This window comes from Streptomyces sp. NBC_01716 (assembly GCF_036248275.1).
Lineage (GTDB): Bacteria > Actinomycetota > Actinomycetes > Streptomycetales > Streptomycetaceae > Streptomyces.
Window position 1 is genome coordinate 6,361,991 of record NZ_CP109181.1, and the last position, 56,282, is coordinate 6,418,272.

At 71.6% G+C, this 56,282-nt stretch carries 52 protein-coding genes and 1 other RNA gene (2 of these 53 running past the window's edge); 26 read left to right on the top strand and 27 right to left on the bottom strand.

What is annotated here, in order from left to right; all coding sequences use genetic code 11:
• On the bottom strand, positions 1–324 hold the start of the coding sequence (locus OIE74_RS28030) for a sigma-54-dependent Fis family transcriptional regulator (RefSeq protein WP_329388423.1). Its footprint begins 1,482 nt before the window's first position; only the first 324 of its 1,806 coding nucleotides appear in the window; its start codon is at positions 322–324; its stop codon lies beyond the left edge, outside the window.
• A gap of 218 nt (positions 325–542) precedes the next feature.
• Here OIE74_RS28030 and OIE74_RS28035 point away from each other — a divergent pair, with 218 nt between their 5' ends.
• The 10 genes from OIE74_RS28035 to OIE74_RS28080 all read left to right on the top strand — a co-directional run bounded on the left by OIE74_RS28035 (position 543) and on the right by OIE74_RS28080 (position 10,385).
• Positions 543–1,337, top strand: a complete 795-nt coding sequence (locus OIE74_RS28035) for an acetoin reductase (protein ID WP_329388425.1) — start codon at positions 543–545, stop codon at positions 1,335–1,337.
• 55 nt (positions 1,338–1,392) lie between these two features.
• Positions 1,393–2,391, top strand: coding sequence for an amidohydrolase family protein (locus tag OIE74_RS28040; protein ID WP_329388427.1), 999 nt, complete (start codon positions 1,393–1,395; stop codon positions 2,389–2,391).
• Position 2,392: 1 nt separating this feature from the next.
• Complete coding sequence (locus OIE74_RS28045) at positions 2,393–3,148, top strand: iron-sulfur cluster assembly protein (RefSeq protein ID WP_329388429.1); 756 nt, start codon at positions 2,393–2,395, stop codon at positions 3,146–3,148.
• Positions 3,145–4,170 carry an NAD(P)-dependent alcohol dehydrogenase gene (locus OIE74_RS28050; RefSeq protein WP_329388431.1) on the top strand — a complete coding sequence of 342 codons (1,026 nt, stop codon included), beginning with the start codon at positions 3,145–3,147 and terminating at the stop codon, positions 4,168–4,170. The genes OIE74_RS28045 and OIE74_RS28050 overlap by 4 nt, the downstream gene beginning before the upstream one ends.
• 356 nt (positions 4,171–4,526) lie before the next feature.
• The gene (locus OIE74_RS28055) at positions 4,527–5,669 is read left to right on the top strand and encodes a glycerol dehydrogenase (RefSeq protein WP_329388433.1); all 1,143 of its coding nucleotides are present in this window, start codon (positions 4,527–4,529) and stop codon (positions 5,667–5,669) included.
• Between the two features lie 90 nt (positions 5,670–5,759).
• The gene (locus OIE74_RS28060; RefSeq protein WP_329388434.1) at positions 5,760–6,482 is read left to right on the top strand and encodes an MIP/aquaporin family protein; all 723 of its coding nucleotides are present in this window, start codon (positions 5,760–5,762) and stop codon (positions 6,480–6,482) included.
• A gap of 190 nt (positions 6,483–6,672) precedes the next feature.
• Positions 6,673–7,509 (top strand): Nif3-like dinuclear metal center hexameric protein, encoded by an 837-nt coding sequence (locus tag OIE74_RS28065; protein ID WP_329388436.1) that lies wholly within the window; start codon positions 6,673–6,675, stop codon positions 7,507–7,509.
• Positions 7,506–8,249: a zinc ribbon domain-containing protein gene (locus OIE74_RS28070; protein WP_329392467.1), complete on the top strand. Its 744-nt coding sequence runs from the start codon at positions 7,506–7,508 to the stop codon at positions 8,247–8,249. The genes OIE74_RS28065 and OIE74_RS28070 overlap by 4 nt, the downstream gene beginning before the upstream one ends.
• Entirely contained in the window at positions 8,250–9,500 is a 1,251-nt protein-coding gene (locus OIE74_RS28075) for a bifunctional RNase H/acid phosphatase (protein WP_329388438.1), read from the top strand.
• A 27-nt stretch (positions 9,501–9,527) separates the two neighbouring features.
• A complete protein-coding gene (locus tag OIE74_RS28080; RefSeq protein WP_329388440.1) occupies positions 9,528–10,385 on the top strand; it encodes a GNAT family N-acetyltransferase in 858 nt (285 codons plus the stop codon).
• 15 nt (positions 10,386–10,400) lie between these two features.
• On the opposite strand, the gene eda is transcribed toward OIE74_RS28080, so the two are convergent.
• The 4 genes from eda to OIE74_RS28100 form a co-directional block, all read right to left on the bottom strand.
• On the bottom strand, positions 10,401–11,015 hold the full coding sequence (gene eda / locus OIE74_RS28085; RefSeq protein ID WP_329388442.1) for a bifunctional 4-hydroxy-2-oxoglutarate aldolase/2-dehydro-3-deoxy-phosphogluconate aldolase: 615 nt from the start codon (positions 11,013–11,015) through the stop codon (positions 10,401–10,403).
• A gap of 74 nt (positions 11,016–11,089) precedes the next feature.
• A complete protein-coding gene (gene yaaA, locus OIE74_RS28090) occupies positions 11,090–11,890 on the bottom strand; it encodes a peroxide stress protein YaaA (protein WP_329388444.1) in 801 nt (266 codons plus the stop codon).
• A 298-nt stretch (positions 11,891–12,188) separates the two neighbouring features.
• Positions 12,189–13,049, bottom strand: coding sequence for a hypothetical protein (locus tag OIE74_RS28095; RefSeq protein ID WP_329388446.1), 861 nt, complete (start codon positions 13,047–13,049; stop codon positions 12,189–12,191).
• Positions 13,046–13,831 carry a MerR family transcriptional regulator gene (locus OIE74_RS28100; RefSeq protein WP_329388448.1) on the bottom strand — a complete coding sequence of 262 codons (786 nt, stop codon included), beginning with the start codon at positions 13,829–13,831 and terminating at the stop codon, positions 13,046–13,048. Before OIE74_RS28100 ends, OIE74_RS28095 begins: the two co-directional genes overlap by 4 nt.
• A 94-nt stretch (positions 13,832–13,925) precedes the next feature.
• On the opposite strand from OIE74_RS28100, the gene rnpB reads away from it, so the two are divergent.
• An RNA gene (gene rnpB, locus OIE74_RS28105) (RNase P RNA component class A) lies at positions 13,926–14,327 on the top strand.
• Between the two features lie 67 nt (positions 14,328–14,394).
• On the opposite strand, the gene OIE74_RS28110 is transcribed toward rnpB, so the two are convergent.
• The 3 genes from OIE74_RS28110 to OIE74_RS28120 form a co-directional block, all read right to left on the bottom strand.
• Positions 14,395–14,745: a hypothetical protein gene (locus tag OIE74_RS28110; protein ID WP_329388450.1), complete on the bottom strand. Its 351-nt coding sequence runs from the start codon at positions 14,743–14,745 to the stop codon at positions 14,395–14,397.
• A 311-nt stretch (positions 14,746–15,056) separates the two neighbouring features.
• A complete protein-coding gene (locus OIE74_RS28115) occupies positions 15,057–15,950 on the bottom strand; it encodes a PhzF family phenazine biosynthesis protein (protein ID WP_329388452.1) in 894 nt (297 codons plus the stop codon).
• A 77-nt stretch (positions 15,951–16,027) separates the two neighbouring features.
• A complete protein-coding gene (locus OIE74_RS28120) occupies positions 16,028–16,798 on the bottom strand; it encodes an SDR family oxidoreductase (RefSeq protein WP_329388453.1) in 771 nt (256 codons plus the stop codon).
• 202 nt (positions 16,799–17,000) lie between these two features.
• Here OIE74_RS28120 and OIE74_RS28125 point away from each other — a divergent pair, with 202 nt between their 5' ends.
• Positions 17,001–18,662: an alkaline phosphatase D family protein gene (locus tag OIE74_RS28125; RefSeq protein WP_329388455.1), complete on the top strand. Its 1,662-nt coding sequence runs from the start codon at positions 17,001–17,003 to the stop codon at positions 18,660–18,662.
• 54 nt (positions 18,663–18,716) lie between these two features.
• Here OIE74_RS28125 and OIE74_RS28130 read toward each other — a convergent pair whose 3' ends face one another.
• Positions 18,717–20,864, bottom strand: a complete 2,148-nt coding sequence (locus OIE74_RS28130) for a SpoIIE family protein phosphatase (RefSeq protein WP_329388457.1) — start codon at positions 20,862–20,864, stop codon at positions 18,717–18,719.
• A 221-nt stretch (positions 20,865–21,085) separates the two neighbouring features.
• Positions 21,086–22,117 (bottom strand): Gfo/Idh/MocA family protein, encoded by a 1,032-nt coding sequence (locus OIE74_RS28135; RefSeq protein WP_329388460.1) that lies wholly within the window; start codon positions 22,115–22,117, stop codon positions 21,086–21,088.
• 83 nt (positions 22,118–22,200) lie between these two features.
• Here OIE74_RS28135 and OIE74_RS28140 point away from each other — a divergent pair, with 83 nt between their 5' ends.
• A complete protein-coding gene (locus OIE74_RS28140; RefSeq protein WP_329388462.1) occupies positions 22,201–23,499 on the top strand; it encodes a multidrug effflux MFS transporter in 1,299 nt (432 codons plus the stop codon).
• On the opposite strand, the gene OIE74_RS28145 is transcribed toward OIE74_RS28140, so the two are convergent.
• Positions 23,475–24,791, bottom strand: coding sequence for a hypothetical protein (locus tag OIE74_RS28145; protein WP_329388464.1), 1,317 nt, complete (start codon positions 24,789–24,791; stop codon positions 23,475–23,477). The two genes, OIE74_RS28140 and OIE74_RS28145, sit on opposite strands and share 25 nt — an antisense overlap.
• A 214-nt stretch (positions 24,792–25,005) precedes the next feature.
• On the opposite strand from OIE74_RS28145, the gene OIE74_RS28150 reads away from it, so the two are divergent.
• Positions 25,006–26,070 carry a small ribosomal subunit Rsm22 family protein gene (locus tag OIE74_RS28150; protein WP_329388466.1) on the top strand — a complete coding sequence of 355 codons (1,065 nt, stop codon included), beginning with the start codon at positions 25,006–25,008 and terminating at the stop codon, positions 26,068–26,070.
• Here OIE74_RS28150 and ddaH read toward each other — a convergent pair.
• A complete protein-coding gene (ddaH, locus tag OIE74_RS28155; protein WP_329388468.1) occupies positions 26,062–26,919 on the bottom strand; it encodes a dimethylargininase in 858 nt (285 codons plus the stop codon). The genes OIE74_RS28150 and ddaH overlap by 9 nt on opposite strands.
• A gap of 143 nt (positions 26,920–27,062) precedes the next feature.
• On the opposite strand from ddaH, the gene OIE74_RS28160 reads away from it, so the two are divergent.
• Together OIE74_RS28160 and OIE74_RS28165 are read left to right on the top strand one after the other, a co-directional pair.
• A complete protein-coding gene (locus OIE74_RS28160; protein WP_329388471.1) occupies positions 27,063–27,695 on the top strand; it encodes a TetR/AcrR family transcriptional regulator in 633 nt (210 codons plus the stop codon).
• 326 nt (positions 27,696–28,021) lie between these two features.
• Positions 28,022–28,768 (top strand): bifunctional DNA primase/polymerase, encoded by a 747-nt coding sequence (locus OIE74_RS28165; RefSeq protein WP_329388473.1) that lies wholly within the window; start codon positions 28,022–28,024, stop codon positions 28,766–28,768.
• A 100-nt stretch (positions 28,769–28,868) separates the two neighbouring features.
• Here the strand turns inward: OIE74_RS28165 and OIE74_RS28170 are convergent, their stop codons facing one another.
• The 4 genes from OIE74_RS28170 to OIE74_RS28185 are packed head-to-tail and all read right to left on the bottom strand — an operon-like array spanning position 28,869 to position 32,905.
• Positions 28,869–29,849: a hypothetical protein gene (locus OIE74_RS28170; RefSeq protein WP_329388475.1), complete on the bottom strand. Its 981-nt coding sequence runs from the start codon at positions 29,847–29,849 to the stop codon at positions 28,869–28,871.
• A complete protein-coding gene (locus tag OIE74_RS28175) occupies positions 29,846–30,784 on the bottom strand; it encodes a heme ABC transporter ATP-binding protein (protein WP_329388477.1) in 939 nt (312 codons plus the stop codon). The genes OIE74_RS28170 and OIE74_RS28175 overlap by 4 nt, the downstream gene beginning before the upstream one ends.
• The gene (locus tag OIE74_RS28180; RefSeq protein ID WP_329388479.1) at positions 30,781–31,887 is read right to left on the bottom strand and encodes a FecCD family ABC transporter permease; all 1,107 of its coding nucleotides are present in this window, start codon (positions 31,885–31,887) and stop codon (positions 30,781–30,783) included. The genes OIE74_RS28175 and OIE74_RS28180 overlap by 4 nt, the downstream gene beginning before the upstream one ends.
• Position 31,888: 1 nt before the next feature.
• Positions 31,889–32,905 (bottom strand): heme/hemin ABC transporter substrate-binding protein, encoded by a 1,017-nt coding sequence (locus tag OIE74_RS28185; RefSeq protein ID WP_329388482.1) that lies wholly within the window; start codon positions 32,903–32,905, stop codon positions 31,889–31,891.
• A 180-nt stretch (positions 32,906–33,085) separates the two neighbouring features.
• Between OIE74_RS28185 and OIE74_RS28190 the strand changes: the two genes are divergently transcribed.
• From OIE74_RS28190 to OIE74_RS28200, 3 genes are all read left to right on the top strand, one after another.
• A complete protein-coding gene (locus OIE74_RS28190; RefSeq protein ID WP_329388484.1) occupies positions 33,086–34,591 on the top strand; it encodes an HtaA domain-containing protein in 1,506 nt (501 codons plus the stop codon).
• A gap of 65 nt (positions 34,592–34,656) precedes the next feature.
• Positions 34,657–36,234, top strand: coding sequence for an HtaA domain-containing protein (locus tag OIE74_RS28195; protein ID WP_329388487.1), 1,578 nt, complete (start codon positions 34,657–34,659; stop codon positions 36,232–36,234).
• Between the two features lie 146 nt (positions 36,235–36,380).
• Complete coding sequence (locus OIE74_RS28200; RefSeq protein ID WP_329388489.1) at positions 36,381–37,049, top strand: PhzF family phenazine biosynthesis protein; 669 nt, start codon at positions 36,381–36,383, stop codon at positions 37,047–37,049.
• Between the two features lie 190 nt (positions 37,050–37,239).
• On the opposite strand, the gene OIE74_RS28205 is transcribed toward OIE74_RS28200, so the two are convergent.
• Together OIE74_RS28205 and map are read right to left on the bottom strand one after the other, a co-directional pair.
• Positions 37,240–37,908, bottom strand: coding sequence for a biliverdin-producing heme oxygenase (locus OIE74_RS28205; protein WP_329388491.1), 669 nt, complete (start codon positions 37,906–37,908; stop codon positions 37,240–37,242).
• 214 nt (positions 37,909–38,122) lie between these two features.
• Entirely contained in the window at positions 38,123–38,980 is an 858-nt protein-coding gene (gene map / locus OIE74_RS28210) for a type I methionyl aminopeptidase (RefSeq protein ID WP_329388493.1), read from the bottom strand.
• 88 nt (positions 38,981–39,068) lie between these two features.
• Here map and OIE74_RS28215 point away from each other — a divergent pair, with 88 nt between their 5' ends.
• A complete protein-coding gene (locus OIE74_RS28215) occupies positions 39,069–39,296 on the top strand; it encodes a hypothetical protein (RefSeq protein WP_329388495.1) in 228 nt (75 codons plus the stop codon).
• A gap of 28 nt (positions 39,297–39,324) precedes the next feature.
• Here the strand turns inward: OIE74_RS28215 and OIE74_RS28220 are convergent, their stop codons facing one another.
• Positions 39,325–40,650: an MFS transporter gene (locus tag OIE74_RS28220; protein WP_329388497.1), complete on the bottom strand. Its 1,326-nt coding sequence runs from the start codon at positions 40,648–40,650 to the stop codon at positions 39,325–39,327.
• A 102-nt stretch (positions 40,651–40,752) separates the two neighbouring features.
• Positions 40,753–41,382, bottom strand: a complete 630-nt coding sequence (locus OIE74_RS28225) for a hypothetical protein (RefSeq protein ID WP_329388499.1) — start codon at positions 41,380–41,382, stop codon at positions 40,753–40,755.
• Positions 41,383–41,530: 148 nt separating this feature from the next.
• Between OIE74_RS28225 and npdG the strand changes: the two genes are divergently transcribed.
• From npdG to OIE74_RS28240, 3 genes are all read left to right on the top strand, one after another.
• A complete protein-coding gene (gene npdG, locus OIE74_RS28230) occupies positions 41,531–42,241 on the top strand; it encodes an NADPH-dependent F420 reductase (protein ID WP_329388501.1) in 711 nt (236 codons plus the stop codon).
• Positions 42,242–42,314: 73 nt separating this feature from the next.
• Positions 42,315–42,491 (top strand): hypothetical protein, encoded by a 177-nt coding sequence (locus tag OIE74_RS28235; protein WP_329388503.1) that lies wholly within the window; start codon positions 42,315–42,317, stop codon positions 42,489–42,491.
• Positions 42,492–42,622: 131 nt separating this feature from the next.
• Entirely contained in the window at positions 42,623–45,991 is a 3,369-nt protein-coding gene (locus OIE74_RS28240) for an AfsR/SARP family transcriptional regulator (RefSeq protein WP_329392468.1), read from the top strand.
• Positions 45,992–46,024: 33 nt separating this feature from the next.
• Here the strand turns inward: OIE74_RS28240 and OIE74_RS28245 are convergent, their stop codons facing one another.
• From OIE74_RS28245 to panB, 3 genes are all read right to left on the bottom strand, one after another.
• Positions 46,025–46,885, bottom strand: coding sequence for an ABC transporter permease (locus OIE74_RS28245; protein WP_329388504.1), 861 nt, complete (start codon positions 46,883–46,885; stop codon positions 46,025–46,027).
• The gene (locus tag OIE74_RS28250) at positions 46,882–47,904 is read right to left on the bottom strand and encodes an ATP-binding cassette domain-containing protein (RefSeq protein WP_329388506.1); all 1,023 of its coding nucleotides are present in this window, start codon (positions 47,902–47,904) and stop codon (positions 46,882–46,884) included. The genes OIE74_RS28245 and OIE74_RS28250 overlap by 4 nt, the downstream gene beginning before the upstream one ends.
• A gap of 190 nt (positions 47,905–48,094) precedes the next feature.
• Positions 48,095–48,955 (bottom strand): 3-methyl-2-oxobutanoate hydroxymethyltransferase, encoded by an 861-nt coding sequence (panB, locus tag OIE74_RS28255; RefSeq protein WP_329388508.1) that lies wholly within the window; start codon positions 48,953–48,955, stop codon positions 48,095–48,097.
• A 176-nt stretch (positions 48,956–49,131) separates the two neighbouring features.
• Here panB and OIE74_RS28260 point away from each other — a divergent pair, with 176 nt between their 5' ends.
• The 3 genes from OIE74_RS28260 to OIE74_RS28270 all read left to right on the top strand — a co-directional run bounded on the left by OIE74_RS28260 (position 49,132) and on the right by OIE74_RS28270 (position 52,795).
• Positions 49,132–50,808, top strand: a complete 1,677-nt coding sequence (locus OIE74_RS28260; RefSeq protein ID WP_329388510.1) for a DHA2 family efflux MFS transporter permease subunit — start codon at positions 49,132–49,134, stop codon at positions 50,806–50,808.
• A gap of 117 nt (positions 50,809–50,925) precedes the next feature.
• Positions 50,926–51,573: a TetR/AcrR family transcriptional regulator gene (locus OIE74_RS28265; protein WP_329388512.1), complete on the top strand. Its 648-nt coding sequence runs from the start codon at positions 50,926–50,928 to the stop codon at positions 51,571–51,573.
• A 196-nt stretch (positions 51,574–51,769) separates the two neighbouring features.
• Positions 51,770–52,795 (top strand): endonuclease/exonuclease/phosphatase family protein, encoded by a 1,026-nt coding sequence (locus OIE74_RS28270; protein ID WP_329388514.1) that lies wholly within the window; start codon positions 51,770–51,772, stop codon positions 52,793–52,795.
• 48 nt (positions 52,796–52,843) lie between these two features.
• On the opposite strand, the gene OIE74_RS28275 is transcribed toward OIE74_RS28270, so the two are convergent.
• From OIE74_RS28275 to OIE74_RS28290, 4 genes are all read right to left on the bottom strand, one after another.
• A complete protein-coding gene (locus OIE74_RS28275) occupies positions 52,844–54,604 on the bottom strand; it encodes an NAD+ synthase (protein ID WP_329388516.1) in 1,761 nt (586 codons plus the stop codon).
• A gap of 136 nt (positions 54,605–54,740) precedes the next feature.
• Complete coding sequence (locus OIE74_RS28280; protein WP_329388518.1) at positions 54,741–55,160, bottom strand: CBS domain-containing protein; 420 nt, start codon at positions 55,158–55,160, stop codon at positions 54,741–54,743.
• A 213-nt stretch (positions 55,161–55,373) separates the two neighbouring features.
• The gene (locus OIE74_RS28285; protein ID WP_329388520.1) at positions 55,374–56,057 is read right to left on the bottom strand and encodes a DUF305 domain-containing protein; all 684 of its coding nucleotides are present in this window, start codon (positions 56,055–56,057) and stop codon (positions 55,374–55,376) included.
• Positions 56,054–56,282, bottom strand: partial view of a DUF3105 domain-containing protein gene (locus OIE74_RS28290; RefSeq protein ID WP_329388522.1) — the 3' end only. The gene runs 425 nt beyond the window's last position; only the last 229 of its 654 coding nucleotides appear in the window; its start codon lies beyond the right edge, outside the window; its stop codon occupies positions 56,054–56,056. The genes OIE74_RS28285 and OIE74_RS28290 overlap by 4 nt, the downstream gene beginning before the upstream one ends.

Here is a 56,282-nt window from a genome sequence, read left to right on the forward strand (position 1 = left end):
CGCCGACAGCCGCTTCTCCCCGACGCGGCGATCGCGTACCCACCCTTTTCGGTCCGTCACGATCACACAGGCGTCCGAACCCGCCAGCGCCTGTTCCAGACGGTCAAGGACCGGCGTGGCGGCGCGGACCAAGCGGCTCTCCCGGTCGTAGTCCGGCTGGTAGGGGACGACCACCTCGTCCGTGCCGACCCCCAGGTATTTGGAACGCTGCCAGGAGTTTCGGATGCCCTCGGGCACGATCGCCGCAGGCGGTTCCGCGTTCGTGAGGAAGTGCAGGCGTGCTCGCGCGATGGTCCGGTCCCGCTCCGTGCTGTCACTGAGCATGGCGTCTCCGATGAGCGTGTTTCCGCCATATTACGAACATGTTTGCGCCTGTCAATGGTTAGTTCGCCATGACTGTCCCGTGCGTTTCCCGTGCCCTGATTCGGAGCCGGGCCCGGTGTGTTCCACATTGAAAAACTCGACGGCACCCCCAGCCCCCACGGTGATGGGCAGCGCCGCACGAAGGGTGTGGCCGCTTACCGTCGAGCACAGGAGCACCCATGACTTCCGCCGATAACGCAACCCGTACCGCGATCGTCACCGGCGCAGCCCGTGGCATCGGCCGCGGCATCGCGGAGCGGCTGGCCGAGGACGGACTCGATGTGGCCGTCGCCGACCTCCCCGGTATGAGCGAGGAGCTGAGCGAGGTGGCGGCCGGAATCGAGAAGACGGGCCGCCGGGCCCTCGCCGTACACGCCGATGTGACCAGCAAGGAACAGACCGACGCGCTCGTCGAAGAGGTGGCGGGCCGCTTCGGCAGGGTCGACGTCTATGTGGCCAACGCCGGTATCGCCAGGGTCACCCCGCTGCTGGACACCGGGCTCGACGAGTTCGAGCAGATCATGGCCGTCAACCTGCGCGGTGTCTTCCTCTCCTACCAGGCCGCGGCGCGCCAGATGATCGCCCAGGGCGGCGGCGGAAAGATCATCGGCGCCGCTTCGATCGTCGCGTACCGCCCGTTCGCGCTGCTCGGTGCCTACTCGGCGTCGAAATGGGGCGTACGTGGTCTGACCCAGGCCGCGGCGATGGAGTGGGCGCGGCACGGCATCACCGTCAACGCGTACTGCCCGGGAATCGTCGGCACCGACATGTGGGACCTGATCGACGAGCGGCTGGCGGAGGCCGAGGGCCTTGAGAAGGGCCGGGCCATCAAGAAGTACGCGGAGGCGATCGCGCTCGGCCGGGTGGAGGAGCCCGCGGATGTCGCGTCCTTCGTCTCGTATCTGGCCTCGCGGGACTCGGACTACATGACCGGCCAGTCCGTCATGATCGACGGCGGAATCCAGTTCTCCTGACACGGGGAGTCGAGCGCCCACTCGGTCAGCCGGCCATCGCGAACTGAGGAGAGAGATGTATTCCAAGGACGGCGAGAACTACTTCATCGTGGACGCGCACGTCGCGCTCTGGGACGCGCGCCCCGAGAACCAGCTCAACATTCACGGCAAGCAGTTCATCGACTGCTTCTACGACTACCACCGCAACCTGAGCCCGGAATCGGAACTGTGGCCGTACGAGGAGTACCTCTACTACGGCGGCGAGCGCCTGATGAAGGACCTGTTCACCGACGGTCATGTCGATCACGCCATCTTTCAGCCGGCCCGGCTCGGGGCGTTCTACCGCAACGGCTTCGGGCAGACGGAGGAGGCGTTCGCGCTCGCGTCGAAGCATCCGGACAAGCTGACGTACAACCACTGCTGGGACCCTCGGTTCGAGCAGGCCGGGCTGGACCAGCTGCGGCGTGACGCCGAGCGCTTCCAGCTCAAGGGCGTCAAGCTCTACACCGCCGAGTGGAAAGGCGACAGCCGCGGCTACAAGCTGGACGACCCCTGGTCGTACCGCTACCTGGAGGCCGCGCAGGAACTGGGCATCAAGAACATCCACATCCACAAGGGGCCGACGATCCGGCCGCTGGACCGGGACGCGTTCGATGTCGCGGACGTGGACAAGGTGGCGACCGACTTCACGGAGCTGAACTTCGTGGTCGAGCACTGTGGCCTGCCCCGCCTTGAGGACTTCTGCTGGATCGCCACTCAGGAGCCCAATGTGCACGCCGGTCTCGCCGTGGGGATGCCCTTCATCCACAGTCGGCCGCGGTACTTCGCGCAGATCATCGGCGAACTGCTGTACTGGCTGGACGAGGACCGCATCCAGTTCTCCAGCGACTACGCGCTGTGGACGCCGCGGTGGCTGATCGAGCGGTTCGTCGACTTCCAGATTCCCGAGGACATGACCGAGTACGCGCCAATCACCCTGGCGCAGAAGAAGAAGATCCTCGGGCTGAACGCGGCGGCCATGTACGGGATCGAGGTGCCTGCCGGGCTGGGCGTCGCCGAACCGGTGGTGGCCTGAGATGTCCGCCGGCTCACGGGAACGGTCCGCTCGCGCGGCGCTTGACACGGTCTTCGACCCGGAGTTGGACGAGCCGATCACCGACCTCGGCTTCGTCCGCTCCGTGACGGTCTCGGGCAGTCGGGTGACAGTCCACCTGCGCTTGCCCACGTCCTTCTGTTCCCCGAACTTCGCCTACCTCATGGCCTCGGACGCCAAGGATGCCCTGACGGCTCTCCCGGGCGCGGAGGAGGTCGTCGTGCTGCTCGACGACCACCACGACTCCGAGCTGATCAACCACGGCCTCGCGGCCGACGCCGGCTACCGGGGCACCTTCGGCACCGAGGCCGAGGACGGCCTGGAGGAGCTGCGGGAGACCTTCCGCCGCAAGGCACACACCGCGGCGATGGAGCGGGCGCTGACCTCTGTGCTGCGCCGGCGCCCCGATGTCGAAGAGGAGCGGTTGCACGACGTCGTACTCGGCGACCTGCCCGACGAGCCGGGGACCCGCGCCCTGCTGCGCCGCCGGGCCGCCCTCGGCCTGGGCACGGCGCCCGCCGACCCCGTCCTCGTGGACGAGCACGGACGCCGCTTCCCGCCGGGGGAGATCCCGTTGCGCCTGCGGTTCGCCCGCGCCGTGCGGATCTCGATCGAAGGGAACGCGCACTTCTGCCGAGGTCTGCTGCGCACCCGCTACCCCGAATCCGTGACCGACCAGACCCCCCGCGCGTGGGACTCCGCACCCGCCGCGTCCCCCGCGAAGGAGCACATCTCATGAAGGCAGTCCAGGTGGTGGGCTACCACCGGAGCCTCGACATGACCGACATCCCTGCCCCCGAGGTCACCGGCCCGCACGACGTGATCGTCAGGATCGGCGGAGCGGGGGTGTGCCGTACCGACCTCCACATCCTGGAGGGCCAGTGGGCGCAGAAGTCGGGAGTGGCGCTGCCGTACACCATCGGGCACGAGAACGCCGGATGGGTCCACGCGGTCGGCAGTGCCGTCACCAATGTCGCCGAGGGCGACAAGGTCATCGTCCACCCGCTGATCACCTGCGGCCTGTGCCCGGCCTGCCGCCGGGGCGACGACGTCCACTGCGCGCAGAGCCTCTTCCCCGGCATCGACACCGCCGGCGGCTACGCCGAGTACCTGAAGACCTCCGCCCGCAGCGTCGTCCCCCTCGACGACTCCCTCGAACCGTCCGACGTCGCCGCCCTCGCCGACGCCGGCCTGACCGCCTACCACGCCGCGGCCAAGGCGGCCCGGAGGCTACGACCGGGCGACACCTGCGTCGTCATCGGCGCGGGCGGACTGGGCCACATCGGCGTCCAGGTGCTCAAGGCCCTCACGGCCGCCGAGATCGTCGTCGTCGACCGCAACCCCGAAGCGGTGAAACTGGCCGAGTCCATCGGTGCCGACCGCGGTGTCGTCGCCGACGGTGGCCACGTCGACCAGGTGCTGGAACTCACCGGCGGTCATGGTGCCGAGACAGTGGTCGACTTCGTCGGCGAGGGAGGCGCGACCGGGGACGGTGTACGCATGCTCCGCCGAGCGGGCGACTACCACGTCGTCGGGTACGGCGAGAACATCGACATACCGACCATCGACATCATCTCCGCCGAGATCAACTTCATCGGCAACCTCGTCGGCTCCTACACCGACCTGTGCGAACTGATGGTGCTCGCCGCGCAGGGCCGCGTGCGCCTGCACACCACCAAGTATCCCCTCGACCGCTTCCAGGACGCCCTGGACGATCTCGGGAGCGGCCGGATCCGGGGCCGGGCGATCCTCACCCCGTGACCCTTCCGAAGGGGGAGTGCCGGCGCGGCATGTGCCGGGCCGGCACGTACCGCCGTAGCAAGTGCTACGGCATCGGGGGAGTAGGAGAATAGGTGTAGCCATCTCGGATGGCCGATGCGCACGCGCCCCGCACGGAATGCGGCGGAACGAACGCGGCGGAACCCGGCCACGGAAGGACGGTGGCCGCGCGAGAAGCCCCGGATTCCCACGGTTCAACCGAAACGGTTTCGCGGGACGGTCCGGCACGGCAGGCGCGCGCGTCATGAGGAGAACACGGCGGCGGACAGCCGCCGACGGTTTCCGTCCCGTCTTGCGGACCGCATCGCTTCACAGTCGTACCCATATTGGGAGGAATCATGACGCGCGCACTCCGTACTGTCATCAGCCCCGGCCGGTATGTCCAGGGCAAGGGGGCGATACAACGGCTCGGCGAGTATCTGAAGCCCATCGGCTCGACCCCGCTGATCGTCACCGACGACCTGGTGTGGGGCCTGGTGGGCCACGACATCACCACTTCGCTGAGGGACGCGGGGCTTCCCCTCGTACGCGAGAAGTTCAACGGGGTCCCCAGTGCGCACGAGGTCGACAGACTGGCCGACGTCATCAAGGCGACCGGTTCCGATGTGGCGGTCGCGGTGGGCGGCGGCAGCGCCATCGACGCGGTGAAGGCGGCCGGCCATGTCGCCGGGATCCGCTGGGCCAACTGCCCGACCGTCGCCTCCACCGACGCGCCGTGCAGCGCGCTGTCCGTGATCTACACGGAGAACGGTGAGTTCGAGGAGTACCGCTTCTTCCCGCGCAACCCCGACCTCGTACTGGTCGACTCCCAGGTGGTCGCCAACGCGCCGGTCTCGCTGCTGGTGGCAGGGGTGGGCGACGCCCTCGCCACCTGGCTGGAGGCGCGGGCCACAGCGCGGTCCAACTCGCAGACGATGGCCGGCGGCCTGCCCACCCTCACCGGCACCGCGCTCGCCCAGCTCAGCTGGGACGTGCTGTGGGGAAACGCGCTGCCCGCGATCGAGGCGGTCAAGGACCGGCAGGTCACGCCCGCCGTGGAGAAGGTCATCGAGGCCAACACCCTGCTGTCCGGCCTGGGCTTCGAGTCCGGTGGCCTGGCCGCCGCACACGCCATCCACAACGGCCTCACCGCGGTCCCGCAGACCCACGGCCTGGCACACGGGCAGAAGGTCAACCTCGGGTCGCTCACCCAGCTCGTCCTGGAAGGGGCGCCGACCAGCGACATCCGCGAGTTCGTGGAGTTCACCACCCGGGTGGGTCTGCCCACCACCCTCACCGAGGTCGGGCTGAGCGTGGACGACGACACGGAGCTGCGGACGGTCGCCGAGGCGGCGACCGCGGAGGGCGAGACGATCCACTCCATGCCCTTCGAGGTCCACAGCGAGGACGTGGTCAGCGCGCTCAAGTCCATCGAACGCTTCGCCTCCCGGGTCCGCGAGGACGCGAGCCTGCCGGCACCGGTGCGCCATGAAGCGCACTGACCCGGCACCGGACGCCGGGAGAACACCGCGCCTGTCCGGCACCGCCCGCCACACTCCCACCACCCTGCCCGCCGCCGAGGAGGCTGCCGTATGACCGGTACGGGGGAAATCTTCCTCAGCGAACTCATGGGCACGGCCATGCTGTTGCTCCTGGGCTGCGGTGTCGTCGCCAACGTTGTCCTTGCCAAGGCCAAGGGCTTCGACGGCGGCTTCCTGATGATCAACTTCGGCTGGGGCCTCGCGGTGTTCGCCGGCGTGTACGTGGCGTACAAGTCCGGAGCGCATCTCAACCCCGCGGTCACCGTCGGGCTGCTGGCCTCCGGTCAGAGCCTGGGCGGGGTGCTTCACGTACTCGCCTATCTGGCGGGGCAGTTCCTCGGCGCGTTCCTTGGCGCGGTGCTCGCCTGGGCCGCGTACCGCGACCACTTCGACGACCCGGAGTCCGACCCCGGCGCCAAGCTCGCGGTCTTCTCGACCGGGCCGGCCATTCCGCGCCGGCTGTCGAACTTCGTGACCGAGTTCATCGCGACCGTCGTGCTGGTCTTCGTCGTCGTGGCCTTCGGCAAGACACCCTCGGGGCTCGGGCCGCTCGCGGTGGCCCTGCTGGTCGTCGGAATCGGCGCGTCCCTGGGCGGCCCCACCGGGTACGCCATCAACCCGGCCCGCGACCTGTCCCCGCGCATCGCACACGCCCTGCTGCCCATCAAGAACAAGGGCGGGAGCAACTGGAGTTACGCGTGGATACCGGTGGTCGCCCCGCTGGCGGGCGGCGCGGTGGCCGGCCTGCTCGCCCTTGTGGTGGGCTTCGTGTAGGCATTCTCCACCACGCGCCCTGGCGAAGTGACGCGGGCGGGTTCACGGGGCCCGCCCGGCAGGCCGGTTCGTCCTCGAACGCCGGACGGGCCGAACGGCGCCCCCGGCCGGTGATGTCCTCGATCGCCGGACGGACCGGAGACCGCCGGCCATGGTCGCGGCACCATGCCTGGCAGGTAGCCTGTGCCCCGTGCCCCGCCTGTCCGAAGTCCTCGCCCAGCTCGACGCCCTCTGGCCGCCCGAGCGGGCCGAACAGTGGGACGCCGTCGGCACCGTCTGCGGCGATCCCGACGCCCCCGTGACCCGGGTCCTGATCGCCGTCGACCCCGTCAAGTCCGTCGTGGACGAGGCCCTGGAACTCGGCGCCGACCTGATCCTCACCCACCACCCGCTCTATCTGCGCGGGACGACGACCGTCGCCGCGGGCACCTTCAAGGGCCGCGTCGTGCACACGCTCATCAAGCACGACATCGCGCTGCACGTCGCGCACACCAACGCCGACAGCGCCGATCCGGGAGTCTCCGACGCCCTCGCCGGCGCGCTCGGCCTGCGCGTCGTGGGCCCCCTCGTACCCGACCCGACCGACCCCGCGGGCCGCCGCGGGCTCGGCCGGATCTGCGAACTCGACCGCCCCGCCACCCTCCGCGACTTCGCCACGCGTGCCGCGCACCGGCTGCCCGCCACCGCGCAGGGCATCCGCGTGGCCGGCGATCCCGACGCCCTCGTCAGCACCGCCGCCGTCAGCGGCGGATCGGGCGACAGCCTCTTCGACCACGTACGGGCTGCGGGAGTGGACGTCTTCCTCACCGCCGACCTGCGCCACCACCCGGTCTCCGAGGCCACGCAGCGCTCACCGCTGGGGCTGGTCGACGCCGCGCACTGGGCCACCGAGTGGCCCTGGTGCGAGCTGGCGGCCACCCAGCTCGACGAGATCTCCGACCGTCACGACTGGGACCTGCGGGTCCATGTCTCGAAGACGGTCACCGACCCCTGGTCCTCCCACCATTCCTCAGGAGCCCCCAACTGAACGCCGAACCCGCCGACCAGATCCGACTCCTCGACGTCCAGGCACTCGATCTGCGACTCCAGCAAATCGCCCACCGGCGCGACTCGCTGCCCGAGCACGCCGAGATCGAGTCGCTGAACAAGGACCTCACCCAGCTGCGCGACCTGCTGGTCGCCTCGCAGACCGAGGAGAGCGACACCGCGCGCGAGCAGACGAAGGCGGAGCAGGACGTCGACCAGGTCCGCCAGCGCGCCGTACGCGACCAGCAGCGGCTTGACTCGGGCGCGGTCACCTCGCCCAAGGACCTCGAAAGCCTCCAGCGCGAGATCGTCTCGCTCGCCAAGCGCCAGGGTGACCTGGAGGACGTCGTCCTTGAGGTCATGGAACGCCGCGAGGCCGCGCAGGAGCGGGCCGCCGAGCTGACAGGGCGTGTCTCATCCGTCCAGGCCAAGACGGACGACGCCGTCACGCGCCGGGACGCCGCCGCCGAGAAGCTCGACGCCGAGGGGGCGACGGCGGCCAAGGAGCGCGAGACGGTGTCGGCGACGATCCCCGCCGACCTGCTCAAGCTGTACGAGAAGCTGCGGGTGCAGCAGGGCGGCGTCGGCGCGGCCCGCCTCTACCAGCGCCGCTGCGAGGGCTGCCGGCTGGAGCTCAACATCACCGAGGTCAACGAGGTCAAGGCGGCGAGCCCCAGCACCGTCCTGCGGTGCGAGAACTGCCGCCGCATCCTTGTCCGTACGTCCGAATCGGGTCTGTAGATGCCGACATTCGTCGTCGAGGCGGACGGCGGGTCACGGGGCAACCCCGGCCCTGCGGGCTACGGGGCCGTCGTGCTCGACGCGGTGACCGGTGAGACGCTCGCCGAGGCCGCCGAGTACATCGGCGTCGCCACGAACAACGTCGCCGAGTACAAGGGCCTGATCGCCGGGCTGAAGGCCGCGAAGGCACTCGACCCGGCCGCCGACGTGCGGGTCCGGATGGACTCCAAGCTCGTCGTGGAGCAGATGTCGGGCCGCTGGAAGATCAAGCACCCCGACATGAAGCCGCTGGCCGCCGAGGCGTCGCGGATCTATCCCACGGGGCAGGTCCGCTTCGAGTGGATCCCGCGCGAGAAGAACAAGCACGCCGACCGGCTCGCCAACGAGGCGATGGACGCGGGCAAGAAGGGCAAGCAGTGGGAGCCGTCGGCGTCGAACGCCGAGCTGGGCGCGGGAGCACGGCATAAGTCCACGCGCTCGGCCGTCGCGCCCGCCCCCGACGGACCGCCGGGGGACGCGGCGGCCGGCGCGGCGAAGGCGCGCGCGGCGCTGGCCGCCTCGTACGAACTCACCGTCGGCGTCCCCGAGCAGGCCGCCCCGCCCGTCGGCTGGGGCCCGGCCGACCTGGGCACCCCCGCCACCTTCGTGCTGCTGAGGCACGGCGAGACGCTGCTCACCCCCGAGAAGCGCTTCTCGGGCAGCGGGGGAGGCGACCCGGAGCTGTCGGCGGTCGGCCGCAGGCAGGCCGACGCCGTAGCGGCGGCGCTCGCCGCGCGCGGCACGATCCAGGCCGTCGTCTCCTCGCCGCTGCTGCGCTGCCGCGAGACGGCCGGCGCCGTCGCCACCAGGCTCGGTCTGGAGGTACGGGTCGAGGAAGGGCTGCGCGAGACGGACTTCGGCGCCTGGGAGGGCCTGACGTTCGCCGAGGTCAGGGAGCGGTACGCGGACGATCTCGGCGCCTGGCTGGCATCGCCCGACGTGGCGCCGACCGGCGGCGGCGAGAGCTTCAACGCGGTCGCGGCGCGGGTCGCCGCCACGCGCGACGCGCTGATCGCGCGGTACGCGGGACGTACGGTGCTGGTCGTCACGCACGTGACCCCGGTGAAGACCCTGGTCAGACTGGCGCTGGGAGCGCCGCCCGAGTCCCTGTTCCGGATGGAGCTCTCGGCGGCGTCGCTGTCGGCGGTCGCCTACTACGCGGACGGCAACGCGTCGCTGCGTCTGCTGAACGACACGTCGCACCTGCGCTGAGCGGTCGCGGGCGGGGAGGGGCTCGGTATGGCCTGGCAACTGACCGACGACGCCGGGGAGTTCCGTACGGCGGCGGCCCCCTGCCTCGCACTGGACCCCGCCCGCTCGACGCTGCTGCTGACGATCAGCGAGTCGCTGCGCACGAACGGGGCCGGGGCGCCCGCGCGGTTCGGTTACTGGCGGGCGAGCGAGGACGCGCCGGTCTCCGCCGCCTTCCTCCAGACACCGCCGCTGCGCCCGCTGCTCGGCCCGATGCCGGACCGGGCGGCGCGCGAACTCGTACCCGTACTGCGCGCCGTGGACCCGTCGTTGAGCTCCGTACAGGGTGAGGAGGCGTGTGTACGGGCGTTCGCCGCCGCGTGGACCGGGCAGCCCGGCGGCTGGCGGGTCTCGCACCGGGTACGGCTGTTCCGCCTGGGCGAGCTGACCCCGCCGGACCCCGCACCCGCCGGCCGCGCACGGCTCGCGACCGCCGCCGACCTGCCGCTCCTCGCCGAGTGGATGAGCGCTTTCGCGACAGACACCGGCCAGCCGGTCAGGGCGGACGGGGACTACAGACAGGCCACGGCGGAGCGCGTCGTGGACGGCCGGCTGTGGCTGTGGGACATCGCGGGCGCACCGGTGGCGATGGCCTCGGTCAGCCCGATCCTCGCGGGACAGGCACGGGTGGCGCCCGTCTACACACCGCTCGGGCTCCGGGGCCGGGGTTACGGGGGCGCGGTCACGGCGGCGGTCAGCCGTGCCGCGCTGGACGCGGGGGCCGGACAGGTGCTGCTCTACGCGGACTTGGCGAATCCGACGAGCAACGCGCTCTATCGGCGGCTGGGTTACCGGCCGCTGGTGGACAGTCAGGTTCTGACGTTCGATCAGCGGACGTCCGCCTGAGCAGGGCGCCCCGCGTCAGCGCAGCGCCGCCGCCTCGCGGGCCAGTTTCTCCACCCGGGGCCAGTCCTTCTCCCTGAGCGTGTCGGGCGGAAGCATCCAAGTGCCGCCCACACAGGCCACGTTGGGCAGCGCCAGATACGACTCCGCCGACGCCAGGGAGATCCCGCCCGTCGGGCAGAACCGGGCCTGGGGCAGCGGGCCCCACAGGGACTTGAGGTACGCCGTGCCGCCCGCCGCCTCCGCCGGGAAGAACTTCATCTCCGTCACGCCGCGCTCCAGCAGCGCCACGACCTCCGAGGCCGTCGAGACACCCGGCAGGAACGGCACCCCGGACGTCAGCATCGCGTCGAGCAGGCTCCCGGTCCATCCCGGGCTGACCAGGAAGCGCGCCCCGGCTGTCACCGACTCCGTCACCGACTCCGGCGTGATGACCGTCCCCGCGCCCACCACCGCCTCCGGCACCAGTGCCGCGATCGCCCGGATCGCTTCCAGCGCGACCGGGGTGCGCAGGGTCACCTCGATCACGGGCAGGCCGCCGGCCACAAGGGCGCGGGCCAGGGGCACGGCATCGGCGGGATCGTCCACGACGACGACAGGGACAACGGGGGCGAGGTCGAGCACGGAGGTCATACCGCCATCCTGCCGCGCCGCCCACGCTCCCCGCAACGAGCGTTGCGCCCTGCGCAACAGGGGAGCGACGGCTCTCAGTGGATCTCCGTCACCACCACGTCCAGCGCCCACGCCCGCCCCGCCCCACCGGGCTCGGTGACCTCCACCACATACCCCAACTCGCGCAGCGTCTCCACCAGTTGGGCGGGCCTCCGCGGCCCGGCACCCGCCATGAGCAGGTCCCGGACGAGCCGCCCCTTCGTCGCCTTGTTGAAATGGCTGACCACCGACCGCTTCTCCACACCGTCCACGACCTGCGCGTGCAGGACGCGCACCGTGGCCGTACGGGCGGCGACCTCGCCCACCGGCTTCCAGGCCGGCGCGTACGACGACGAGCGCAGGTCCAGTACGAGCCCGCCGCCCGCCACCTCGGGCAGCACCGGCGCCATCGCCTTGCGCCAGTGCGTGCTCAGCGCCCCGACGCCCGGCAGCCGCACGCCCATCGAGCACCGGTACGACGGGATCCGGTCGCCGATCCGTACCGCTCCCCACAGCCCGGAGAAGACCAGCAGCGACTTCCCGGCCCGCCGCCGCGCGGCGGTGTCCAGCGTGGCGAGGCCGAGCGCGTCGTACAGCACCCCGGTGTAGATGTCCCCGGCCGGCCGCGCCCCCGCGGTCCGCAGCTCCACGTTCTTCGCGATCTCGCCGCGCAGCCCCTCGCTCAGGCCCAGGACCTCGGCGGCCTTCTCCTCGTCGGCGGCGCACAGCTCCACCAGCTCGTCCAGTACGGCTGCGCGTGCCTCGGCCAGGGCGGGCAGTGACAGTGACTCCGGCTTCAGCGGAGCCCCGCGGCCGGATGCGGCCTTGCCTTCCGACGGCGGCAACAGCACGAGCACGGTGGTTCTCCTCAAGGACGTACGGAACGGGGGTGCGGCCCCGTTCCGCCAGGTTAAGCGGTACGGCACGCACGTACGCCGCCCAGTGGTGCTTCCAACCCGGCCGACAGCTCCACCCACGACCACGCGTTCTCCCTCGTCGGCCTGGCGGTCGGCCTGTTCCCGACCCGCAAACCGTTCACGACGTGGGCGCACGAGATGGACAGCGGTGTGACCCGCGACAGGTACGACGTCCCGCCCGCGCACATCGTGTTCCGCGTCGTGTGCGTGGTGGTCATGGCGCTCGCCGCGTTCGTACTCACGCGCTGACGTCGCCCACGGCCTCGTCCGGTGCCCCGGCGAGCGCCTTCCTGACCGCCGTGAGCCGGGCCACGAGCGCCGCCGGGTCGTCGGCGTGGAAGCGGACCACCGTCGCCGTGCCGCGCTTGCCCATGGGCCGTACGAACCCGACCGGCCCGGTCAGCTCCACCCGTACCGTCGTCTGCCCGCCCACGATCAGGTCGAGCGTGCCGCCGGGCTCGTCGATCCTGATCAACGAGCCGTCCGGGTAACGGCGTTCGACCCGTACCGAGCTGATCCGGTCGCTCGCGATCGGCATGTCGAACAGCGCGCCCCAGCGCACCCGGAGCGATCCGTCGGCGCCCACCACATGCGGCCGGGTCACACAGCTCGCGTGCAGCGCCAGCACCATCAGCAGGCCGTACACATCCACGACCAGCAGAATCCGGTGCACGAGCGGCCAGGGAACCAGGATCGCCAGCGCCACCGTCTCGACGACGGACACGAAGAGGAAGCCGTACATCATCGCCGTCTGCGGGCCGGTGTACGCGGCGGCGAGATCACCCTCGCGTACGCCGTGCACCCGCCGCCCCACCCACCGTACGAGGCTGGTCATGCCCCGCAGCTCGTTGACGAGCAGCCGGCGCGCGGTGGCCGGTACGGCGGCCTCCACCGCCGCGACGAGGGCGGCCCGCCGCTCGGCCCCGGCCCGCCGCGCCGCCTTGTAGCGCCGCCGTACGAGCACGGCCTCGGCCACCACCAGCGTGAGCACGACCGCCTCGGCGGCCAGCAGCACCGGCGCCGGGACGTCCACGCCCGCCACCAGACACACGACCAGCGTGAGTTCGGCCGGCACCAGCACCCACAGGGCTCTGCTCATCCCGTTCCCTCCCCGTCCGTCTTCCTGTCCTGTCGCTCCCTCGCCCGCCGCGCCCGCATCGGCCCGAGCGCTTCCATCACCAGCCGGGCCACCTCGGCCTGGGCAGGGGAGAAGTCGGCGAAGATCGCCGCCCCGACCCCCTCCAGCACGGGCGGCCCGTCGTCCTCCGGGATCGCGTCCAGCACCGCGTCCGGGACGATGGCCGCCAGTGCGTCGGCGAGCGGGACGATGCGGGGATCGTCCGCCGGGGCGTCGGCGAGGTCGTCGAGGCGGCCGTAGAGGGCGAGGACGTCCGGGTCCTCCAGCAGGGGGTGCAGGGCCTCGTAGAACTCCTCGCCGCCGCCCGCGGTGTCGAGCAGCACGAGCAGTTCGCGGTCCTTGGCCGCCATCGCCGAGTCCAGGTCCGGCGCGGCCCGCAGCAACCGCGCCAGCTTGGGCGACACCGGCCCCTCGGGCGGCAGCGGCTCCGTCATCAGCTCGGCGAGCCTGCGCCGCCTGTTACGGATCTCCTCCTCCTGCCGCGCCAGATCGGCGTCCAGCTCCCCGAGCACCTCCGCCAGCTCACGCCCCGCGTCGTCGGCGAGGACGTCCCGTACCTCGTCGAGGCTGAGCCCCAGCTCGGAGAGCCGCCGGATCCTGGCGAGGAGTACGGCGTCCCGTACGGAGTAGACGCGGTACCCATTGGCCCGCCTCCCGGGCTCGGGCAGCAGCCCCATGTGGTGGTAGTGCCGCACCGCCCGCGAGGTGACCCCCACGAGTGCGGCGATCTCTCCGATTCGCATGCGTCCAGTAGAAACCCTGACGTCGCGGCAAGGTCAAGGACCCGGCCGGCCGCCACCGGCCCGCCCGGCCGGGTACCATGACGATCACGGCAGACGAGCCGGGCGGACGGCCGCGTGAAGATCTCCGGATCTTCCCGAGGAACGTCCGGACTCCACAGGGCAAGGTGGTGGGTAACGCCCACCCGGGGTGACCCGCGGGACAGTGCCACAGAAAACAGACCGCCCGGCGCTCAGGCGCCGGGTAAGGGTGAAACGGTGGTGTAAGAGACCACCAGCGCCCGAGGTGACTCGGGCGGCTAGGTAAACCCCACTTGGAGCAAGGTCAAGAGGGGCCGTCGCGAGACGACCCTGCGCGGACGTCCGAGGGCTGCCCGCCCGAGTCCGCGGGTAGACCGCACGAGGCCGGCGGCAACGCCGGTCCTAGATGGATGGCCGTCTCCCCGGCCGCCGCGAGGCGACCGGGCGACAGAATCCGGCGTAGAGCCCGACTCGTCTGCCGCTTGCCGTCCCCCGCCCGCCGTCGGCGTCGTCGTCATCACGGGTCGGGGACGCGCAGTTGGCGGTCACAGCTCCTCGGCGCGCAGCGCCAGGTCCTGGAGGATGTCCGCCGACGAGACCTCGGGGCCGCCCGCGTCGTGCACCCGGGCCAGCGTCACGAAGGCGAGGGTGAACGCTCCCACGAGTTGTTCCACCGCGCCGCCGACCTCCCGGCCGAGCAGGGCGCTGAGTTCCTCGGGGGTCGCGTCGGCCGGGACCTCGACGCGGGGCATCGTCTCGTTGAGCAGTTCGGTCACGACGCCCATCTCGGCGTCCATGTCCTGCTCCTGACCGGTGTCCTCCTCAAGTCGACGCTGCCAGTCACCGGCCTGCGTCAGGATGGCGATCACGCGCTTCAGGACCTCGCTCTGCTCCATGCCGTGAGCATAGGCGGGCGGGATGGGGCGCGTGGGTAGCAGCGCGAGCCGGTGGAGTGAGACGTACGCGCGTCGCACGCCCGGCGCCGTCGCCGATCCGGGCCCGGGAGCCGTCGAGCGCGCTCGGGACCGGAGCCGCACGGCAGCCCTCGTACGTCGTCCCGACGCCGTGCGCCGGCGGTCCGATCCCTGGCTTTCGCTTCTTCGCACAGGACGCGCGGGACTTCGGCCCGCCGAGCGTGGCCCAACCGGGGGAGAACGCCCAGCTGTTGGCACCCGCCGGTCCGCCCCCGACCGGCCCCGGGGCCGTACTACACCGACTCCGCCGGGATCGGCGTCCCCGTCCCCGACACCCGTACGCGCGCGTCGCCCGCTCGCAGTTCCACCGTCAGGACACCCGGCCGGCCCATGTCCACGCCCTGGTGGAGGGTGAGCACCGACGCCTCGGGGACGAGGCCGAGTTCGCGCGCGTACGCCCCGAACGCCGCCGCCGCCGCGCCCGTCGCCGGGTCCTCCACCACGCCGCCCACCGGGAACGGGTCGCGTACATGGAAGACGTCCGCCGACTCGCGCCACACCAGCTGCACCGTGGTCAGGTCCAGCCGGCGCATCAGCGCTTCGAGACGGGTGAAGTCGTAGGCCAGGTCGGCGAGTCGGGCCCGGGTCGCCGCGCCGACGACGAGGTGGCGGGCACCGCCGTACGCGATGCGCGGCGGCAGCTCCGGGTCGAGGTCGCCGGCCGGCCAGTCGAGGGCGGCCAGCGCCTCGGCGAGGTCGGCGTCCGTGACCTCCTCGACGTGCGGCTCGACGCTGGTGAGCGTCGCCCGCAGCGGACCGCCGTCCCCCGTGGCGGCGACCGTCACCGGCACGGTCCCGGCGCGCGTCTCGAAGACCAGGTCACCCGGGCCGATCCGCTCGGCCAGCGCGATCGCGGTGGCGACGGTGGCGTGCCCGCAGAACGGGACCTCGGCCTTCGGGCTGAAGTACCTGATGGTGAACGCCCGCCCGGGAGACCCGGCACCGTCCGGCGCGGGCGCCGTCAGGAACGCCGACTCGCTGTAACCGACGTCGGCGGCGACGGCGAGCATCGCGTCGTCCGTGAGTCCGGACGCGTCGAGTACGACGCCGGCGGGATTGCCGCCCGCGGGGTCGGCCGAGAAGGCGGTGTAGCGCAGGACTTCGCCGGTCGGTGTCGGTTCACTCATGCGCGTGCCAACCATGGGCGGCGGGGCGTCATTCCCGCCGGGCGGGAACCCGTGCGCCGCCCGCCGTGAACAGCCCCTCAGCCGCGCCCGATGAACGGCATCGCCGTCGCCAGCACCGTCGCGAACTGGATGTTCGCCTCCAGCGGCAGTTCCGCCATGTGCAGCACCGTCGTCGCCACGTCCGCCGCGTCCATCACCGGCTCCACGGCCAGTTCGCCGTTCGCCTGCGGCACGCCGAGGGTCATCCGCTGCGTCATGTCCGTCGCCGCGTTGCCGATGTCGATCTGGCCGCACGCGATGCGGTACGGACGGCCGTCCAGGGAGAGCGACTTGGTGAGACCCGTGAGGGCGTGCTTCGTCGCCGTGTACGCCACCGAGTGCGGACGCGGCGTGTGCGCTGAGATCGAGCCGTTGTTGATGATCCGCCCGCCCTGCGGGTCCTGGTCCTTCATCAGCCGGAACGCCGCCTGCGCGCACAGGAACGAGCCCGTCAGGTTGGTGTCGACCACCTTGCGCCACGCCGAGTAGGGCAGCTCCTCCAGCGGTACGCCGCCGGGTCCGAACGTGCCCGCGTTGTTGAAGAGGAAGTCGATCCGGCCGTACCGCCGCCGCACCGTTTCGAAGAGCGCGTCCACGTCCTCCGGCCGCGCCACGTCCGTCGGCACGCACACCGTGTCGGCCGTCCCGGTCGCCGATTCCGCCGCCAACGCGGCCGTCTCCTCCAGGCGTTCGGCCTTCCGTCCCGCGAGCACGACCGACCAGCCCGCGCCCGTCAGGGCGACCGAGACGCCCCGTCCGATGCCCGAACCCGCTCCCGTCACCACAGCGATCTTCCGCACAGCATCCATGGGGCCGCAGCGTACGGGAGGAGACGCGACGGGAGTACGGGACCTGGCGAGCCGCGACCGGGGCGCGCGGGGCGGTGGCATATAACGGGCGCACGGGGAACTCATCAGGCGGACACCCGGATGTTGTGTACCCGACAACGATCCGACGTCGCGCCCGGCTGCACTTCCTCTGACAGCAGCCGTCAGGGGAGGGGCACATCAGATGACACCCGCACGCACCGGTACCTCCGGCAACGCCAACGCCGCCGCGCACTCGCCCGAGATGAGGGCCGCCGCGGCCCATCTCGGCCGCCGGCGTTTCCTCAGCGTCACCGGCGCCGCCGCCGCACTCGCCTTCGCCGTCAACCTGCCGACGGCGGGCACCGCGAGCGCCGCCGAGCTGGACGCCTCGAAGATCAAGAGCGACCCCTTCACCCTCGGCGTCGGCTCGGGCGACCCGCAGCCCGCCTCCGTACTGCTCTGGACCCGCCTCGCGCCCAGCCCGTACGAGCCCGACAGCGGCCTGCCCCGGACCAGGGTCTCGGTACGCTGGGAGGTCTCGCACGACGAGCGGTTCACCCGCGTCGTCAGACGCGGAACCACCACCGCCCACCCCGAGTTCGACCACAGCGTCCATGTCGAGGTCCCCGGTCTGGACGCCGACCGCTTCTACTTCTACCGCTTCCGCGCGGGCACGTGGATCAGCCCGGTCGGCCGCACCCGTACCGCCCCCGCGCGCTCCGCGAACATCGGGGAGCTCAAGCTCGGCGCCGTCTCCTGCCAGGCGTACCACGACGGTTACTTCACCGCGTACAAGCACCTGGCCGCCGAGGACCTCGACGTCGTCATCCACCTCGGCGACTACCTCTACGAGTACGCCGTCTCGGCGGTGGGCGGCGCCCGCAACTACACCGACCGGCGGCTGCCCGCGCACTACAACCGCGAGACCATCACGCTGGAGGACTACCGGCTGCGGTACGGCCTCTACAAGTCCGACCCGGACCTGATGGCCGCGCACGCCGCGCACCCGTTCATCGTCACGTGGGACGACCACGAGACGGAGAACAACTACGCGGACGAGACGCCCGAGAACGACGTGCCGCCGGAGGAGTTCCTGCTCCGCAGGGCCGCCGCCTACCGCGCGTACTGGGAGAACCAGCCGCTGCGCGCCCCGCAGCAGCCCGAAGGACCGGACATGCGGCTCTACCGCCGGCTGCACTTCGGGCGCCTCGCCCAGTTCGACATCCTCGACACCCGCCAGTACCGCTCCAACCAGGCGTACGGGGACGGCTGGCAGGTCCCGGGCCCGGAGTCCGAGGACCCGACGCGCACGATGACCGGCGAGACGCAGGAGCGGTGGCTGCTGAACGGCTGGAAGAGCTCGAACGCGACCTGGAACCTGCTGCCGCAGCAGGTCACCTTCGCGCAGCGCCGCGATGTGCCCGGGGACAACTTCAAGCTGTCGATGGACGGTTGGGACGGCTACCCGGCCTCCCGCAAGCGCGTCCTGGACGGCGCCGACGCGGCCGGCCTCGACAACCTGATGGTGCTCACCGGCGATGTGCACGTCGGTTACGGCTTCGATCTCAAGGCCGACTTCAACGACCCCGCGTCCCGCACCGTCGGCACCGAGGTCGTCGCCACCTCCATCGCCAGCGGGAAGGACGGCGCGGACAAGCCCGCCAACTGGGACAACCTCACCGCCGCCAACCCGCACATGAAGTTCTACAACGGGCGGCGCGGCTATGTGACCGTCACGCTCGGCACGCGGCAGGCGCGGGTCGACTTCAAGACGGTGTCCGCCGTCACCACGCCCGGCGCGCCCCTCTCGACGGCCGCGTCCTTCGTGACCGAGGCGGGCGACCCGGGCCTCAAGCCCGTCTGACGCCCCGCCTCACCGGCACCCGCACCGGCCCTGCCCGCCGTCCGACGGGCAGGGTCAGGTGCCGGCTTCCCGGCGAAGCAGCAGAAGAGCGATGTCGTCCAGCCGGGGGGCGGAGTGTTCGGCATGGCGGATGAGGGCGTCGGCGAGCTGGTCGAGGTCCGGGCTCCGGTCCTGCCCGACGCGCAGGGCGAGAGCGTCGGTGTTGTCGTCGATGTCCGTGCCCGGAATCTCCACGAGCCCGTCGGTGTAGAGGGCGAGCACCGCGCCCGGCGGGAAAGGGATTTCGGCGGTGGGGTATTCGCCGCCGGGGTCGATGCCGAGCAGCAGTCCGGGCGGCACGCGGAGGACTTCGGTGGCTCCGCCGGGGTGGCGGAGCAGCGCCGGCGGGTGTCCGGCGGACGCGAGGTGCAGACGGTGGTGGGTGAGGTCGACGCGGACGATCAGACAACTGGTGAACAGGCCGGCGTCGAGGTCGGTGAGGAGCACATTGGTGCGGGCGAGCAGCTCCCCCGGAGGCGTGTCCGTGTTGGCATGGGCGTGCACGGCGGTGCGGACCTGCCCCATGAGGGCGGCGGCGGAGGGGTTGTGGCCCTGGACGTCGCCGATCGCGGCCGTGAGCGTGGTCCTGCCGCGGACCAGGTCGTAGAAGTCGCCGCCGATGTCCGCGCCGTGACCGGCCGGAAGATAGCGGGCGGCGACGTCCAGGCCGGGGAAGCGGGGCAGTACGCGGGGCAGCAGGGAGTTCTGCAGGGCGTGGGCGAGGGCGTGCTTGGCGTCGTAGAGATTGGCGCGGTCCAGGGCTTGGGCCATGAGCCCGGCCAGTGAGGTGAGAATGGCGCGTTCGGCCGGAGGAAAGGCACGGGGCCGGTCGTAGGAGAGCGTGAGCGAGCCGATGGCGCGGCCGGAGGCGGTGAGCGGCAGAAAGGCCCAGGCGCTTCTGTTCTGGTAGCGGGGCGCGTCGGGGTAGTCGCGCAGGAAGTCCTCGAAGGTGGGAAAGAAGGCGGGGGCGTCGGTCGCGAGGGCGCGCGTGGCCGGGCTGCGGAAGGTCAGGGGCGCGCCGTCGATGCGGTCGATGAACTCGGTGCTGTAGCCGCGCTGACCGATGGCGCGCAGCCGGCCTTCCTCCACGATCAGGATAACCAGGCCCTGCGCGCCGAAGCCGGGCACGATCTGGTCGGCGGCGAGATCGACCACGTCCTGGACACCCACGGCCTCGGCGAGTACGGCCGACATGTGCGTCAGGTGGTAGAGCCCCATCGCACCGACCGCTTCGCCCTCCGCCGGGGCCTCGCGGGAGGTGACGTGCTCCTGCCTGGCCGCCGACCCGACTTCCTGCTCGTCGACGGCCGTGATGTGCACGCTGATACCGCTGCCGCCGGGATACAGCTCGAAGAGAAGCGGGGTGTCCGGCGGGCGGACGGCGGTGAACGACGTCGACTGGCGGGTGATCACCGCGAACCGGTAGCGGTCCTCGAACACCGGACCGTTCAGCCAGTGCAGCACTTCCCAGGGGTAGTTGCCCACCAGAGCGAGGGGACCGACGCCCACGAGGTCGGCCCCGGCGGGATTGATGAAGGTGACCTTGCCGTCGAGGTCGAGTTCGCAGCAGCCGACGGGAAGGCGCTCGGTGAAGCGGAGCGCGGCCGTGGCACGGACGGGATCGGGATGGCCCAGTGCCGTGGGCAGCAGCAGCGGCTCTCGCGGGGGCAGCAGCGGCCGGCCCTGGTCGTGGGACCGCTCCAGCAGCCCTGCGGCCTTCCGGCAGAAGGCGGAGATCGCCTCGTTGTCGCGAGGACGGAGCCTCGGCGGGTGCCCGATGGGCCACAGCAGTGCGATCCCGCCCCACACCCGGCTTCTGCTCGCCACCGGCAGCGCGGCGAGCATGAAGTCGTACGGCACGACGACGCCCAACTGCGGGTAGCGGCTGGACATCTCGCCCTGACTGCCCAGCCACACCGGACTCCGTCGCTGAACGGCGTCCACGACGGGACTGGAGATGTCCAGCGGGGCACGGGCATACGGCGCGGCGACCCGCGGTGACACGCCGGACACCAGCGTCAGCCACAACACCCCGTCCCCGGGCGGGAACAGATAGAGCAGGCCGATCGACGCGCCGGTGTCGCGCATCACCGCTGTCATCAGTCCGTCCAGGCCGCCGAGGCCGGTGCCGGGGCCGCTGCTGGGGTCGGCGGGCTGCCGCATGGCGCTTCCTCCTGCCGGTGGCGGCGGGCACGCCACGCTGCGTGCCGGTGCGACGGCCGACGGAACCGGCGGCCAGGCGCCGGAGAGAGCGAGGCTCCCCACCAGTCGCGGCGAATAAGATAACCCATAACCGGACAATAGGCCCGGATTTCTCCGGCATTATCCGCTCTGTGTCATATGCCGGAGCGCCGGCCGCCCGCGCCCCACCCGCCCACGCCCCCTCAGGCCACCTCGTCCACCGGGTAGCGGACCCCGACCCGCTCCCGTGCCGCGTCCAGCGTCCGCATCACCGCCAGGCTGCCCTCCAGCGGCACCAGCGGCGACTCCGTCTCCCCGGCCCGCAGGCACCGCGTCACCTCGGCCGCCTCGTGCTGCATCCCCGTCAACCCGCTCTCCACAGAGTGCTGTTCGGGCTCCCGCCCGTCCCGGTGCAGTACGAATGTCTCCGGCGCGAAGAACCCGCTCGGCAGCTCGATCCGGCCCGCCGTGCCGGTGACCGTCGCGGTCGTCCCCGTCGCGGCGGTCACCGAGCAGCTGAGCAGAGCGGTCGCCCCCGACTCCCAGCCCAGAAGCATCCCCGTGTTCAGATCCACCCCCTCGGGCGAGAGAAGCGCGTCGGCCTGTACGCGGTCGGGCTCGCCCAGAATCAGCTGCGCGAACGACACCGGGTAGACCCCGAGGTCCAGCAGCGCACCGCCACCGAGCGCGGGATCGCGCAGCCGGTGCTCGGGACCGAAGGGACCCTGGAGCCCGAAGTCGGCCTGCACCGTGCGGACTTCACCGATCGCCCCGTCCGCGATCAGCTCCGTCATCCGCCGGATCACCGGGCTGCAGTACATCCACATGGCCTCCATCAGGAAGAGACCCCGCTCACCCGCGAGCGCCACCAGCTCCCGTGCCTCGCGCGAGTTGAGCGTGAACGCCTTCTCGCACAGCACCGGCTTCCCCGCTTCGAGGGCGAGCCCCGCCGCGGCACGGTGCGCGGAGTGTGGCGTCGCGACGTACACCACGTCCACGTCCGGATCGGCGACGAGCCCGGCCCAGTCGCCGTACGCCCGGGGGATGTCGAAGCGGTCGGCGAACGCCTTCGCCGACGCCTCGCTCCGGGAGGCCACCGCGACGACCTCGGCGCCCGCCATGCTCCGTACGTCCGCGGTGAACCTCCCGGCTATGCCGCCCGTGGCGAGAACGCCCCACCGGATCGCGCCGTCACCGGCGGCGACCACGCCATTTCTGTCTTGTTCCGCCGTCATATATGCCCCTTACACAAAAAAGGTCCCGACCACTCGGCCAGAGCTGAGAGCATAGGGAGGGTTTCAACTACATGGAGATATGAATGCCGGACGGCGGCCAGAGCACACGCGCACATGAAGGACACATACCCAGCTCTCCGGCCGCGACGGGGAGCGACACCGGCGTCGACATCCCCGCCGCGCGACGCGCCGGCCTCATCGTCACTCTCGTTCTTGGCGGACTCACCGCACTCCCGCCGCTGTCGATGGACATGTACCTCCCGGCGCTGCCCGCCGTCACCCGCGTCCTCGACTCGTCGGCGGCCACCGCGCAGCTCACCCTCACCGCCTGTCTGACGGGTATGGCCCTCGGCCAGCTCGTCGTGGGGCCGATGAGTGACAAGTGGGGACGGCGGAAGCCCCTGCTGCTCGGCATGGTCGTGTACGTCTTCGCCACCGCGATCTGCGCCCTGGCCCCCACCGTCGAACTGCTCATCGGCTTCCGGCTTCTCCAGGGGCTGGCGGGCGCGGCGGGCATCGTGATCGCCCGCGCCGTCGTGCGTGACCTCTACGACGGCGTCGAGATGGCCCGTTTCTTCTCCACCCTGATGCTGATCTCCGGCGTCGCGCCGGTCATCGCCCCGGTGATCGGCGGCCAGGTGCTCCAGGTCACCGACTGGCGCGGCATCTTCGTCGTCCTCACCGTCGTCGGCATCGCGCTGACCCTCGTCGTCGTGAAATGGCTGCACGAGACGCTGCCGCCCGGGAAGCGCCACAGCGGCGGCGTCGGCGAAGCGCTCGGCACGATGCGGGGGCTGCTCGCCGACCGCGTCTTCACCGGCTACATGCTGGCGGGCGGGCTCGCCTTCGCGGCTCTGTTCGCGTACATCGCGGCCTCGCCGTTCGTGGTGCAGGAGATCTACGGTGCCTCGCCGCAGACGTACAGCCTGCTCTTCGGCGTCAACTCCATCGGTCTGATCACCGTCGGGCAGATCAACGGCCGGCTGCTGGTCGGCCGGGTCAGCATGGAGAAGGTGCTGGGCCTCGGCCTCGTCGTCATCACGCTCGCCGGGGCCGCGCTGCTGGTGATGACGAGCGGGGTGTTCGGCGAGCCCGGCCTCGTCCCCGTCGCGGCCGGGCTGTTCGTGCTGATGTCGGCCATGGGACTGGCGATGCCCAACACGAACGCCCTCGCGCTGATGCGGACCCCGCACGCCGCCGGGTCGGCGTCGGCCCTCATCGGTACGGCGTCGTTCCTGATCGGCGCCATCGCCTCACCGCTCGTCGGGATCGCGGGCGAGGAGACGGCGGTGCCGATGGCCGTCGTACAGGTGGTGTGCGGCGCCGGGGCGCTGGTCTGCTTCCTGACGCTGTGCTCTCAGTCCTCGTCGCGCCGCAAGTAGGCGATCAGATGCGGACGGTCGCCGGGGTCCGTCCAGCGGAACAGCCCCACCCCGTTCGCGTCCCCGCTCGGCAGCCGCACATTGAGCGGCAGCGGCTCGGGCTCACCGGTGGTGAGACTCACCTGTACGGGATTGCCGCCGCCGGACAGGGCGTCCGTCACGGTACGGGCGCTCGTCGCCCCGTACGCCACGCCCGTGTCCGTCACCGACGTCAGCGTCAGCGGCCTCGTGCCGTCCGACTCCTCGAAGCAGAACGCCTTCTTCTCGTCCAGGTCGAAAGCGAGCCTGCCCGCGATGAGATAGCGGCCGTCGGGGGAGGAGACGAGCTGCGGATCGGCGCCCGGATTGATAGCGGGCTTACGGCACCGCACCTGCGCCACCATCTTGCCGGTGTCCAGGGCGTGCACCACCCACATCTCGTGCGTGGCCGCGTCCTTCGCGCCCTTCTTCTTCTGCCACTTGGCCAGCACATGTCCGGCCGACATGGACGCGGGCACTCCGGACTTCGGCTCGGTGCCCTTCGGCGCGACCTTCCGGCTGAACCAGCCGCCCCGTACCCAGAACTCCTTCGCGCCGCTCACCAGCAGGCCGTTCGCGGTCACGCCGCGTACCTCGGTGAGCTTCTTGCAGTCCGGGCAGTCCTTCGGGAAGCCGAGCGAGCCCGGCGCCGTCCTGGACACCTCGCCGGTCGACGGGTCGACGACCGCGCTGACAGCCTTGCCGTCGCTGATCAGAATGCCGGGGCCGGTGCCCGTGACGGTCGGCGCGTCCGTCCAGGGCACCTCGACGCGCCGCTGTTCACCGGTGGCCGCGTCGTACACGTCGAGGGAGACGAGCGAGTCGGCCGAGGCCAGCGCGTACTCGCCGAGGCGCCCGTACGACCAGGTCACGAAGTACTGCTTGTCGCCCTTGGTCACCGCGAGCAGCCTGGGATAGCGGTCCACCGGCGCCAGGGGCCGCCACGCCTGGCCCGACCAGCCGGCCTTCCCCGTCTCGGTGTACTGGGTGCGCAGCTGGTACCGGCCGTCGTCGGCCCGCGCCAGATACGCGACGAGACCGTTGGCGGAGGCGACCGCGTACTGCGGTGACACGTCCTCGATCTCCCAGCCGCGCCGGGTGTTGTAGGCGTCGGGCACGTTCAGCTGTGTCTCGGGACCCGAACTCGGCACCGGCTTGCGGGGCTTGGCGTCGTCGTCCTTGGTGCCTCCGCAGCTGGCGAGGACGAGCAGCATCACCAGGATCAGCACCCCGGCGATGAGAGTGACGCGCACGATCTTCTGCCGCTTGGTCATCAAGGACATCGGCGTCAGACCGTGCGCACGGTAAAACGGCAATTGGTCCCCCCGCGAGCACGGTGTGGCGATGGAGCGGCAACGGCGGTCAGCGTAGCAACTGGGTCGGTACCCGCCGCAGTTCGGTGCCGCCACGATTCCGTGCCCGTTACGTGGCGGCCGACTGTCGGACAGGCGGATTCAGGCCACACCCGGGGCGCCTACAATTTCGGCGGTGAACGCCTCCCTCCGCACCGCCGACGTCCTCCGCGCCGCCCTCGCGGGACTGCTCGACGGACTGCCGCCCAGCAAGGCCGCCCAGGCCGTCGAGCGGCTGATCGCCAACTACCGGGGAGCCACCCCGACCGGCACACCGCTCCTGCGTGACCGCTCCGACGTCGCCGCCTACGCCGCCTACCGGATGCCGGCCACCTTCGAGGCCGTACGGTCCGCGCTCGACGCGCTCGCCGACGCCGCGCCCGGGTGGGCGCCGGGCAGCCACGTGGACGTCGGCGGGGGCACGGGGGCGGCGGTGTGGGCGACCGAGGCGACCTGGCCGGACGGTGAGGGGGACGACGGCGGCGGGCGTACGACGAGCGTGCTGGACTGGGCCGAACCCGCGCTCGCCCTCGGCCGCGAGCTGGCAGCCGGGTCGCCGGTGCCCGCGCTGCGCGACGCCGAGTGGCGCCGGACCAGGATCGGCACGGGCCTGAAACTCCCCGAGTGCGACCTCGTCACCGTCTCGTACGTCCTGGGGGAACTGACCGGCACCGACCGCGGCGCCCTCGTCGCCGAGGCCGCGCGCGCCGGACAGGCCGTGGTGATCGTGGAGCCGGGGACGCCCGACGGGTACGCACGCGTCATCGAGGCCCGCGACCTGCTCATCGCGGCGGGCCTGCGCGTCGCGGCGCCCTGCCCGCACAGCGGCGCCTGCCCCATCGAACCCGGCACGGACTGGTGCCACTTCGCCGCCCGCGTCAGCCGGTCTTCGCTGCACCGGCAGGTGAAGGGGGGCTCGCTGGCGTACGAGGACGAGAAGTTCAGCTACGTGGCGGCGGTGCGCTTCGACGCGGAGCCGGTACGGGCGCGGGTGACCCGCAAGCCGCAGACCCGCAAGGGGCAGATGCTGCTCGACCTCTGTACGGAGAGCGACGGACTGCGGCGCGAGACGGTGAGCAAGCGGCACGGGCCGCTGTACCGGGCCGCGCGCGACGCGTCGTGGGGCGACGCCTGGCCGCCCCACGACGCGCCGGAGAGCGCGCCGGACAACGCTCCGGGTCACGCGCCCGAATCAGGCTGAGAGCAGCAACTCCCGCCGTACGTCCAGCTCTTGTTCCGGACGCAGCTCCTGCGTGCAGCACTTCACGCTGCCGCCGCCCTTGAGCAGCTCGCCCAGGTCCATGGCGATCGGCTCGTAACCCCGGCGTCTGAGCGGTGCGAAGAGACCGGCCGCCGCCTGCGGCAGCAGCACATGGCGGCCGTCGCTCACGGCGTTGAGCCCGAGGGCCGCCGCGTCCGTCTCCTCCGCGATGAGCGCGTCCGGGAAGAGCCGGGCGAGGACGGCCCGGCTGCCCGGCGAGAACGCGCCGGGGTAGTACATGACGTCGTCGGCCGCGTCGTCCAGGACACAGAGCGCGGTGTCCAGGTGGTAGTAGCGCGGATCGACCAGATCGAGACCGATCACCGGCCGGCCGAAGAACTCCTGTGCCTCGTCGTGCGAGAGCGGACTGGACCGGAAGCCGCGCCCGGCCAGGATGTACGAGCCGGTGACGGCGAAGTCGCCCTCGCCCTCGTTGATGTGCGCCGGCTCATGGATCTCGGTGAAGCCGCGCGCGCGGAACCAGGTCAGATGCGCCTCCGCCTCCCGCGTGCGCTCGGGATGCGCGAACCGCGCGCCGAGCACACGGCCGTCGATGACGGTCGCGCCGTTGGCCGCGTACACCATGTCGGGCAGGTCGGGCCGGGGTTCGAGCAGGGAGACGGTGTGACCGAGAGCGCGGTAGCGGTCGCGGAGCACCTCCCACTGCGCGAGGGCCAGCGGAATGTCCACCGGTTTCGACGGATCCATCCACGGGTTGATCGAGTACGTCACTCTGAAATGCGCCGGTGGGCACATCAGATAGCGCCGGGGCGAGGCGTCACGAGGCAACGAGGGCTCCTCACGAACGATGGGATCGCACGGGGTGTGTGCGTCGCCCCATGGTCCGCCCGGAAAGGGCGTTCGCACAGTGATCCGTTCGGGTGGTTCATCGGGCGAGACGGTGCGTCTCGCCTTCCTGGTAGGCTGACGGAATGGCTGAGAGCAAGGCACCGGACTCCACCCGCCGCAGCGAGAGGTCGCGCCGCGCGATCTACGCCGCCGCCCTGTCCCTGGTGGGCGAGGCCGGCTACGCGAAGACGACGATCGAGGGCATCGCGGCCCGCGCGGGCGTCGGCAAACAGACGATCTACCGCTGGTGGCCGTCGAAGGCAGCCGTACTCCTCGAAGCCTTCCTCGACCTGGGCGAACAGGCCGCCGAGGCGGCCGGCGGCGGCGCCGGCGCGTACGAGATCCCGGACACCGGCGATCTCGCGGCGGACCTCAAGCCGGTGCTGCGCGCCACGGTCGACGAGCTGAACGATCCGAGGTTCGAGGCGCCGATCCGCGCGCTCGCCGCCGAGGGCATCGTGGACGCGGCGATCGGCGCCCAGTACGCGGAGAAGCTCCTGGAGCCGCAAGCCGCCCTCTACGTACGGAGGCTGCGGGCCGCGCAGGAGGCGGGGACCGTACGCGACGACATCGACCCGCGCACCGCGATGGAGCTGCTCACCGGCCCGATCCTGCACCGCTGGCTGCTGCGGACGCTGCCGCTCACCCACGAGTACGCGGACTCGCTGGTCGACTACGCGCTCGGCGGACTGGCGCCGAGGTCATCGGATCAGTAGCCCGACCGGTCCATCGGCCCCGTCGGTTCTCTCGGCCTCATCGGCTCCGTCGGCCCTGGTCGGGCGTCTCGCGGCACTCAGTGCCGTATCGGGCCGTACCGGATTTTCGACCCGTACGGGGTGAGTTCCCTGCCAGGCCGAATGTGTCGAACACCACCGGCACCCATCGCCCGCATCGGTGGCTGATTTCCCGAAATAGCCTGGGATGGCGCCCGGTGATGGGCATCCGCCCGCCCACCCCGGTTGAGGAGTGCGGCCCCCCGAGGCGCAGGATGGTGCGAACATGGAAGAGTCCGAGAGGGCCGATGCATGAGGTGAGGGGATAGATGGGCGACGATTTCGGCCGCTACCGCGGCACTGAGGGCAGGGTTTCCCAGTGGCTGCGCCGACTCGCCAGAAAGACCGATGACGGTCCGGCGTCCGCCCAGGACCCCGACGCCCGCCTGGCACTGCTCCTCGCGGTGGCCGCCGCCGGTATGCCCGTCTCGCCCGCCGCGCACCCCATCGGCTACCGATGTTCGTGCGAACGCATCGGCTGTCCCACCCCCGCCAGACATCCCATCTCCTTCGCCTGGCAGACACAGTCCACGACCGACGAGGCCCAGATCGAACGCTGGGCCAGGAACCAGCCCGAGGCCAACTTCATCACGGCGACCGGTCTGGTCCACGACGTCCTCGACGTCCCGCTGGAGGCGGGCCGCATGGCACTGGAGCGGCTGCTCGGCGCGGGGATCGACGTCGGTCCTGTGGCCGATTCGGGCGGCGACCGGATGCTCTTCTTCACCGCCACCCGGGGCACGCCCGAGGACGAGGACGAGTGGTGGCCCTGTGAACTGGACTGCCACCCCGAGACGATGGACGAGCATCCCGGCTTCCGCTGGCACTGCCGGGGCAGTTACGTCCTCGTACCGCCGGCGAGGCTGCCCGGCGAGCTGTCGATGACCTGGCTGCGCGGCCCCGAGCATCCGCTGCCGGACCCGCTGACGCTGCTGGAGTCGCTGACCGACGCGTGCGCGCGGTACGCGGGCGAGAACCAGGAGCTGGACCCGGTGGCCTGGCCGCTCGGCCGCTGACCACCCGAGCCGGACCGGACCGCCGTCGGACGACGGTCCGCGCTCGCCCGCCTGTGTTCTGCGGGGCGTCCCCCTGCGGGGCGTCCCCCTGCGGGGGGTGTCAGGAGCCTTCGGCCCCTATCACCCCTTGCAGCCTGCTCACCACGTCTATCCGGTCCGCCTCGGCCCCGCCCGGCTTCACCAGCGCCGCCTGGCTCGACACCCACTCCTTGGTGAGAGTGTCCTTCACCTCACCGGTCATCAGCGCCTTCACGTCGGCGCTCACGGTCGGGGTGAAGCCCTCGGCGGCCGTCTGCCGGTCGAAGTACTTGATCGCGAAGAAGACGAGCGCGCCGCCGTCCTTCGTGGCGAGGGCGAGAGGCGCGAAGTCCCCGGTGTCCAGGCGCTGATCGCTGTACTGGATGGTGAGACCGGGCAGCTTGGCGTTCTTCGCGCGGATGTCCCGCCACTCGTCGGTGTGCGGTCCCGGCGCGAAGTGCTCGGGCTCGCCGTCCTTCAAGTACGAGATGTACTCGGCGCCCACGTCTCCGGGGGCGACCGCCGGTGACTCGCTGTCGGCGGGGGCCGGTTCGACGAAGCCGTCCTTGTCGGTCTTGAACTCCGGGAACTCGTCCGGCGTGAGGATCGCGAGATAGGCGACCTCCCACAGCTGGTCGGCGCCGTTGCGTACGAAGACCAGGACCCAGCGGTTGTCGCCGGGGCCGTCGTCCTTGTCGCGGTTGCTGTCGGTGTCGGCGACGAACCAGCGCGGCCAGCCCGCCTTCTTGGGGATGAGGAACTTGGCGTCGGTCAGCTCCAGCGGCTGGTGCCGGTCGTTGCCGTCGGGGTCGGTGATGCTTCTGGCCTTGAGCCCGGCCTGGTTGATCGCGCCCAGCGCACCGGTGACCCGGCCGGCGTCCAGGCCGGGGTCGTACGCCTTGTCGGCCTTGTTGTACGCCTCGGTGAAATCCGCGAGGGCCTGGGCCGCCTCGGACTTCTTCGCACCTGGCAGCACGGCCAGTTCACCGTGGACCGTCATACACCCACTCGCGAGCAGCGACATCACCATCGCGAGTCCCGCTGCCCGAATCGGCCTTCTCATCGGTCGCCTTCTGCTCCGTGACCCCCACTGACCGTCCGAACCCTACCGGTCCGCACCGGCACCACGAGCGGGGTCCCGGTGCGCGGGTGCGGGAAGACCTCGACGGGCTGTCGGTAGACCCGGCTGAGGAGTTGACCGCCGAACACGTCCGCCGGCGGGCCCTCCGCCGCGATCCGTCCCTCGTGCAGGACGGCGGCCCGGTCGGCGTGCGCGGCGGCCAGCCCGAGGTCGTGCAGCACGACGACGACGGCGTCACCGGCCGCCGCGCGGGCCCGGCAGACGCGCAGCACCAACTCCTGGTGGCGCAGGTCGAGTGCGGCGGTCGGCTCGTCGAGCAGGAGCAGCGGGGCGCGCTGGGCGAGCACCCGGGCGAGCGCGACACGGGCGCGTTCGCCGCCGGAGAGGGCGGAGAAGGGGCGCCGGGCGAACTCGCCCACCTCCGTGGCCGCCATCGCCTCGGCCACGGCCGCGTCGTCGTCCTCCTCCGACGCCGTGCCCGCCCAGGGGGCGCGGCCCATCCGGACGACGTCCTCCACGGGGAAGGGGAAGGAGAGCGTGGCCGCCTGCGGCAACACGGCCCGCCGCAGGGCGAGTTCGGGCGCGGACCAGTCATGGGCGGCGCGGCCGGCGATCCGTACGCCACCGCCGGTGGCGGGGTCGGGAGGCAGATCGGCCGCGAGGGCGGCGAGGAGCGTCGACTTGCCGGCCCCGTTCGGCCCGACGAGAGCGAGCACCTCACCGGCGCGTACGACGAGGTCGACCCCGCCGTCGGTACCGCCGAGCACGTCGCGGCCCCCGAGCCGTATCCGCAGGTCCCGTGCCTCGGCCACGACGTCCCCGGGCGCGAAGGGCGCGGGCGATTCCCGGCCCCGTACGGGGAACAGATTCCGCACCACGCGGTGCGCCGCGGCCTTCACGACGGTGCCGGTTCTCATGCCCAACCCCCTTGCCTGCGGCGGGTCCTGCGCAGCAGCAGGAAGAAGAACGGACTGCCGAAGAGAGCTGTCAGGACACCCAGGGGCAGTTCGGCCGGGGCCGCCACCGTGCGGGCCGCCAGGTCGCCCGCCACCAGGACCAGCGCGCCTCCGAGCGCGCTGCCCGGCACCAGGAAGCGGTGGCCGGGGCCGTTCACCATCCGCAGGAGATGCGGGACCAGCAGGCCGACGAAGGTGATGATCCCCGCGACCGCCACGGCGGCGGCCGTCAGGAGTGCCACGACCAGGACCAGGACGATCCGCAGCCGTTCGACATCCACGCCCAGATGCCTGGCCGGCCGTTCGCCCAGCGCGAGGAGGTCCAACTTCCGTGCGTAGAAAGGCGCGACGGCCAGACCGAGGAGCGCGCACGGCAGTACGGCGAGCACCTTGGGCCAGGTCGCCTGGGCCAGCGAGCCGAGCTGCCAGAAGGTGATCTGGCTGATCTGCGCGTTGTCGGCGAAGAAGATGGACAGTCCGATGAGCGCGCCCGAGAAGGCGTTCACCGCGATGCCGGTGAGGATGAGCGTGACCACCTCCGTACGGCCGCCGGAGCGGGACATCGCGTACACGAGGAGCACCGTCACCAGCCCGGAGACGAACGCGCAGACGGTGACCGTCCAGTTGCCGAAGAAGCTCAGGCCGAGCGCGATCGACGCGACGGCGCCGACCGCCGCGCCGGCGGAGATGCCGATGACCCCGGGCTCGGCGAGCGGATTGCCGAACACGCCCTGCATCAGGGCGCCCGCACAGCCCAGCGAGGCGCCGACGAGCAGCGCGAGGACGACGCGCGGCAGCCGGACGTTCCACAGGACGCTCTCGGGGACCCGTTCGAGCGCGGTGCCACCGAGACCGGTCCGGTGCAGGACGGAGGAGAGGACGTCGCCGAGGGGGATGTCGTACGCGCCGAGCCCGGCGGAGAGCAGACAGAGCACGAGCAGCACACCGAGCAGCCCGGCCGTCAACAGCCAGGTTCTCCCGCGCCGCCCGGGCCGCTCCTTCGAAGTGGCCCCGGACGGGGCGGTGTCCGGCGGCCCGGCGGTCACCGTGGGCGTGGCCGTCATGTCACTCGCCGTCCGGGTAGAGCTGCTCGACCAGGGACGCGAGCACCTGGTCCGTACGGGGCCCGTAGTTGAGCAGTACGCCGTCGTCGACGGAGACGAACCGGCGGTCGAGCCCGGCGGGTGTCTCGGCGACGCCCGGGATCTTCACCAGACCGTCGGGACCGCCCACCGATTCAAGTCCCTTGGTCATCAGGAGGATCGCGTCGGGCGCGGCCTTCGCCAGCGCCTCGCTGGTGATCGCGGTGAAGTCCTTGTCCAGGCCGGACTCCTTGCCCGCGTCGACGGCGCCGGCCGCCTCCAGCAGCGAACTCACCCCGGAATCACGGCCGCCCAGCAGATAGACGGACGCCGAGCCACGCAGATAGAGGAAGGCGACGCGCGGCTTCGCGCCGTCGGCGGGTGCCGGGATCCGCTTCTGTACGGCGGCGATCCGTTCGGCCGTACGCGCGCTCAACTCCTCGCCCGCCGCGTCAACGCCCAGCGCGTGCGCCACCGTCGTGATGCGCCTGCCGACGTCGTCCAGGCCCTTCGCGGGCGCCACGACGAGCAGGGGGATCCCGGCGTCCCGTATCTGGTCGACGGCCTCGGCCGGTCCCGTGGTGGTCTCGGCGATGACGAGTGTCGGCTTGAGAGAGAGGACGCTCTCGGCCGAGACGTCGTGCGCGCGGGTCACCACGGGCAGTTCACCGGCCTGTTCGAAGGTGGCGGTGATGTCGCGGGCCACGACGTGCTCGCCGAGCCCGAGGGTGAAGACGATCTCGTTGAGCGAACCGGTGAGGGGGACGAGCCGGTCGGCGGAGGTGACGGTGACCTTCGTGCCGTCGGCGGAGTCCACGGTGACCGGCAGCCGGGGCTCGGGGACGGTGGCCAGCGGCTCGACCCGGTCGGCGGTGGCGGTCGCCCCGGCGCCCTTCGCGGTCCCGCCGCTACCGCTGCTACCGCTTCCGCCGCAGCCGGTGGCGAGCAGGGCGAGGGTCAGCACCGAGATGACTGCGCCCGCCAGGCGTTGAGTGCGCACGGAGTGCACCGTCCCGTCGTTGTGTGGGGTCCTGTTGAGGCGCCCGGGGCGGAAGGGTTCCGAACCGGGCTGGAGATAGCTTAGGTTAGCCTTACCTTGCTTACCAGGTCCGGGGTGTCTCAACCGGGCTTTTTCGGCGTGCCCAGGGCCGCCGTCGTCTCCTACGGAGGAGTGATCTCCATGCTGTCGTCCAGACCGGTGCGCCTTCTCGCCGTCGCGCTTCTCGCCGCGCTCGTCGGGGCTCTGCTCCCGGCGGCCACGGCTCACGCGGCGGACCGCACCGTGCGGGGCGGCAGGCTCGACTGGGGCATCAAGTCCTCCTTCCAGAGCTATGTCACCGGGCCCATCGCGGGCGGCAGTTGGAGCCTGACCAGGGGCGCGGCGACCGTGGGCGGCAGTCAGTTCCGCTTCCACTCCGCCTCGGGGACGTACGACCCCGACAGCGGCGCGCTGAGCGCCGGATTCAGCGGCGGCGTCCGCTTCGTCGGCCACACCAAGCCCGACGGAACGCACGAGCTGGACCTCACCATCAGCCGGCCCACGGTCCGTATCTCCGGCGGCCGGGGCACCCTGCACGCCGACATGACCAGCAAGGCCAAGGGAAGCGGCAAGGTCACCACGTCGTCGCAGGTCCCGCTCGCCACACTCGATCTCGGCGGGATCGACATGAGGGGCGGCGGCAGCCCGGTCGCACTCGGCAACGTCCCCTCGACGCTCACCGCACAGGGCGCCACCGCCTTCGCCGGCTACTACACGGCGGGCACGCCGCTCGATCCGGTCAGCCTCTCCGTGGACGTGGCCGCCGCGAAGAACCCGGCGCAGAAGCCCGCGCCGAAGCCGGGCGAGACGGACAAGGGCACGGACCCGGACAAGGACGGGGCCGAGGACGAGCGGGCGAAGGGCGCTCTGGAGGACGCGGCCGTCGACTGGGGCGTACGCCGTACCTTCCGTGAGTACGTCACCGGCCCCATCGCGGGCGGCCGCTGGACGCTCGACGGCGGGGCCCAGGACGGCGGCGCGCTCTTCCGTTTCCCGAAGGGCAAGGGGACGTACGACGCGAAGAAGCAGACGCTCGACGCCGACTTCGCGGGCAGCGTCTCCTTCACCGGAGACCAGCTGGACCTGACGCTGAGCGGTATCAGCGTCCAGGTGAAGGGCGGGAAGGGCACCCTGGCCGCCGATGTCGCGAGCGAGGGCGAGGCGCCGGCCAAGGCCGTCCCGCTGGTCACCTTTGCCGCCGCGGACCTCACACCGAAGAACGGCCTCGCCGCGCTCACCGAGGCGCCCGCCGCGCTCACCGAGCCCGGGGCCAAGGCTTTCGGCTCCCTCTACAAGGCGGGGACCGCGATGGACCCCGTCTCACTCGCCGTCGCCGTCGACAAGAAGGCGAAGCTGCCCGCGCTCCCCGATCTGGGCAGCGACACCGAGGCATCCGCCGAGCCCAAGTCCGGTACGGCGACCGGCGATTCCACCAAGCCGGCGGAGGCGGACGATGCCGCGTCCGCCTCCACGTCCTCCCAGGCCCTCACCTACGGGGGGATCGGCGCGGGCGTGCTGCTCGCCGCCGCCCTGGCGGTGTACGTCGGCGTACGGCGCCGCGGCGCGACGGCGGGCGGCACCGATGCCGATGCCGACTCTGTCGGCGCCCCGGACACCGGCTCCGGCTCCGGCTCCGGCGGAACCTGACTTCCCCCGGCCCCCCACCCCCCACTCCTTCAGCGCGTTCCCACTCATCGAGGAGAGCCCCGAACATGCCAGCCACCCGTCGTCCCATAGCCCTTGCCGCGGCAGTCGCCACAGTCGTGGCCATCGGCGCCACCGCGCTCGCCGTCCCGGCGTTCGCGTCGGGCAGCGCCCCGGCCGCACCCGCGGCGCCCGGTGCCCCCGCCGCGCCGCAGCTCGACCTGAAGGACGGCACCCTGGAGTGGGGCTTCAAGGAGTCCTTCCGTAAGTACCTCCTCTCGCCCATCGCCAACGGGAAGATCACGGCCGCCGACGGTGCCACCCAGGCAGCCGGCAACGGGGTGTTCACCTTCACCGACGGCAAGGGCACCTACGACACCGGCACGCACGCCACCGCCACCGCCTTCAAGGGAAGCGTGCACTTCGAGGGTCACCATGGCGTCCTCGACATCAAGTTGAGCGATGTGAAGGTCAACACCGGCCGCGAGACCGGGGAGATCACCGCCGACGTCACCAGCGTGACCGAGGGCGAGTCCGCGACGCAGGAGGACGTGCCGATCGCCGATCTGGACCTGACGGCGGTCCAGCCGGGCCAGGGCGAGAACGGCGCGATGGTCTTCAAGGACATCCCCGCCAAGCTCACGGCCGAAGGCTCGGAGGCGTTCGCGGGCTTCTACGCCGCCGGCGTGCAACTGGACCCGGCGACCCTCTCCGTGACGGCGGCCAAGCCTCCTACGGATGACCCCACGGATGAGCCGACCGATGAGCCGACCGATGAGCCCACCGACGAGCCGACGGATGAGCCGACCGACCAGCCCACGGACGAGCCGACGGACCCGGCGGTCGTGGACGGCGCGATCGTCGACGGCAACCTCGACTGGGGCGTCAAGAAGAGCTTCCGTACGTATGTGACGGGCCCCATCGCCAAGGGCAAGGTCGAACTCGCCGCCGGCGCGACCCAGCCGGGCGAGGCCTACCGCTTCCCCAAGGCCACCGGCTCGTTCGACGCCGACGCGCAGACCCTCTCGGCGAAGTTCAAAGGATCCGTCCGCTTCCTGGGCCACGAGGAGGCGGGCTCGTACATCCTCGACCTCAAGCTCAGCGGTCTGGAGGCCGAGGTCGAGAACGGCAAGGGCACGCTCGTCGCGGACGTCAGCACCAAGGACCGGGAGACCCACGAGGTCTCCACCTTCGAGGACCTGGCCATCGCCACGCTCGACCTGCCCGCCGGTGACCTGGCGGCCGAGGACGGCGTCGTCACGCTGGACGCCGTACCCGCCTCGCTCACCGCGGACGGCACGAAGGCGTTCGGCGGCATGTACCAGGCGGGCGAGGCGCTCGACGCCGTCACCGCGGCCGTCTCCCTCACGGACGACGCCCAGCTTCCGGGCGGTTCGGGTGGCTCGGGCAGTACGGGCGGCAGCGCGGGCGGTACGACCGGCGGCGCCGGCACCACGGGCGGTACCGGCGGCACGGCGGGCGGCGGCACCGTCGGCGGCTCCGCGGGCGGCGTGGGGAATCTCGCGAGCACCGGCTCCGAGGTTCCCACCGGCGCGCTGACCGGCGCGGCGGGCGCGCTCGCCTTCGCGGGCGCCGCCGCCGTCTACGTCGCCCGGCGCCGTAACACCGCCATCGACGAGGTCTGACGGGCGAGTTGAGCCGTCGGACCACGTGCGAGGGACCTTCGAGGGACCTCAAGGGGCAGGGCCGTACCGCGGGAGTCGCGGTACGGCCCTGCCCCGTCGGGCACACCTCGCACGTGATGTTCAACGGCTGATGCTTCAATGCCTGCGTGAATGACATCGCCGACGGCGGCATCGAAGTACTGAGCGTCTTCTGCGGGGGCGACGGGCGGCACGGCAATTCGCTCGGAGTCGTACGGCACGGCCGCGACTACCCGGACGAGGCGTCCCGGCAGGCGCTCGCCGCCGAACTCGGCTTCAGCGAGACCGTGTTCGTGGACGACCCCGAGCGCGGCCATGTGGACATCTACACCCCGGGCGTGCGGCTGCCGTTCGCCGGACACCCGCTCGTGGGCGCCGCGTGGCTGCTCGACCTGGAGCTGGTCAACCCGCCCGTCGGCGAGGTGTGGGTGCGCCAGGACGGCGAGTTCACCTGGATCACGGCGCGCCCCGAATGGGCCCCGCCGCGCACCCTGTGCCGCTACGGGACGGCCGCCGAGGTCGACGCCCTGCCCGCGCCGCCGCCGGGCGAGGGCTGGCTCTACGCGTGGGCGTGGGAGGACGAGTCGGCAGGCCGGGTCAGGGCACGGGCCTTCCCGCGCCGCGACGACGGCATCGTGGAGGACGAGGCGACGGGGGCGGCTGCCCTGCTGCTCACCGCCGAGCTGGGGCGGGCCCTGAACATCAGGCAGGGCCGGGGGTCGCAGATCCTCACTGCCCCCGGTCCTGACGGCTCGATCGAGGTCGGCGGACGCGTCCGCCTGCTCGCGCCGCGCTGAACGCGGTCCCTCGCGTCACCCTCCTCAGAGCCTGTCGGGTGGCCTCTGACCGGGCGTCCACGCCCTGGCACGCACGCTTCCCGCGTTGCCGAAATGCCCAAGTAGCTCCGCTACAAGGGCATCCCGGCGCCTTGGAATCGCACGCACCAGACCGCGTCCGCTATCCGATCGAAGGCCACCCGACAGGCTCTCAGGCGCTGAGGGGGAACTCGCCCTCCAGCTCGTGGAACACGGCACCGTTGAAGTCGAACGCCCGCTTGCACTCCTCGATGACGCGCTGCTTCTCCAGGTCGTCCACCGGGACCGCGTCGAGCAGTTCGCGGTAAGTGCGCTTGAACGCCGCCGGGTTGGCGATCTCGTCGAAGACGTAGAAGCGGACGCCGTCGCCCTTGCGTGCGAAGCCCCAGGTCTTCTCCGCCATGTCGCGGACGACCTGGCCGCCGGAGAGATCTCCGAGATAACGGGTGTAGTGGTGGGCCACATAGCCGCCGGGCCAGGTGCGGGCGCACTCGGTGATCCTCGCCGCGTACGCCGCGGTGGCGGGCAGCGGCTCCAGGCCATCGCGCCAGCCGGCGCCGCGCAGATGCGTCAGGTCGCGCTCCAGGGCGTCGGCGCGCATCAGCTCGGGCCGCAGGAAGGGGCCGGCGACCGGGTCCCCTTCGAGAGCCCCGGCGGCGTCCTCCAGCGCGCGGTACACGAACCAGAGCTGTTCGGTGTAGCGCGTGTACGCCTCCACCCCGAACCGCCGGCCCAGCAGGTCGCTCATGAAGGTCGAGGTGTTCACCTCCGTGTGCTTCTCGTGCGACGCGACACGGATCATCGTCGAGAAGGGTGTCGGGACGGTGGCGGTGGCGTCCAAGGCAGGCCTCCGGGGGCCGAGGGAAGGGGAGAACCAGACCGGGGTCCGGCGGGGCAGCATGGGCGCTTGCCTTCGCCGATCCTCCTACTTAGGCTTACCTAAGTCAACTGGTTCCCGACGTCCTGTCGGTAAAAGTGTTACCCGCCGAGCGCGCGGGGGCCACCCGTCACCGGTGTGGCCCCCGCGCAGCGCGGAGCGGGTCAGGGCGTCCGCTTCACGGCAGGGTCAGGATGTCCGCGCCGGTTTCCGTCACCACGAGCGTGTGCTCGAACTGGGCGGTCCGCCTGCGGTCCTTCGTCACCACGGTCCAGCCGTCGTCCCACATCTCGTACTCGTGGGTGCCCAGCGTGAGCATCGGCTCGATGGTGAAGGTCATGCCGGGCCGCATGACGGTCGTCGCGTGCGGGCTGTCGTAGTGCGGGATGATCAGCCCGGAGTGGAACGACGAGTTGATGCCGTGCCCGGTGAAGTCGCGGACCACGCCGTAACCGAACCGCTTGGCGTACGACTCGATGACGCGGCCGATGACATTGACCTGCCGGCCGGGCCTGACAGCCTTGATGGCCCGGTTCAGTGACTCACGGGTCCGCTCGACCAGCAGCCTGGACTCCTCGTCGACGGCACCGCAGAAGTACGTGGCGTTGTTGTCGCCGTGCACGCCGTTGATGTAGGCGGTGACGTCGAGATTCACGATGTCGCCGTCGCGCAGCACGGTGGAGTCCGGGATGCCGTGGCAGATGACCTCGTTGACCGAGGTGCAGAGCGACTTCGGGAACTCGCGGTAGCCGAGGGTGGAGGGGTACGCCCCGTGGTCGACCATGAAGTCGTGCGCGACCCGGTCGAGTTCGTCGGTGGTGACGCCGGGCGCGATGTGCTTCGCGGCCTCCTCCATCGCCTGGGCGGCGATCCGTCCGGCGATCCGCATCAGCTCGACGGTCTCGTCGCTCTGCACCTCCGGCCCGGTGTACGGGGCCGGCTGAGGTTTGCCGACGTACTCCGGGCGCCGGATCTTCGCGGGAACGGTACGGGCGGGAGAGAGCTCCCCGGGCACGAGGAGTGACTGGCCAGACATACCAGCGAGTCTAACCAGCGTTCAAAAGCCGTCGGTGGGGCAGCATGGCGTTCAGAGGGTTCAGAGGGTTCAGAGGAAGGAGCCGACGATGGCCCTGTTCAAGAAGCGCACGGTGGGTAAGCCGGGCGAGTGGTTCTACTGCCTGGAACACAAACGGGTCGAGGAGGGCCCGGACTGTCCGGCCAAGGACCGCTTCGGCCCGTACGCCTCCAGACAGGAGGCGGAGCGCGCCATGGAGACGGCGGCCGAACGCAACCTCGACTGGGAGACGGACCCCCGCTGGCACGACAAGCAGCAGGACCCGCCCCCGTCCTGACCCCGCTTCTCCGCCGGCCCGTCCGGCGTCAGGCGACCGCCCCTGGCGCCGGGACCTCGGCGGCGACCGCGTCCTGCGCCGCCTCGGCCGCCTCCTGGTGGGCCTTCCGGCGCAGCGCGTCCTCGTCCGTCGCCGAGTCGTACGTCATCAGCTTCGGCAGCACCGCCGCCAGCAGCCCCACGGCCACCACGCACGCCACCCCGCCGCTCCAGACCGCCGGGCGGGTGCCTGTCCAGCCGGCCACCGTGCCCGCGCGGACCTGTCCGAGCTGCGGGCCCACGCTGTACGACAGCAGCTCCAGGCCCGCCAGTCTCCCCCGCAGTTCCTCGGGGATCGTCTGGTTCCAGATCGTCGAACGGCCGAGGCCGCTGAGCATGTCGCCGGCGCCCGCCAGCATCAGGAAGAGCAGGACCAGCCAGATGTTCGGCATCCAGCCCGCGAGGGTCATCGCCAGGCCCCAGCCGCCCGCGCCGAGCACCACCATCAGGCCGTGCCGCCGGATCCTCGACGCCCAGCCGCTGGTCAGGCTGACCAGTACGGAACCGAGCGGGATCGCCCCATACATCAGCCCCAGCGCCCACTCCGCCTCCAGGTCCTCCGCGAGGAACGGGAAGATCGCGAGCGGGTAGGCGAAGAGCATCGCGCTCAGGTCGACCGCGTACGTGCCCAGCAGCACCGGCTTGCTCCACGCGTACCGCGCGCCCTCGGCGATCCCTCGCAGCGACGGCTTGCCCGCCTCCTTGGAAGGCGGCGCGGGCCGCAGCCGCAGACACATCAGTACGGAGGCGACGAACCCGGTCACCGTCAGCGCGTACGCCGTCGCCGTCCCCGAGAACGCCACCACGACACCGGCCACCGCGGGCCCCGCGACCGCCGCGGTCTGCCAGCGCAGCGCGTTGAGCGCGGCGGCGGCCGTCGTCTGGGCATGCGGCACGATCCGCGCGATCAGCGAGTCCAGCGCCGGCCGCTGGATGCCCGCCAGCGCGGAGACACCGGCGGCCACGACGTAGAGCGGCCAGAGGGCCGGCCGGGGCAGCAGCGCGTTGATCAGCAGGACGACGGCGAGCAGCCCGAGGCCCGTCTCGGAGAGCAGGATCAGCCTGCGGCGGTCGACCGCGTCGGCGAGCGCGCCGCCGTACAGCCCGAAGACGATCAGCGGGACCAGCTCGACGGCGCCCATCGCCCCCACCGCGAGAGGCGAGTTGGTGAGGTCCTTGATCTGGAGCGGCAGCGCGATCATGGCCATGGAGCTGCCGAAATATGTCACCAGGCCCTGGATCCACAGGAGTCGGAACTCGCGCAGCGTGCGCAGGGGGGTGAGGTCCGGCAGGATCGCGGACAGCTTTCGGGTCACGAGAGGCCATGCTCTGCCGAGACGGTCACGACGGGCAACTTCTTTAGCCGGCCGTCGACTCCGGCCCCGACTCCGCATCCGACTCCGCCCCCGGCGCGGGCGTCACCAGCGGGCGGGCGGCGGTGACGTCAGCTGGTCGACGAGCCGCGACAGCCGGTCCCGGAAGCGGCGCCTGCCGTGCGCCGCCGGCAGGCTGTTCTCGCCGGCCGCCGCGCTCACCAGGTGCTGCACCATGTCGAGGTCGATGCCCGACCCACCCTCCTCGGAAGCCTCCGGCACCGGCGGGGCGATCGTGAGCGCCTCGTGCGCGAGCCCCACCACCTCGGAGTCCCCGCTCCCCAGCGACAGCACCGTCGCCCCCGCCCGCCGCGCGTCGTGCACCCGCTCCAGCAGCCCGCCGTCCGGCCGCTCCGGTGCCACCATCAGCAGCGTCTCGCCCCGTCCCGCCGCCTGGAGCCTGCCGAGCCCGACGGCCAGATGCGGTGGGTCGCCGGGCCGTACCCGGTGCCGTACGAGCAGCGGCGTCAGCTCCGGACGGCCGGACCACGCCGCCTCGTCCACCAGATGCGCGGCCATGTGCCACGGCTCGTACGCCCGCGTCCCGACCAGCAGCAGTCCGCCCCCGTGCGGCACGACGGAGGACCGCAGGGACGCGGCGAACCGCCTGGTCGCGGCCGGCCACTCCGTACCGGCCAGGACTTCACGGAGCAGGGCGACGCGTACGGCATCCATGGGCCGGGATCCTGCCGCAGCGGCGGGCCCCGCACCGGAGGTCGGCACGGCGTCACCCGAACGTGCCATTCCGGCTGTGCGGGGGCGCGAGAGGGGCCCTTGAGGGTCGCGCCGAGTGGGTCCCACGGCGACAAGTACTGTCAAGGTCATGACTTCTACCGACAGTGGCAGCACGCCGAAGCCCCCCGCCAAGGACCCCTGGGAGCTTCCCGACGTCGCGGACCTGACCGTGGGTGTTCTCGGCGGCACCGGCGACCAGGGGCGCGGCCTCGCCTACCGGCTGGCACGGGCCGGGCAGAAAGTGATCATCGGCTCCCGCGCCGCCGAGCGCGCCGGGACGGCCGCCGCCGAACTCGGCCTCGGCATCGAGGGCGCGGACAACGCGGAGTGCGCGCGCCGCAGCGACATCGTCATCGTCGCTGTGCCGTGGGACGGCCACGCCAAGACGCTGGAATCGCTCAGGGAAGAACTCACGGGCAAGCTCGTCGTCGACTGCGTCAACCCCCTCGGCTTCGACAAGAAGGGCGCCTACGCGCTGACGCCGGAGGAGGGCAGCGCCGCCGAACAGGCCGCAGCCCTGCTGCCCGGCTCACGTGTGACCGGTGCCTTCCACCATCTGTCCGCCGTACTGCTCCTGGACGCCTCGGTCGGGCAGATCGACACCGATGTGATGGTGCTGGGCGAGACGCGGGCCGACACCGACATCGTGCAGGCGCTCGCGGCGCGTATCCCCGGGATGCGGGGGGTGTTCGCGGGGCGGCTGCGCAACGCGCACCAGGTGGAGTCGCTCGTGGCGAACCTGATCTCCGTCAACCGCCGTTACAAGGCGCACGCGGGTCTGCGGGTCACCGACGTCTGAGGGCGGCGAGGCATGGGGGACACTGGACGGGCGCCGTACGCACGTCCTCACGCCCCCGACAGGAGCCGACCTCATGCCCCGCCTCGCCCTCTACGCCCTCGTCGTCTGCCTCCTGGCCGTCACGGCGGCCGTGGTGTCCTTCGTCCAGGGCAGCACCTGGCTCGGCGTCGTCTGGGTGCTGCTGGCCGGGCTGTCCTCGAACATGGCCTGGTACTACCGCCGTAGGACGAGGACAGCCGCCTCGCGCTAGAGCGCGCCCGGCCCTGTCGGCGACACGCCGAAAACGTCTCGCCCGCGGGGGTGGGTTCCGGCGAGGGTGGGCGTACGGAGGGGGAGGCGCACATGGGGGGCAGGAACGTGGGGGAGCTGTCGGCCGACCGGATGGTCGTACCGGACAATGGTGGGGTGCGTTACCGGCTTCTCGGCCCCACCCGGGCACTGCGCCCCGACGGCACCCCGTACGCCGTCGGCGGATCGAGGCTGCGCGCGCTGCTGACGGTGCTGGCGCTGCGGCCCGGCCGGACCGTCCCGGCGGCCACCCTCGTCGAGGAGGTCTGGGACGGCGAAGTGCCCGCGGACGCCGCCGGCGCGCTCCAGGCCCTGGTCAGCAGGCTCCGCCGGGTGCTCGGTGCCGGGGCGGTCGTCTCCGACACCGGTGGGTACCGGCTCCGCGCGGCCCCGGAGGACGTGGACCTGTACCGCTTCGAACGGCTCACCGCCGAGGGCACCAAGGCGCTGGACGCCGGCAGCCACGAACGGGGCGCCGAACTCCTGGACGAGGCCCTGGGACTCTGGCACGGCCCCGCGCTGTCCGACCTGCCCGACCGCAGGGCGGAGTCGGCGCGCTGGGAGGCCCGTCGGCTGGGCGCCCGCAGGGCACGGCTCACGGCGGCGCTCGCCCTCGGCCGGGCGGAGGAGGCGCTCCCGGAGCTGGCGGCGCTCTGCGACGACCACCCCATCGACGAACTGCTCCAGGCCCTGCGCATCCGCGCGCTGCGCGCCGTGGGGCGTACGGCCGAGGCGCTGTCGGCGTACGAGGACGTGCGCCGCGACCTCGCGACGCGGCTCGGCACGGACCCGGGGCCCGAACTGCGCTCGCTGCACAAGGAGTTGCTGAGCCCGGACGAGCACGGGACGGGCGAGAACGCGAACGGCGAGCACGGCAACGGCGACCGCCCGCGCCGTACGCCCCGGACGGAGCCCGCGCCCGCGGTCAACGGCGCCGCGCCCCCTTCGGCCTCCGGCAACCTCCGCGTCCCCCTCACCAGCTTCGTCGGCCGCGACACCGACCTGGACGCCCTGCGGGGAGACCTCCGCGACGCGCGGCTCGTCACCCTGCTCGGGGCCGGCGGCGCCGGGAAGACGCGCCTGTCGCAGGAGGCCGCCGCCGCGGTCGACCCCGGTGGCTGGCCCGACGGGGTGTGGCTCGCCGAACTCGCGCCCGTGGACGACCCCGCGACCGTGCCCGAGGCCGTACTCCTCGCCCTCGGGGCGCGTGAGACCGTGCTGCGCGGCGCCGGGGCCGAGGGGCTGCGGGCCGTCGACCCGGGCTCCAACGACCCCCTCGTACGGCTCGTGGAGCACTGTTCGCGCCGGCGCATGCTGATCCTGCTCGACAACTGCGAGCACGTCGTGGACGCCGCCGCCCGGCTCGCCGAGGAACTGCTCGCCCGCTGCCCCGGCGTGACCGTCCTCGCCACCAGCCGCGAACCGCTCGGCGTGCCCGGCGAGGTCGTACGCCCCGTCGGCCCCCTGCCCGAACCGATGGCGCTGCGGCTGCTCGCAGACCGCGGCGCCGCCGCCCGCCCCGGCTTCCGTACGGACGAGGACCCGGCCGCCGCCGACGAGATCTGCCGCCGGCTCGACGGGCTGCCGCTCGCGATCGAACTGGCCGCCGCCCGGCTGCGGATGCTCACCCCCCGGCAGATCGCCGACCGCCTCGACGACCGCTTCCGCCTGCTGACCGGCGGCAGCCGCACCGTACTGCCCAGACAGCAGACGCTGCGCGCCGTGGTCGACTGGTCGTGGGACCTGCTCGACTCCGCCGAGCGGACCGCGCTGGGCGCCCTGTCCGTCTTCGCGGGCGGCTGCGACCTGGCCGCCGCCGAGGCCGTGTGCGGGCCCGACGCGCTGGAAGTGCTCGGCTCGCTGGTCGACAAGTCGCTCGTGGTCGCCACCCCTGCCCCGGACGGGGCGATGCGCTTCCGGCTGCTGGAGACCGTCCTGGAGTACGCGGGTGAGCGGCTGGACGAGTCCGACGGCCGCGCCGCCGCCGAGCGCCGTCATCTCGTGCACTTCCGGGAGCTGGCCCGGCGCGCCGACCCGAAGCTGCGCGGTGCCGAGCAACTCCGGTGGATCGAGCGGCTCTCGGTCGAGTACGAGAACCTGCGCACCGCGCTGCGGCATGCCGTCGCCGCCGGGGACGAGCACGAGGCGCTCTGTCTGGTGCACTCCCTCGCCTGGTACTGGCACATCCGCGACATGCGCACCGACGCCCGGCACTGGTCGGGCGCCGCCGCCGAACTGGGCCCCGACCCCTTCGATCCACCGGTCTCCCCGGCCCCGCCGATCCACGAACGGTGCACGGACGCGCCGCCGCCGATGGCGCCCGAGCTGCTGCTGGAGGCGCGGCGCGGGACCCGGCTGATCCATCTGGCCAACATGGACCACGACTTCGACGTGTGGACCTCGCCCGACGCGCTGGAGTGGCTGCGCCGCGTCCGTGAGGTGTACCGGCCCGGTCTGCCGCAGACCTGCCGTACACCCGGCTCGCTCTGGTTCTTCTCCATCCTGCTGACGGGGGAGTCCGACCGGCTCCGTGAGGTGACGGACGGGACCGTCGACGCGTGCAGGGAACTCGGCTACGAGTGGGAGCTCGCGTCGGCCCTCCAGGTGCGGGCGAACATCCTCGCCAACCGCACGGAGTGGGTGGGCGACGCGGGCCGGGACGCCGAGGAGAGCCTGGAGATCTTCACCAGGATCGGCGACGCGTGGGGCGCCGCGGAGGCCCTGTCGGCCCGTGCCGAGGCCTTTGAGCGCAGCGGTGAGTTCGAGCGCTCCGCGACCGACTTCCGCGCCGCCATCGACAACGCCCGGCTGCTCGGCGCCGAGTCGCAGATCTCGCTCCTGCGCACGCGCCTCGCGGGCGTGATGATGGAGACGGGCGACGGGGACGAGGCCGAGGCGATGCTGCGCGAGATCCTCGCCCGGACCGAACGGCGGGGCTACGAGGCCGAGCCGGCCGCCCGCCTCTATCTGGCGATGTGGCTCGGCCGCACCGGACGGGCCACCGAGGGCCGCCGTGAACTCGACCTGCTGCTTGAGGACTTCAACCGTTCCAACCTCGCCCTCTTCGAAGGGTTCGTGTTCGGGCTGCTCTCCTGGCTGGAGAATCTCGACGGGCGGTACGCAGAAGCGCTCGACCGGTCACGGCAGGCCCTGGACCGTACGCGCGACCCGATGTCGCGGATGGTCGCCCCGCAGATGCCTGCGGTCCATCTGCTCACCGCGGGCTGGGCGATGGCCGGACTCGGCGGCCCGGAGCGGGTACGCGACGGCGCGCGCCTCGTGGGCGCGTACGAGGCGCACCTGCCGCGGGGCCACTACTCCCACTCGCAGGAGCGCGAGTGCCGGGAGGGGGCCGATGCCATGATCCACGCCGGCGGGCTGGCGGGCGCCGACTACGAGAAGGCGCTCGCCGAGGGCCGAACGCTCTCCCTCGACGAGGCCTTCGAACTCGCCGGCGCCTGAGGCGCCCGTCTCCGTCCCACCGGAGGCCCGGTCTCAGGTCTTCTTGCGGAACTTGGCCACCGCGATCGGCGCCGTCACCACCGTGATCACCGCCGACCAGGCCAGCGTCAGCCACAGGTCGTGCGCGACCGGCCCGCCGATGAACAGCCCGCGCGCCGCGTCGGCCAGATTCGACAGCGGGTTGTAGTCCGTGAAGTTCTGCAGCCAGCCCGGCATCGTGGACGGCGGGGTGAAGATCGAGGAGCCGAACTGGAGCGGCATCAGCACCAGGAAGCCGACCCCCTGCACCGCCTGCGCCGTCTTCACGGTGAGACCGATCAGGATGAAGATCCACATCAGCGACGCACCGAACAGCAGCGAGAGCCCGATCGCGCCCAGCACGTGGAGCGGTGAGGTCTCGACCTCCATACCGAGGATGAAGCCCACGGTCAGCAGGATCGCGAAGGCGACCATCATGCGGCCGACCTCGACCACGATCTTCGCGACCAGGACCGACGACCGGGCGATGGGCATCGTCCGGAACCGGTCCATGACCCCCTTCTGGAAGTCCTCGTTTATCCCGCTGCCCACCGCCATCGAGACGTTGAGCCCCATCATCGCCATCAGGCCGGGGACCAGATAGCTCACGTACTCGGACTGGTTGCCCTTGCCCGCCACGGCCCCGCCGAAGACGAAGACGAACAGCAGCGTGAAGACGATCGGCATCAGCAGGACGTCGAACATCGACTCCGGGTCCTGCTTGATCTGGAGGGCGTTACGGCGCGCGAGGGCGCCGATGTGCCGCAGATTGGCCCGCAGACCGATCCGGCCCTCGTCGGCGGTGGTCCGGACTCTCTGTTCGGTCCGGGGGGACGGCGCGGGCTCCGTCACCTTCGTCGTAGTCGCCGTACTCATGCCGCGGCCCCCTTCAACTGCGCGTCGGTCTCTGTGTCGTCGGACCGCTCGCTCGACTTCTCGCCCGTGATCGCCAGGAACACCTCGTCCAGGCTGGGCAGATGGGTGCCGATGTGCGCGATGTCGAAACCGCGCCCGCCCAGCAGCCCGATGACGGCGGTCAGTTGCTCGTCGGCGAGGATCGGCACGAAGAGCATGCCGTCGTGGATCTGCGATCCCGCGATGCCGTCAAGACCCGTCTCGTTCAACGCCCTGGCCATCTCCGGCAGCCGGGCGGGGTCGCTCGGGCGGATCTCCAGGGTCCGGCCGCCGACCTTCGCCTTCAGCTCGTCGACCTTGCCGCCCGCGACGACCCGGCCGCGGTCGATGACCGTCAGCTCGCTCGCGAGCTGCTCGGCCTCTTCCATGTACTGCGTGGTGAGCAGGACGGTCACGCCGTCGGACACCATCCGCTGGACCTCCGCCCACACCTCGTTACGGGTGCGGGGATCGAGGCCCGTCGTCGGCTCGTCCAGATAGAGCACCGCGGGCTTGCCGATCATCGACGCCGCGAGGTCCAGGCGCCTGCGCATACCGCCGGAGTACTGGAGCACCGGCTTCTTCGCCGCCTCGGTGAGCGAGAACCGCTCCAGCAGCTCGTCGGCGCGCTTACGGGCGGCGGGCCGGGGCAGATCGAGCAGCCGCCCGATCATGTACAGGTTCTCCCAGCCGGCGAGCTTCTCGTCCACCGAGGCGTACTGCCCGGTGAGGCCGATGGTGCGGCGGAGCTGTCGCGGCTGCTTGACGACGTCGTAGCCGGCGACGACGGCCGTGCCCGCGTCGGGCAGGATCAGGGTGGACAAGCAGCGTACGAGGGTGGTCTTCCCGGCGCCGTTGGGGCCGAGGACACCGAGGACCGTGCCTTCACGCACGTCCAGGTCCACCCCGTCCAGCGCCTTGGTCGCACCGTAGTGCTTGACCAGGCCCCGCACTGTGACGGCCGTGGTGCCGTCGGCAGGGATTGTGTCGATTCGCGTCATGCCGACGATCCTGGCATCCGCCACTGACAACGGACCGACAGGCGGCCGACAGCCCGCCGACACGCACGTGTCGGACCTGTCCCGGGAGGACACGCGACGGATGCGCCGCGACCCCGGGAACGCCGACAGCCCGCCGATGGGGGATGTCGGCGGGCTGTCTTGTGTTGCGGCAGTGGCTGCTGTGGTGGGGCTAGTGGAAGGTGTGCTCTTCCTGCGGGAACGTGCCGCCCACGACCTCGTCCGCGAACGCCTTCGCGGCGTCGCCGAGCGTCTGCCGGAGGTTCGCGTACTGCTTGGTGAAGCGTGGCACCTTGCCACCCGTGAGACCCACCATGTCGGTGTACACGAGCACCTGCGCGTCGGTGTCAGGACCGGCGCCGATGCCTATGGTCGGGATGGACAGCGACCGCGTGACCTCGGCGGCGACCTCGGCGGGCACCAGCTCCAGGACCACCGCGAACGCGCCGGCCGCCTGCGCCGACTTGGCGTCGTGCAACAGCCGGTGAGCGGCCTCGTCGCCCCGGCCCTGCACCCGGTAGCCGAGGGTGTTCACCGACTGCGGCGTCAGGCCGAGGTGCGACATGACCGGGATACCGGCCTGGACCAGCAGCTCCGTCTGCGGCAGCGAGCGCGCCCCGCCCTCCAGCTTGACCGCGCCGACCCCGGCGTCCTTGACCAGCCGGGTGGCGCTGCGCAGGGCCTGGACGGGGCCTTCCTGGTACGAGCCGAAGGGGAGGTCACCGACGACCAGCGCGCGCTTGGTGCCCCGTACGACCGCCGCGGAGAGCATCGTCATCTCGTCGAGCGTGACCGGTACCGTGGTCTCGTAGCCCAGATGGACATTGCCCATCGAGTCGCCGACGAGCATGACCGGGATGCCGGCCTCGTCGAAGACGGACGCGGTCATCGCGTCGTAGGCGGTGAGCATGGGCCACTTCTCGCCGCGTCGCTTGGCGGCGGCGATGTCGTGGACGGTGACGCGGCGGGTGCTGGTGCCGCCGTAGAGCGACTTGGTGTCGCCGGAGGGGTTCTGCGCAGCCTCGGAATTCATGGCGTACGGCTCCTTCGTCATCTCGAGGCGCCCTGACGGCGTCCCCGGACCGAGTCCATGGTGGCATCTCCGGACCGTCGACGGGAAGTGGGGTTGCTCCGGCCGGGCCGGTCCGTTGGGTAAAGAATTTACAATACGAGACGGTCTCGTATTGAAATGGGCATACGCTCAGGTCCATGTCCACATCGTCACCCTCGTCCACACCGCCGCCGTCCTCACCGGTATCCGGGCCGGCCGGCGACCACGGCTCGGCACCCCGGGTCCCCGAAGCCATTCACCGCCGCCGCTGGGCCATCCTCGGCGTCCTGATGTTCAGCCTGCTCATCGTGGTGCTGGACAACTCGATCCTGAACGTCGCGGTCAAGACGATCGCGAGCCCCGAGCCCGTCGGCCTCGGCGCCACCCAGAGCGAGCTCGAATGGGCGATCAACTCCTACACCCTCGTCTTCGCCGGCCTCCTCTTCACCTCCGGTCTGCTCGGCGACCGCGTCGGCCGAAAGAAGGTGCTGCTCTTCGGCATCGCCGTCTTCGGCGTCGGCTCCGCCCTCGCCGCGATGTCCGGATCGCCCGGTGAACTCGTCGCGTACCGCGCCCTGATGGGCTTCGGCGCCGCCTTTGTGATGCCGGCCACCCTCGCCGTCCTGATGAACGTCTTCGAGCGTGACGAGCAGCCCAAGGCCATCGGCATATGGGCCGGCAGTGTCGGACTCGGCATAGCCGTCGGGCCCATCACCGGCGGCGTGCTGCTCGAACACTTCTGGTGGGGCTCGATCTTCCTGATCAACGTCCCCGTGGTGGTCGTCGCCCTGATAGCCATGGTGGTGCTGGTCCCGGACTCCAGGGACCCCAGCCCCGGCCGGGTCGACCCGGTGGGCGTACTGCTCTCGATCGTCGGCCTCGTCCTGCTGGTGTACGGGATCATCCGCGCGGGCGAGCTCGCCGACTTCACCGATGCCGGGGTGCTGGCCTCGATCATCGGCGGTCTGGCCGTCCTGACCGCGTTCGTCGTGCACCAGAAGCGCAGCGACCATCCGTCGATCGACATGTCCTACTTCAAGAAGCCCGCGTTCTCGGCCGCTGTCGCCGCCATCGCGCTGGTCTTCTTCGCCCTGATGGGCGTGACCTTCTTCTCGGCCTTCTACCTCCAGAGCGTGCGCGGCTACAGCGCGCTCGACTCCGGCCTGCTGATCCTGCCGCTCGCCGTGGCGCAGATGGTGTTCGCGCCGCGTGCCCGGCTGGTCGTCGAACGGTTCGGCGCCCGCGCGGTCTGCACCGCCGGCATGCTGCTCGTCGCTGTCGGCCTCGCCGCGTTCGCCCTGTTCGACGCGACCACGCCCGTCTGGGTGCTGTGCGTCGTGTTCTTCGTCCAGGGCGCCGGAATGGCCCACATCATGCCGCCGGTGACCGTCGCCGTCATGCAGGCCCTGCCGCGCGAGAAGGCCGGCTCGGGCTCGGCCGTCAACAACACCTTCCGCCAGGTCGGCGGCGCGCTCGGGATCGCCGTACTCGGCTCGCTGCTCTCCACCACCTACCGCGGCGAGATCGAGGGACACCTCGGCGCCGTACCGGCCGCCGCGCGCGACACGGCGGGGGAGTCGATCGAGGCGACCATGGCCGTCGCCGAGAAACTCGGCCCCGCCGGCGGCCAGTTGATCTCCTCGGCGAACGACGCCTTCCTGACCGCCATGCACGTCACAGCCCTCGGTTCGGCCGCCGTCGCGCTGGTCGGCACCGTCGTGGTGGCGCTCTTCATGCCGGGCCGTACGGCTCCGAAGGGACCCGCCCCGAAGAAGCAGGCGGCCGGTCCGCGGGCGGAGCCGCCGGCCGAGCCCGCGTCGGCCCTGCGGGACTGACAGGCGGCCGACCGCGCCCGACCGGTCGCGCGCGGTCGACCCCGTCCGCCGGCGTCGGCGAGAATCGACCGCGTCGCGCGGCGTACGGCGTGGTGGAGCAGGGCGAAAGGTGAGGCGTTGCGAGGGCGAGAACAGGGTGAGGAACGGGAGCCCAGGCGAGGCCGGCCGCGCAGCGAGGCGGCCGAACGCGCCATCATCGAGGCCGTGGTGCGGCTTCTTGAGGAGGGTGAGCCGCTGGCCGGGCTCTCCATCGAGCGCATCGCACGGACGGCGGGCGTCGGCAAGGCGACCATCTACCGGCGCTGGCGCGACAAGGAAGAGCTCTTCGTCGACGTCCTGCGCGACATCGAACCGCCCGAACCCGCCCTGTCGGGCACCTCGGGCCTCGCCGACATCCTCATCATTCTGGAGACCCTGCGCCGCCGGGGTCTCGCCCAGCGCGACTCGACCCTGCTCCACAGCGTCCTCTCGCAGATGAAGAGCCACCCGAAGCTGTGGAACGCCTACCACGCCACCGTCATCGAGCCGCGGCGGGTCGCGATGCGGGCGGCGGTCCGCCGCGCCGTCGCCGCGGGTGAACTCCGCGACGACATCGACGTGGAGCTGATGACCGAACTGATCACCAGCCCCATGCTCGTACGCACCATCCACCGCAGGGACGCGCCGCTGGAGGACGACCTCTCCGAGCGGATCGTCCGGACGCTGCTCGAAGGCCTGCGACCCAGGGAAACCGCCACGGACGCCGTCGGCGGGACGGAGAGCTGAGCGCCCGCCGTGCACCCGCGCCGAACGTGCGTGTTCCGTCACAGCCGCCCGTCGTTCACCCTCGTCCGGAACCCGCCGCCCCTCACCACTCGTCCTTGTGCCCGTACGGCCGTCGTGGGGGAACGGCAGGGAAAGCGCCCGTCATCGCCTAGGGTCGACGGCGGGCGTGCACGGCAAGGCAGCGAGGGCAGGCGGAATGACGCAGGAGTACACGGCTGAGTCCCAGGTGGACGGCGCCGAGGACAACGACCCTCCCACGAGCCGGTTCCGGGCCTTCGTCGACCGTGTACGCGGCGACCGCGGGATCTGGCGGAGGGGTCTCGTCCTCGCGGTGCTGGCCGTCCTGACGGCGCTGCTGATGATCCTGCACGCCCAGGTCCCCAACCGCATCGGCAACTTGGGCAGTCTCATGGAGACGTTCCTGCCGTGGCTGGGGCTGCTCGTCCCCGTGATTCTCGTGGGCGCGCTGGTACGCCGCTCCGCCACCGCGCTGATCGCGCTCCTGCTGCCCGCCGTCGTCTGGGTCAATCTCTTCGGCGGGCTGCTCCTCGACAAGTCGGGCGGCGGCGGCGATCTGACGGTCGCCACGCACAACGTCAACGCGGAGAACACCGACCCGGAGGGAACCGCGCGCGAGGTCGCCGCGTCGGGCGCGGACGTCGTCGCGCTGGAGGAGCTGAAGGCGTCGGCGGTTCCCACGTACGAGAAGGGGCTGGCCGGGACGTACAAGTACCACTCGGTGCAGGGCACGGTGGGCCTCTGGAGCAAGTACCCGGTGACCGGCAGCAGCCCCGTCGACATCGGGATGGGCTGGACCCGCGCGATGCGGGCCACGGTGACGACGCCGAAGGGCGAGGTCGCCGTCTACGTGGCGCACCTGCCGTCCGTACGCGTCAAGCTGCACGCCGGATTCACCGCCAACCAGCGCGACAACAGCGCCGACGCGCTCGGTGAGGCGATCGCGGACGAGGAGATCCGGCGGGTGGTGCTGCTCGGCGACCTCAACGGCACGATGAACGACCGCTCCCTGAACGCCGTGACGTCGCAGATGCGTTCCACCCAGGGCGCCGCCGGTGACGGCTACGGCTTCAGCTGGCCCGCGGCGTTCCCGATGGCGCGGATCGACCAGATCATGGTCAAGGGCGTCGAGCCGCTGTCCTCGTGGACGCTGCCCCGGACGGGCAGCGACCATCTGCCGATCGCCGCCCGTATCGAACTCTGAGCTCCGCCGGGCCTGTTCGGCGCTTCGGCCGTCCAGTCGTCCGGCTGCTCACGGGCTCGGCGATTCCCGCCAGCGGTTGGTGATCGGCAGCCGCCGGTCCTTGCCGAAGCCCTTCGCGGAGATTTTGGTGCCCGGCGGATACTGCCGTCGTTTGTACTCCGCCGTGTCCACCATGCGCAGCGTCTTCGCCACCACCGCCGGGTCGAAACCCGCCGCGACGATCGCGTCCTTGCCCTGGTCGCGGTCGACGTACAGCGCCAGCAGCCGGTCCAGCACGTCGTAGTCCGGCAGCGAGTCCGTGTCGACCTGGCCGGGGCGCAGTTCGGCGCTCGGCGGCTTGGTGATGGAGTTCTCCGGAATGGGCGGGGTCTGGCCGCGCTCATCGGCGGCGCGGTTGCGCCAGCGGGCGAGCCGGAAGACCGTCGTCTTGTAGACGTCCTTGATCGGGCCGTACGCGCCGACGGAGTCGCCGTACAGCGTCGAATACCCCACCGCCAGCTCGGACTTGTTCCCCGGCGCGAGGACGATCTGGCCCTCCTGGTTGGACAGCGCCATCAGCATCGTGCCGCGCAGCCGCGACTGGAGGTTCTCCTCGGCGAGTCCGGTCAGGCCGAGCGAGTCCATGTACGCGTCGAACATCGGCTCGATGGGAACGGTGCGGAAGTTCAGCCCCGTACGGCGTGCCAGTTCGGCCGCGTCACCGCGCGAGTGGTCCGAGGAGTACTTCGACGGCATGGAGACGCCGTAGACGTTCTCCGCGCCGAGCGAGTCGCAGGCGATCGCGGCGACGAGGGCCGAGTCGATGCCGCCGGAGAGGCCGATCAGGACGGACCTGAAGCCGTTCTTCGCCGCGTACGCGCGCAGGCCCACCACCAGGGCGGAGTAGACCTCCTCGTCGTCGTCCAGCCGGTCCGCGTAACCGCCGGCCAGCTCCGGCTCGTAGGCGGCGACGGGCTCCTCGGAGAGGACGACATGGTCGACGCGCAGCCCGTCGTCCACGATGCCGGCCGGCGGTTCGGCGGCGGCCGCCGGCAGATCGAGGTCGAGCACCACACAGCCCTCGGAGAACTGCGGTGCGCGCGCGACGACTTCGCCGTCCTTGTCGACGACGATCGAGTCACCGTCGAAGACGAGCTCGTCCTGGCCGCCGATCATCGCCAGATACGCGGTGGTGCACCCGGCCTCCTGGGCGCGCTTGCGTACGAGTTCGAGCCGGGTGTCGTCCTTGGCCTGCTCGTAGGGCGAGGCGTTGATCGAGAGCAGCAGACCGGCCCCGGCGGACCGGGTGGCCGGGACCCGGCCGCCGTCCTGCCAGAGGTCCTCGCAGATCGCGAGGGCGACGTCGATGCCGCGCACCCGTACGACGGGCATGGTGTCGCCGGGCACGAAGTAGCGGTACTCGTCGAAGACGCCGTAGTTCGGCAGATGGTGCTTGGCGAACGACAGCGCCACCCCGCCCCGGTGCAGCACGGCGGCGGCGTTCTGCGGCGAGCCCGCCGGCCGGCCGATCCGCGGCCGGTCCCGCTCGGACCGGTCGAGATAGCCCAGCACGACGGGCAGCTCGCCGAAGCCCTCGTCGGCGAGCCGCGCGGCGAGCGCGCGCAGCGCGTCGCGGGACGCCTCGACGAAGGACGACCGCAGGGCCAGGTCCTCGACGGGGTAGCCGGTGAGCACCATCTCGGGGAACGCGACGAGATGCGCGCCCTGCTCGGCGGAGTGCCGGGTCCAGTGCACGATCGCCTCGGCGTTTCCGGCGAGATCGCCGACAGTCGAGTCGATCTGATTCAGAGCGAGACGTAGTTGAGGCACGCGTCCACTGTAATCGTCTCTCTGACGCGATGGGGTGGCGGGGCAGGATCCGGCCGACAGAACCCACGCACGGGCCGTGTGTGAGCCGCGCCACGGGGCAGCGGCCCGCACACGCGCCCGGTGCCTGTGAGGCTGCTCAGCCGGCCGCGTAGACCTGCTCGGCCCACGTGGCGATCTGCTCCTCGCTCAGGTGCTGCGCCAGATCCGCCTCGCTGATCATGCCGACGAGGCGCTTGTTCTCGATCACGGGCAGCCGGCGGATCTGGTGCTCCTGCATCTCTTCGAGCACGTCGTCCACCTCCGCGTCCGCGTCGATCCAGCGCGGTGTGCCGTTCGCCATCTCGGCCGCGGTGGTCTTCGCCGGGTCGTGGCCCTGCGCCACACAGCCCACGACGATGTCGCGGTCGGTCAGGATGCCCGTCAGCCGCTCGTCGACGTCCGCGATGGGCAGCGCGCCCACGTCCAGGTCCCGCATGAGCTGCGCGGCCCGGTCCAGGGTCTCGTGCGAGGGGATCCAGTCGGCGCCGGGATGCATGATGTCTCTGGCGTTGGTCATGGGGTTCGTCCCTCCTGAATGCCGTCCTTCCCGAGCGCACCCATCGTCATGGGGCCGTACGGGTGTACGCGACCGCAGTCACCCGAACGGGTGAATCGTGGGTCCGGCGGGGCCGAGCGCGCACCGCCCGAACGGCGCCGCCCCCGCCCACGGAGATGATCTCCACGGACGGGGGCGGCGGTGCGCCTCGTACCTCGCGCGTCACGTCGTACGTCAGGTGCGCGGCTTCGCGCCCCGGGCCTCCAAGAGGTCGGCCATCAGGCCCAGTTCGGACTGCTGGGCCGCCACCATGCCCTTGGCCAAGGCCTTCTCCGTGTCGACCGTGCACAGATCGGCGCAGCCCTGGGCCATCGTGACGCCGCCCTTGTGGTGGTCGGTCATCAACTGGAGGTACAGGATCTCGGCCTGCTCGCCCTTGGCGGTCCGGAGCGTCTCCAGCTCCGTCTTCGTCGCCATGCCGGGCATCAGGGAGCCGTCACGGACCTCGTGGCCGCCGTGGTCCATGCCCTCCATGCCGGCCATGTCGTCCGTACCCGCGTGCTCGCCCCGCTCCATCCAGGCCATCGGCTTCTGGTCCGTGGCGACCTTCGGCAGCTTCCACATGTCGAGCCAGCCCAGCAGCATGCCGCGCTGGTTCGCCTGGGTGTTGGCGATGTCGTACGCGAGGCGGCGCACCTCCTCGTCGTCCGTGCTGTCCCGCACCAGGAACGACATCTCCACCGCCTGCTGGTGGTGGACCGCCATGTCACGCGCGAATCCCGCCTCCGCCGATTCCGCCGTGGGCGTGGCAGCCGCGCGGGGCGAGTCGTCGCTGCCCGCGGAGGCGACCGTGGCCGCCCCAGCGAACAGCAGGGCGAGGACGACCGCGGTGATGGCGGCCCAGCTCGTGCGCGTCACTGGGCACCCATTCCACCGGTGCACGCGGCGCCCGGCTCAGGCGTCTGCGGGCCCTGCACGTACTTCGCGAGGAACTGGTCGACCCGCGGGTCCTTCGCGCTGTCGACGGTGACCTGCTTGCCCCACGCGGTCAGCATGATCGCGCCGGCCTGCTCCTTGACGGGGCTCATCAGCGAGTACTGCGTCTTGCCCACGAGGTCGCCGAGCGCCTTCACGTCGCCCTCG

Coding starts and splice junctions, on each gene's coding strand:
- OIE74_RS28035 (WP_329388425.1), top strand. CDS start 543: ATGACTTCCGCCGATAACGCAACCCGTACCGCGATCGTCACCGGCGCA.
- OIE74_RS28040 (WP_329388427.1), top strand. CDS start 1,393: ATGTATTCCAAGGACGGCGAGAACTACTTCATCGTGGACGCGCACGTC.
- OIE74_RS28045 (WP_329388429.1), top strand. CDS start 2,393: ATGTCCGCCGGCTCACGGGAACGGTCCGCTCGCGCGGCGCTTGACACG.
- OIE74_RS28050 (WP_329388431.1), top strand. CDS start 3,145: ATGAAGGCAGTCCAGGTGGTGGGCTACCACCGGAGCCTCGACATGACC.
- OIE74_RS28055 (WP_329388433.1), top strand. CDS start 4,527: ATGACGCGCGCACTCCGTACTGTCATCAGCCCCGGCCGGTATGTCCAG.
- OIE74_RS28060 (WP_329388434.1), top strand. CDS start 5,760: ATGACCGGTACGGGGGAAATCTTCCTCAGCGAACTCATGGGCACGGCC.
- OIE74_RS28075 (WP_329388438.1), top strand. CDS start 8,250: ATGCCGACATTCGTCGTCGAGGCGGACGGCGGGTCACGGGGCAACCCC.
- OIE74_RS28080 (WP_329388440.1), top strand. CDS start 9,528: ATGGCCTGGCAACTGACCGACGACGCCGGGGAGTTCCGTACGGCGGCG.
- eda (WP_329388442.1), bottom strand. CDS start 11,015: ATGACCTCCGTGCTCGACCTCGCCCCCGTTGTCCCTGTCGTCGTCGTG.
- OIE74_RS28095 (WP_329388446.1), bottom strand. CDS start 13,049: ATGAGCAGAGCCCTGTGGGTGCTGGTGCCGGCCGAACTCACGCTGGTC.
- OIE74_RS28100 (WP_329388448.1), bottom strand. CDS start 13,831: ATGCGAATCGGAGAGATCGCCGCACTCGTGGGGGTCACCTCGCGGGCG.
- OIE74_RS28110 (WP_329388450.1), bottom strand. CDS start 14,745: ATGGAGCAGAGCGAGGTCCTGAAGCGCGTGATCGCCATCCTGACGCAG.
- OIE74_RS28115 (WP_329388452.1), bottom strand. CDS start 15,950: ATGAGTGAACCGACACCGACCGGCGAAGTCCTGCGCTACACCGCCTTC.
- OIE74_RS28120 (WP_329388453.1), bottom strand. CDS start 16,798: ATGGATGCTGTGCGGAAGATCGCTGTGGTGACGGGAGCGGGTTCGGGC.
- OIE74_RS28125 (WP_329388455.1), top strand. CDS start 17,001: ATGACACCCGCACGCACCGGTACCTCCGGCAACGCCAACGCCGCCGCG.
- OIE74_RS28130 (WP_329388457.1), bottom strand. CDS start 20,864: ATGCGGCAGCCCGCCGACCCCAGCAGCGGCCCCGGCACCGGCCTCGGC.
- OIE74_RS28135 (WP_329388460.1), bottom strand. CDS start 22,117: ATGACGGCGGAACAAGACAGAAATGGCGTGGTCGCCGCCGGTGACGGC.
- OIE74_RS28140 (WP_329388462.1), top strand. CDS start 22,201: ATGCCGGACGGCGGCCAGAGCACACGCGCACATGAAGGACACATACCC.
- OIE74_RS28145 (WP_329388464.1), bottom strand. CDS start 24,791: ATGACCAAGCGGCAGAAGATCGTGCGCGTCACTCTCATCGCCGGGGTG.
- OIE74_RS28160 (WP_329388471.1), top strand. CDS start 27,063: ATGGCTGAGAGCAAGGCACCGGACTCCACCCGCCGCAGCGAGAGGTCG.
- OIE74_RS28165 (WP_329388473.1), top strand. CDS start 28,022: ATGGGCGACGATTTCGGCCGCTACCGCGGCACTGAGGGCAGGGTTTCC.
- OIE74_RS28170 (WP_329388475.1), bottom strand. CDS start 29,849: ATGAGAAGGCCGATTCGGGCAGCGGGACTCGCGATGGTGATGTCGCTG.
- OIE74_RS28175 (WP_329388477.1), bottom strand. CDS start 30,784: ATGAGAACCGGCACCGTCGTGAAGGCCGCGGCGCACCGCGTGGTGCGG.
- OIE74_RS28180 (WP_329388479.1), bottom strand. CDS start 31,887: ATGACGGCCACGCCCACGGTGACCGCCGGGCCGCCGGACACCGCCCCG.
- OIE74_RS28190 (WP_329388484.1), top strand. CDS start 33,086: ATGCTGTCGTCCAGACCGGTGCGCCTTCTCGCCGTCGCGCTTCTCGCC.
- OIE74_RS28195 (WP_329388487.1), top strand. CDS start 34,657: ATGCCAGCCACCCGTCGTCCCATAGCCCTTGCCGCGGCAGTCGCCACA.
- map (WP_329388493.1), bottom strand. CDS start 38,980: ATGTCTGGCCAGTCACTCCTCGTGCCCGGGGAGCTCTCTCCCGCCCGT.
- OIE74_RS28215 (WP_329388495.1), top strand. CDS start 39,069: ATGGCCCTGTTCAAGAAGCGCACGGTGGGTAAGCCGGGCGAGTGGTTC.
- OIE74_RS28225 (WP_329388499.1), bottom strand. CDS start 41,382: ATGGATGCCGTACGCGTCGCCCTGCTCCGTGAAGTCCTGGCCGGTACG.
- npdG (WP_329388501.1), top strand. CDS start 41,531: ATGACTTCTACCGACAGTGGCAGCACGCCGAAGCCCCCCGCCAAGGAC.
- OIE74_RS28235 (WP_329388503.1), top strand. CDS start 42,315: ATGCCCCGCCTCGCCCTCTACGCCCTCGTCGTCTGCCTCCTGGCCGTC.
- OIE74_RS28240 (WP_329392468.1), top strand. CDS start 42,623: ATGGTCGTACCGGACAATGGTGGGGTGCGTTACCGGCTTCTCGGCCCC.
- OIE74_RS28245 (WP_329388504.1), bottom strand. CDS start 46,885: ATGAGTACGGCGACTACGACGAAGGTGACGGAGCCCGCGCCGTCCCCC.
- OIE74_RS28250 (WP_329388506.1), bottom strand. CDS start 47,904: ATGACGCGAATCGACACAATCCCTGCCGACGGCACCACGGCCGTCACA.
- panB (WP_329388508.1), bottom strand. CDS start 48,955: ATGAATTCCGAGGCTGCGCAGAACCCCTCCGGCGACACCAAGTCGCTC.
- OIE74_RS28260 (WP_329388510.1), top strand. CDS start 49,132: ATGTCCACATCGTCACCCTCGTCCACACCGCCGCCGTCCTCACCGGTA.
- OIE74_RS28270 (WP_329388514.1), top strand. CDS start 51,770: ATGACGCAGGAGTACACGGCTGAGTCCCAGGTGGACGGCGCCGAGGAC.
- OIE74_RS28280 (WP_329388518.1), bottom strand. CDS start 55,160: ATGACCAACGCCAGAGACATCATGCATCCCGGCGCCGACTGGATCCCC.